The sequence below is a fragment of the Corynebacterium sp. ACRQJ genome (assembly GCF_022346045.1).
Lineage (GTDB): Bacteria > Actinomycetota > Actinomycetes > Mycobacteriales > Mycobacteriaceae > Corynebacterium > Corynebacterium evansiae.
The window spans coordinates 1-57,671 of the sequence record NZ_JAKRMT010000006.1; the positions used below are offsets into that span (position 1 = coordinate 1).

At 62.1% G+C, this 57,671-nt stretch carries 48 protein-coding genes, 1 other RNA gene and 3 pseudogenes; 28 read left to right on the forward strand and 24 right to left on the reverse strand.

The window, feature by feature from the left end:
• Positions 1–179 (forward strand): integrase core domain-containing protein (locus MHX52_RS04720; protein WP_239316958.1); only part of this gene is annotated, 179 nt, incomplete at its 5' end.
• A 103-nt stretch (positions 180–282) separates the two neighbouring features.
• On the opposite strand, the gene MHX52_RS04725 is transcribed toward MHX52_RS04720, so the two are convergent.
• Positions 283–627, reverse strand: a complete 345-nt coding sequence (locus MHX52_RS04725; protein WP_239201315.1) for an iron-sulfur cluster assembly accessory protein — start codon at positions 625–627, stop codon at positions 283–285.
• A 185-nt stretch (positions 628–812) separates the two neighbouring features.
• Between MHX52_RS04725 and MHX52_RS04730 the strand changes: the two genes are divergently transcribed.
• The gene (locus MHX52_RS04730; protein WP_239316960.1) at positions 813–1,541 is read left to right on the forward strand and encodes a DUF3043 domain-containing protein; all 729 of its coding nucleotides are present in this window, start codon (positions 813–815) and stop codon (positions 1,539–1,541) included.
• Positions 1,542–1,551: 10 nt separating this feature from the next.
• Positions 1,552–2,556, forward strand: coding sequence for a nicotinate-nucleotide--dimethylbenzimidazole phosphoribosyltransferase (locus tag MHX52_RS04735; protein WP_239316846.1), 1,005 nt, complete (start codon positions 1,552–1,554; stop codon positions 2,554–2,556).
• On the opposite strand, the gene MHX52_RS04740 is transcribed toward MHX52_RS04735, so the two are convergent.
• Positions 2,523–3,722 (reverse strand): branched-chain amino acid aminotransferase, encoded by a 1,200-nt coding sequence (locus MHX52_RS04740; RefSeq protein ID WP_239316848.1) that lies wholly within the window; start codon positions 3,720–3,722, stop codon positions 2,523–2,525. The genes MHX52_RS04735 and MHX52_RS04740 overlap by 34 nt on opposite strands.
• Positions 3,723–3,869: 147 nt before the next feature.
• Between MHX52_RS04740 and MHX52_RS04745 the strand changes: the two genes are divergently transcribed.
• Entirely contained in the window at positions 3,870–5,573 is a 1,704-nt protein-coding gene (locus tag MHX52_RS04745) for a leucyl aminopeptidase (RefSeq protein WP_035006110.1), read from the forward strand.
• A 15-nt stretch (positions 5,574–5,588) separates the two neighbouring features.
• On the opposite strand, the gene MHX52_RS04750 is transcribed toward MHX52_RS04745, so the two are convergent.
• On the reverse strand, positions 5,589–5,984 hold the full coding sequence (locus tag MHX52_RS04750) for an oxidoreductase (RefSeq protein WP_070488929.1): 396 nt from the start codon (positions 5,982–5,984) through the stop codon (positions 5,589–5,591).
• A gap of 187 nt (positions 5,985–6,171) precedes the next feature.
• On the opposite strand from MHX52_RS04750, the gene sucB reads away from it, so the two are divergent.
• From sucB to MHX52_RS04770, 4 genes are all read left to right on the forward strand, one after another.
• Positions 6,172–8,409, forward strand: a complete 2,238-nt coding sequence (gene sucB, locus MHX52_RS04755; RefSeq protein ID WP_239316850.1) for a 2-oxoglutarate dehydrogenase, E2 component, dihydrolipoamide succinyltransferase — start codon at positions 6,172–6,174, stop codon at positions 8,407–8,409.
• Positions 8,410–9,007: 598 nt separating this feature from the next.
• Entirely contained in the window at positions 9,008–9,706 is a 699-nt protein-coding gene (lipB, locus tag MHX52_RS04760) for a lipoyl(octanoyl) transferase LipB (RefSeq protein ID WP_239316852.1), read from the forward strand.
• A 63-nt stretch (positions 9,707–9,769) separates the two neighbouring features.
• On the forward strand, positions 9,770–10,819 hold the full coding sequence (gene lipA / locus MHX52_RS04765; protein ID WP_035006119.1) for a lipoyl synthase: 1,050 nt from the start codon (positions 9,770–9,772) through the stop codon (positions 10,817–10,819).
• A 140-nt stretch (positions 10,820–10,959) separates the two neighbouring features.
• A complete protein-coding gene (locus MHX52_RS04770) occupies positions 10,960–11,739 on the forward strand; it encodes a DUF4191 domain-containing protein (RefSeq protein WP_071056263.1) in 780 nt (259 codons plus the stop codon).
• A gap of 3 nt (positions 11,740–11,742) precedes the next feature.
• Here the strand turns inward: MHX52_RS04770 and MHX52_RS04775 are convergent, their stop codons facing one another.
• On the reverse strand, positions 11,743–12,219 hold the full coding sequence (locus tag MHX52_RS04775) for an RDD family protein (RefSeq protein WP_011273325.1): 477 nt from the start codon (positions 12,217–12,219) through the stop codon (positions 11,743–11,745).
• A gap of 153 nt (positions 12,220–12,372) precedes the next feature.
• Between MHX52_RS04775 and glnA the strand changes: the two genes are divergently transcribed.
• Positions 12,373–13,809, forward strand: a complete 1,437-nt coding sequence (gene glnA, locus MHX52_RS04780; RefSeq protein ID WP_034986859.1) for a type I glutamate--ammonia ligase — start codon at positions 12,373–12,375, stop codon at positions 13,807–13,809.
• Positions 13,810–14,052: 243 nt separating this feature from the next.
• On the opposite strand, the gene MHX52_RS04785 is transcribed toward glnA, so the two are convergent.
• The 3 genes and pseudogenes from MHX52_RS04785 to MHX52_RS04795 all read right to left on the reverse strand — a co-directional run.
• A complete protein-coding gene (locus MHX52_RS04785) occupies positions 14,053–14,346 on the reverse strand; it encodes a hypothetical protein (protein ID WP_239316854.1) in 294 nt (97 codons plus the stop codon).
• Between the two features lie 222 nt (positions 14,347–14,568).
• Complete coding sequence (locus tag MHX52_RS04790) at positions 14,569–16,485, reverse strand: DUF262 domain-containing protein (RefSeq protein WP_239316856.1); 1,917 nt, start codon at positions 16,483–16,485, stop codon at positions 14,569–14,571.
• A 145-nt stretch (positions 16,486–16,630) separates the two neighbouring features.
• Positions 16,631–16,729, reverse strand: a pseudogene (locus MHX52_RS04795) (restriction endonuclease); the annotation flags it as partial.
• Here MHX52_RS04795 and MHX52_RS04800 point away from each other — a divergent pair.
• Genes MHX52_RS04800 through MHX52_RS04825 form a run of 6 tightly spaced genes read left to right on the forward strand, consistent with a single transcriptional unit; the run spans position 16,701 to position 26,062 of the window.
• A complete protein-coding gene (locus MHX52_RS04800) occupies positions 16,701–16,928 on the forward strand; it encodes a hypothetical protein (protein ID WP_239316966.1) in 228 nt (75 codons plus the stop codon). The pseudogene MHX52_RS04795 and the gene MHX52_RS04800 overlap by 29 nt on opposite strands.
• Positions 16,925–17,161, forward strand: coding sequence for a helix-turn-helix transcriptional regulator (locus MHX52_RS04805; RefSeq protein ID WP_239316858.1), 237 nt, complete (start codon positions 16,925–16,927; stop codon positions 17,159–17,161). The genes MHX52_RS04800 and MHX52_RS04805 overlap by 4 nt, the downstream gene beginning before the upstream one ends.
• Before the next feature lie 40 nt (positions 17,162–17,201).
• A complete protein-coding gene (locus tag MHX52_RS04810) occupies positions 17,202–19,172 on the forward strand; it encodes a site-specific DNA-methyltransferase (protein WP_239316860.1) in 1,971 nt (656 codons plus the stop codon).
• 15 nt (positions 19,173–19,187) lie between these two features.
• Positions 19,188–22,154, forward strand: a complete 2,967-nt coding sequence (locus MHX52_RS04815) for a DEAD/DEAH box helicase family protein (protein WP_239316861.1) — start codon at positions 19,188–19,190, stop codon at positions 22,152–22,154.
• Positions 22,155–22,165: 11 nt separating this feature from the next.
• Positions 22,166–25,018, forward strand: coding sequence for an SNF2-related protein (locus MHX52_RS04820; protein ID WP_239316863.1), 2,853 nt, complete (start codon positions 22,166–22,168; stop codon positions 25,016–25,018).
• Between the two features lie 30 nt (positions 25,019–25,048).
• The gene (locus MHX52_RS04825) at positions 25,049–26,062 is read left to right on the forward strand and encodes a DUF3644 domain-containing protein (protein WP_239316865.1); all 1,014 of its coding nucleotides are present in this window, start codon (positions 25,049–25,051) and stop codon (positions 26,060–26,062) included.
• A gap of 261 nt (positions 26,063–26,323) precedes the next feature.
• On the opposite strand, the pseudogene MHX52_RS04830 reads toward MHX52_RS04825, so the two are convergent.
• Positions 26,324–26,691 (reverse strand): annotated as a pseudogene (locus MHX52_RS04830) (hypothetical protein); the annotation flags it as partial.
• Between the two features lie 12 nt (positions 26,692–26,703).
• Positions 26,704–27,054, reverse strand: a pseudogene (locus MHX52_RS04835) (VIT1/CCC1 transporter family protein); the annotation flags it as partial.
• A 953-nt stretch (positions 27,055–28,007) separates the two neighbouring features.
• On the opposite strand from MHX52_RS04835, the gene MHX52_RS04840 reads away from it, so the two are divergent.
• The 4 genes from MHX52_RS04840 (at position 28,008) to MHX52_RS04855 (ending at position 33,558) form a co-directional block, all read left to right on the forward strand.
• Positions 28,008–29,570 carry an MFS transporter gene (locus MHX52_RS04840; RefSeq protein ID WP_239316867.1) on the forward strand — a complete coding sequence of 521 codons (1,563 nt, stop codon included), beginning with the start codon at positions 28,008–28,010 and terminating at the stop codon, positions 29,568–29,570.
• A 262-nt stretch (positions 29,571–29,832) separates the two neighbouring features.
• Positions 29,833–30,408: a VIT1/CCC1 transporter family protein gene (locus MHX52_RS04845; RefSeq protein WP_239316962.1), complete on the forward strand. Its 576-nt coding sequence runs from the start codon at positions 29,833–29,835 to the stop codon at positions 30,406–30,408.
• Between the two features lie 193 nt (positions 30,409–30,601).
• Positions 30,602–31,426, forward strand: a complete 825-nt coding sequence (locus MHX52_RS04850) for an ATP-binding cassette domain-containing protein (protein WP_239316868.1) — start codon at positions 30,602–30,604, stop codon at positions 31,424–31,426.
• Positions 31,426–33,558 carry a YhgE/Pip domain-containing protein gene (locus tag MHX52_RS04855; RefSeq protein ID WP_239316869.1) on the forward strand — a complete coding sequence of 711 codons (2,133 nt, stop codon included), beginning with the start codon at positions 31,426–31,428 and terminating at the stop codon, positions 33,556–33,558. Before MHX52_RS04850 ends, MHX52_RS04855 begins: the two co-directional genes overlap by 1 nt.
• 22 nt (positions 33,559–33,580) lie before the next feature.
• Here MHX52_RS04855 and MHX52_RS04860 read toward each other — a convergent pair whose 3' ends face one another.
• The 3 genes from MHX52_RS04860 to MHX52_RS04870 all read right to left on the reverse strand — a co-directional run bounded on the left by MHX52_RS04860 (position 33,581) and on the right by MHX52_RS04870 (position 36,430).
• Positions 33,581–34,192, reverse strand: a complete 612-nt coding sequence (locus tag MHX52_RS04860) for a DUF421 domain-containing protein (protein WP_049050391.1) — start codon at positions 34,190–34,192, stop codon at positions 33,581–33,583.
• A gap of 33 nt (positions 34,193–34,225) precedes the next feature.
• Entirely contained in the window at positions 34,226–35,470 is a 1,245-nt protein-coding gene (locus MHX52_RS04865) for a hypothetical protein (RefSeq protein ID WP_239316870.1), read from the reverse strand.
• Positions 35,471–35,620: 150 nt separating this feature from the next.
• Positions 35,621–36,430, reverse strand: coding sequence for a fructosamine kinase family protein (locus MHX52_RS04870; protein WP_239316871.1), 810 nt, complete (start codon positions 36,428–36,430; stop codon positions 35,621–35,623).
• A 131-nt stretch (positions 36,431–36,561) separates the two neighbouring features.
• Here MHX52_RS04870 and MHX52_RS04875 point away from each other — a divergent pair, with 131 nt between their 5' ends.
• The 5 genes from MHX52_RS04875 (at position 36,562) to MHX52_RS04895 (ending at position 40,942) form a co-directional block, all read left to right on the forward strand.
• Complete coding sequence (locus MHX52_RS04875; RefSeq protein ID WP_049050394.1) at positions 36,562–37,038, forward strand: cupin domain-containing protein; 477 nt, start codon at positions 36,562–36,564, stop codon at positions 37,036–37,038.
• 524 nt (positions 37,039–37,562) lie between these two features.
• Positions 37,563–38,654, forward strand: a complete 1,092-nt coding sequence (gene bioB / locus MHX52_RS04880; protein ID WP_111712213.1) for a biotin synthase BioB — start codon at positions 37,563–37,565, stop codon at positions 38,652–38,654.
• A gap of 19 nt (positions 38,655–38,673) precedes the next feature.
• On the forward strand, positions 38,674–38,949 hold the full coding sequence (locus MHX52_RS04885) for a hypothetical protein (protein WP_080721636.1): 276 nt from the start codon (positions 38,674–38,676) through the stop codon (positions 38,947–38,949).
• Positions 38,950–39,067: 118 nt separating this feature from the next.
• Positions 39,068–39,613 (forward strand): SRPBCC family protein, encoded by a 546-nt coding sequence (locus tag MHX52_RS04890; protein ID WP_239316873.1) that lies wholly within the window; start codon positions 39,068–39,070, stop codon positions 39,611–39,613.
• 15 nt (positions 39,614–39,628) lie between these two features.
• The gene (locus tag MHX52_RS04895; protein ID WP_239316875.1) at positions 39,629–40,942 is read left to right on the forward strand and encodes a hypothetical protein; all 1,314 of its coding nucleotides are present in this window, start codon (positions 39,629–39,631) and stop codon (positions 40,940–40,942) included.
• Here MHX52_RS04895 and MHX52_RS04900 read toward each other — a convergent pair.
• Complete coding sequence (locus MHX52_RS04900; protein WP_239316877.1) at positions 40,939–42,243, reverse strand: MFS transporter; 1,305 nt, start codon at positions 42,241–42,243, stop codon at positions 40,939–40,941. The genes MHX52_RS04895 and MHX52_RS04900 overlap by 4 nt on opposite strands.
• Positions 42,244–42,286: 43 nt before the next feature.
• Between MHX52_RS04900 and MHX52_RS04905 the strand changes: the two genes are divergently transcribed.
• Positions 42,287–43,075, forward strand: a complete 789-nt coding sequence (locus MHX52_RS04905; protein ID WP_239316879.1) for a sortase — start codon at positions 42,287–42,289, stop codon at positions 43,073–43,075.
• Positions 43,076–43,107: 32 nt separating this feature from the next.
• Here the strand turns inward: MHX52_RS04905 and MHX52_RS04910 are convergent, their stop codons facing one another.
• On the reverse strand, positions 43,108–46,176 hold the full coding sequence (locus tag MHX52_RS04910) for a bifunctional [glutamine synthetase] adenylyltransferase/[glutamine synthetase]-adenylyl-L-tyrosine phosphorylase (protein ID WP_035006175.1): 3,069 nt from the start codon (positions 46,174–46,176) through the stop codon (positions 43,108–43,110).
• Between the two features lie 45 nt (positions 46,177–46,221).
• A complete protein-coding gene (locus tag MHX52_RS04915; RefSeq protein ID WP_239316881.1) occupies positions 46,222–47,559 on the reverse strand; it encodes a glutamine synthetase family protein in 1,338 nt (445 codons plus the stop codon).
• Positions 47,560–47,692: 133 nt separating this feature from the next.
• Between MHX52_RS04915 and panB the strand changes: the two genes are divergently transcribed.
• Positions 47,693–48,553 carry a 3-methyl-2-oxobutanoate hydroxymethyltransferase gene (panB, locus tag MHX52_RS04920; RefSeq protein WP_239316883.1) on the forward strand — a complete coding sequence of 287 codons (861 nt, stop codon included), beginning with the start codon at positions 47,693–47,695 and terminating at the stop codon, positions 48,551–48,553.
• A 329-nt stretch (positions 48,554–48,882) separates the two neighbouring features.
• Here panB and MHX52_RS04925 read toward each other — a convergent pair whose 3' ends face one another.
• The 9 genes from MHX52_RS04925 to MHX52_RS04965 form a co-directional block, all read right to left on the reverse strand.
• Complete coding sequence (locus tag MHX52_RS04925; RefSeq protein WP_239316885.1) at positions 48,883–49,575, reverse strand: hypothetical protein; 693 nt, start codon at positions 49,573–49,575, stop codon at positions 48,883–48,885.
• 100 nt (positions 49,576–49,675) lie between these two features.
• Complete coding sequence (locus MHX52_RS04930) at positions 49,676–50,029, reverse strand: DUF202 domain-containing protein (RefSeq protein WP_239316887.1); 354 nt, start codon at positions 50,027–50,029, stop codon at positions 49,676–49,678.
• Between the two features lie 36 nt (positions 50,030–50,065).
• Complete coding sequence (locus MHX52_RS04935) at positions 50,066–50,515, reverse strand: YidH family protein (RefSeq protein WP_049050402.1); 450 nt, start codon at positions 50,513–50,515, stop codon at positions 50,066–50,068.
• Positions 50,505–50,693 (reverse strand): SPOR domain-containing protein, encoded by a 189-nt coding sequence (locus tag MHX52_RS04940; RefSeq protein ID WP_011273294.1) that lies wholly within the window; start codon positions 50,691–50,693, stop codon positions 50,505–50,507. Before MHX52_RS04940 ends, MHX52_RS04935 begins: the two co-directional genes overlap by 11 nt.
• Before the next feature lie 38 nt (positions 50,694–50,731).
• A complete protein-coding gene (locus MHX52_RS04945) occupies positions 50,732–52,273 on the reverse strand; it encodes an RNB domain-containing ribonuclease (protein ID WP_239316889.1) in 1,542 nt (513 codons plus the stop codon).
• A gap of 75 nt (positions 52,274–52,348) precedes the next feature.
• Positions 52,349–52,813: RNase P RNA component class A (gene rnpB, locus MHX52_RS04950), an RNA gene on the reverse strand.
• A 13-nt stretch (positions 52,814–52,826) separates the two neighbouring features.
• Positions 52,827–54,206, reverse strand: a complete 1,380-nt coding sequence (locus tag MHX52_RS04955) for a bifunctional RNase H/acid phosphatase (RefSeq protein ID WP_239316891.1) — start codon at positions 54,204–54,206, stop codon at positions 52,827–52,829.
• Between the two features lie 36 nt (positions 54,207–54,242).
• Positions 54,243–54,989 carry a C4-type zinc ribbon domain-containing protein gene (locus MHX52_RS04960; protein WP_035006193.1) on the reverse strand — a complete coding sequence of 249 codons (747 nt, stop codon included), beginning with the start codon at positions 54,987–54,989 and terminating at the stop codon, positions 54,243–54,245.
• Between the two features lie 13 nt (positions 54,990–55,002).
• Positions 55,003–56,145, reverse strand: coding sequence for a Nif3-like dinuclear metal center hexameric protein (locus MHX52_RS04965; RefSeq protein ID WP_239316893.1), 1,143 nt, complete (start codon positions 56,143–56,145; stop codon positions 55,003–55,005).
• A 111-nt stretch (positions 56,146–56,256) separates the two neighbouring features.
• Between MHX52_RS04965 and MHX52_RS04970 the strand changes: the two genes are divergently transcribed.
• Together MHX52_RS04970 and MHX52_RS04975 are read left to right on the forward strand one after the other, a co-directional pair.
• On the forward strand, positions 56,257–56,973 hold the full coding sequence (locus MHX52_RS04970; RefSeq protein ID WP_035006198.1) for an HAD hydrolase-like protein: 717 nt from the start codon (positions 56,257–56,259) through the stop codon (positions 56,971–56,973).
• A 77-nt stretch (positions 56,974–57,050) separates the two neighbouring features.
• A complete protein-coding gene (locus MHX52_RS04975) occupies positions 57,051–57,569 on the forward strand; it encodes a low molecular weight protein-tyrosine-phosphatase (protein ID WP_239316895.1) in 519 nt (172 codons plus the stop codon).
• The last annotated feature ends 102 nt before the right edge of the window (positions 57,570–57,671 follow it).

Sequence of the window (57,671 nt, forward strand, 5' to 3'; positions counted from 1 at the left end):
TCTTTGGACACTTGAAGACAGAGATGTACCACGGTGAAGTCTTCGACACGGTCGCAGAGTTCAATCAAGCGATCGACGAGTACATCAGGTGGTACAACACCGAACGCATCCAACAACGACTCAAGGGCCTGACCCCGATGCAATATCGGAATCAGACCCTTGAAGCCCTAACCGCCTAGAATTAAACCAGTCCAACTTTCGGGGGCTAGTTCACATCCCTAGGGGGCGTCACTAACTAAAAGGGCTCAGTTCCGCTCGATCCGCTAGAACCGCGAGAGCCGCTTAGCTGAAGGAATCGCCACAAGCGCAGGAACCGGTAGCGTTCGGGTTGTCGATGGTGAAGCCCTGAGACTCGATGGTGTCCGCGAAGTCGATCTTCGCACCCATCAGGTACGGGGAGGACATGCGATCCACGACCAGGTTCACGCCGTCGTACTCGTCGACCAGATCGCCGTCCAGGGAACGATCATCGAAAAACAGCTGGTAGCGCAGGCCAGCGCAACCGCCCGGCTGCACTGCGATACGCAGGGAAAGATCGTCGCGGCCTTCCTGTGCCAGCAGGGCGCTTGCCTTCTGCTGGGCGGCCTCGGTCAGCTCCACACCGGTGACCTTCTCTGGAGCAGTCATGTTGGTCCTCCTCAATAAATGACCGAATTCTTGAAATGGCTTTGCTCACAAGCTACGCCTCATTGTTCCACAACGCCACTGCCCTCTTGGGTTATTCCCGCGCCAACGATTTTTCTCCGCGTTCCCGCGCTAGTGTTTTTGGTTTTGTTCCCCTGCCCTCCTGCTCTAGCCTGTTACATGTGAAAATGCCATGGAAGAAGCAGGAAACGGTCGCCGACTCAGCCGAGGATCGGGTCTCGCCACAGGATGCCAATGTGTCGACTGAGGTAGACAGCGACGCAGACGGTGGCGTCACTAAGGAAAAGAACTCCAAGGCCTTTACCCCGAAGAAGGGCAAGGCCACCCCGAAGCGCAACGAGCAGGAGCGCAAGCACGGCGTGCGCCGCAGCGCCTACACCGCCCCCGCCACCCCGAGCGAGGCGCGCAAGCAGCGCAAGGAGCTCAAGGCCTCCATGTCCAAGGAAGAATACAAGGCCATGAAGCAGCGCAAGAAGGACGAGGCGAACCGCGAGCGGCGCCGCGCCAACCAGCGCATGATGGCCGGCGACGAGGATTACCTCATGGATCGCGACAAGGGCCCGGAGAAGCGCTTCGTCCGCGACTGGATTGATTCCCGCCGCTACATGATGAACTTCTTCCTACCGCTGGCGCTGCTGGTCATCGTCATCATGATCTTCGGCATGTCCAACCCGAACATCGCCAACCTGGCTTCGCTGGTGATGATGGTCGTGTTCCTCATCATGATCGGCGAGGGCATTTGGCTCGGCCGCCGCATTAACCGCGAGGTCAACGAGCGCTTCCCGAACAACCCGCACGGCAAGTTCAGCCTGGGTCTGTATGCGTTCACCCGCGCCACGATGATCCGTCGCCTGCGCACCCCTGCCCCGCAGAAGCAGATCGGCGACAGCGTTTAGACTAAACCCCATGGCTTCTACGACCTCCGCCCCGAACTTCCCGTCTATCGTCCCGCCGGACGAGGCCACGCGCAGTCGAGCCGAGCAGCTCCGCACCACCGCGCCGACGAAGGCCGGCATTCCGGTTGGCTCGCTGGGCAGGCTGGAAGAGGTCGCCACCTGGATCGCCGCCTGCCAGGGTTCCGCCCCCGCCGACGTTTTGAACGCGGCGCGGATGGTTGTGGTTACCGGCGAGCACGGGGTGGCCGAGGCGCACCCGGAGATCTCCGCCCTGCCCGCCGACTTCAATGCCCAGGTGCGTCAGAACTTGGCCGATGCCGCCGCCCCGGTTGTGGATGCCTGCAGGTCGGCACGGGTTTCTCTTTCTATTATTGACGCCACGTTGGGTACCCCCTCCGGTTCCATTGACACCGCGGACGCCTTAAGCCCCGAGGACTATGAGAGGCACCTGCAGCGCGGCATGCGTTTCGCCGACCAGGAGGCGGACAAGGGCACGCAGGTGCTGCTGCTGGGTGATCTGGGGCGTGGGCTGACCACGGTGGCCGCTGCGGTGATCGGCAGCGTGTGCAGCGTGGAGCCGGTGAAAATCATCGGCCGGGGTTCCGGCATCGACGACGAGGCGTGGAAGACGAAGGTGGCGGTGATCCGCGATGCGATGTTCCGCGTGCGCGATGACAAGGCGGTGGCCTCGCGGGTGCTGCAGCAGATCGGCTCGGCCGACCTGGTGGTGATGGCGGGGATTCTGGCGCAGGCGGCGGTGCGCCGCACGCCTGTGATTTTCGACGGCGTAGGCGCCGCCGCGGCGGCACTGTGCGCGCAGATGCTGGCGCCGGGGGCCGCCGCGTGGTGGCTGGCGGCTTCGGCAGGTACGGAGCCCGCTGCCCTCCCGGCGCTCAATGCGCTGGGCTTAGAGCCGCTGCTGGATTTGCAGCTCGGCACCGGCCAGGGGCTGGGCGCAGTCCTGGCCCTGCCGATGGTGCGTCACGCGGTGGCTGCCTGCTCCACCAGCGTGTAGAGCCAGCCGTGCTTGTCGGCGACGCGGCCGTTCTGGATGCCCGTCAGCTGCTCGCGCAGGCGCATGGTCACCGGACCGGTCTGGCCGCCGTTGACCTGGAATTCGCCGGACTCGTCCTTCACGGTGCCGACCGGGGTGACGACGGCTGCGGTGCCGCAGGCGAAGGCCTCGGTCATGGCGCCGGACTTCGCGGCTTCCTTCCACTCGTCGGTGGAGATGCGGCGCTCCTCTACCTTGTAGCCCAGGTCGCGCGCCAGCTCCAGCAGGGAAAGACGGGTAACGCCCGGCAGTAGCGAGCCAGACAGTTCCGGGGTGACCAGCGTGACACCTTCGGCGTCAGCGCCGCCGGTCTCGTTCTCGCTGCCGTCCTCGCTGCCGAAGACGAACGCCAGGTTCATGCCGCCCATCTCCTCGATGTACTTGTGCTCGGTTGCGTCCAGCCATACCACCTGGTCGCAGCCTTCCTTCTGCGCGGAGGCCTGCGCTGCCAGGGAGGCCGCATAGTTACCGGCGAACTTCGCCGCGCCGGTGCCACCGGGGGCAGCGCGAGTGTATTCGGTGGACAGCCACACGCTGACCGGGTTGATGCCGCCGGAGAAGTATGCGCCTGCCGGGGAGGCGATCACGAAGTAGGTGTAGCTGCTGGCCGGGTGCACGCCCAGGCCGACTTCGCGGGAGATCATGAACGGGCGCAGGTACAGGGATTCCTCGCCGCGACCCTGCGGCACCCAGCGCTGGTCGATGTCCACGATCTGGCGCAGGGATTCCAGGAACAGCTCCTCCGGCAGCTCCGGCATGGCCATGCGGGCGGCGGAGTTCTGGAAGCGGCGGGCGTTCTGCTCCGGGCGGAAGGTGACGATCTTGCCGCCTTCGCCGCGGTATGCCTTCAGACCTTCGAAGATGGCCTGGCCGTAGTGGAACACGCTGGATGCCGGGTCCATCTGGACCTGCTGGTAGGGCTCCACGCGGGCGTTGTGCCAGCCCTCCTCGGCGTTCCAGTCGATGGCGACCATGTGGTCGGTGAAGTACTTGCCGAAGCCGGGTGCAGAGAGAATCTCGGCGATCTTTTCGTCGGTCACCGGGTTCTCGGTGCGGGTGACGGTGAACTCCACCTGGGAGCTCTGCTGGGCCTTTGGGGTCTGGGGGTTTGCCTCTGGAGTAGTCATGTGTCCCAGACTACTCTGCCGCTACGAAAAAGTGTGAGGGGGCTAACAATTTCTCGGGGGGGATCACTCCCTCCGGTCTGCCAGCAGGCGAATCTGGGTAGAGTGAAACCAGCAAACAACCATTTCAAAGGAGCAGTCGATACCCCTATGACCGCCACCAACTCTTCCTCCCCCATCGCCGGCCTGCCGTCCCGCGGTTTCGTCCCGCAGATGTCGCTGGTCCACACCGATTCCACTCTCGAGGACAGCGGCACCGCCACCCCGTCGGTCATCGACACGCTGGTCATCCCGGTCTTCGAAGGTGAGGCCGGTCTGGAGCTCACTGGAGCTCCTATTGACGCCCTCACGGCCGAGCAGCAGCTGGAAATGTGGAAGCTGCTTATTTCCGTCGGCGCCAAGGGCACTGCTGGCGAGGTCACGGTAGTCCCCAACCTCTCGGCCGAGCGCCGTAGCGAGGTCGTCTCCACCGGCAACCTGTCCGCCCAGGTGCAGGAATCCACGGTGGAGCCGGAGACTGCCGAGGGGCTTGTCGAGGCCGGCGCTGGATCCACCGGGCCGGAGAAGATCCTGGCAATCGGTATGGGGCCGGCCGATGAGGTGTCGGCGGAGGACGTCCGCGTGGCCGCAGGCGTGGCGTCCCGAAGCATCAAGAAGCCCGAACAACAAGAGGGCCAAGATAAGGGCGAGGCGCGCGGCGCCCGAGTGGTGAGCGCCCTGGGTCTGCTGGGTGCGGAGGCCGCGCTGGTCGGCCACGCGCTGGGCGCCTACGAGTACCGCGGGCTGAAGACGGCCGAGCACACCCCGGCGATCGAGTCGATTGAGGTGCTGACCGGCGAGGATCCGGCGGACACCCTGGAGCACGCGCAGGCCACCGTGCGGGCAGTGGCGCTGGCACGTGACCTGGTGAACACCCCGTCGAACGTGCTGTACCCGGAAAGCTACGCGGGCATTATCGCGGAGGCTGCACAGCACACGGACGTGACGGTGGAGGTGCTCGACGAGGCCGCTTTGGAGGAGCAGGGCTTCGGCGGAATCCTGGGCGTGGGCCAGGGCTCTGCGCGCGGGCCGCGCCTGGTGCGCCTGGACTACAATCCGGACAAGATCGCCGAGGATTCCCCGCACGTGGCGCTGGTCGGCAAGGGCATCACCTTCGATACCGGCGGAATTTCCCTGAAGCCGCCGGCGAAGATGTGGAACATGATCTCCGACATGGGTGGCTCCGCGGCCGTCGTCGCAGCGGTGATCGCCGCAGCTGAGCTAAACATTCCGGTGCGGGTGACGGCCACCGTCCCGCTGGCGGAGAACATGCCCGGCGGGGAGGCCACCCGCCCCGGCGACGTGCTGCGCCACTACGGCGGCACCACCACCGAGGTGCTGAACACCGACGCGGAGGGCCGCCTGGTGCTGGCCGATGCCATCGTCCGCGCCTGCGAGGACAACCCGGACTACCTAATCGAAACCGCCACCTTGACTGGTGCGCAGATGGTGGCTCTGGGCGACCGCACGCCGGGCATCATGGGCTCCATGGATTTCCGCGACCGCGTGGCGATGATCTCCCAGCGCGTGGGCGATGCCGGCTGGCCGATGCCGCTGCCCGCGGAGCTGGGCGAGGCGCTGAAGTCGGACGTGGCGGACATCAAGAACATCTCCGGCAACCGCTGGGGTGGCATGTCCGTGGCAGGCCACTACCTGAAGAACTTCGTGGCCGAGGGCGTGCAGTGGGTGCACATCGACGTCGCTGGCCCGGCCTACAACGACGGCGCGGCGTACGGCTACACCCCGAAGCGGGCCACCGGCTCGCCGGTGCGCACGATCATCGCCGCGCTGGAGGATATTGCGCTGAAGGGCTAGGCAGGCCGGGGTGCGCTACTCCCCCTGCTCGGCGCGGCGCTGCTCAAACTGCGCGCGCCGTTCGCGCTGCTCCAGGCGCTTCTTGATCAACCGATCCCGCTCGATGCGATCCCGCATGCGCTGCGGGTAGCCGGTCTCCTCCGCGAAATAGAGGGGAATGCCGACCGACTGGGCCACCTTGTCGATGCCCTTCGGCCCGCCGATGCGGCGGCGCGTCCACTCCCCCTCGCTGTCGACCAGCACCACGGACATCTCGTTGACGATGGTTTCCGGCTCCACAAAACCCTCCACACCCTTGCGGGTTCCGGCCCACTGCTGCAGGTAGGCCAGGTCCTTGGGGCGGATGGTCTCCCCCGGCGCACGCGGCGGTCGGGTGGAAGTATTCTTGTTCCGGCCGAAAAGATTAAACACGTTAGCCGATTCTAGTTCACATACCCGGCGGTTCCCCAAAGGTGCGCGGAGGCGGTGAGGGGGCGTCATAAATAGATAAGGGCGAGGGGGCGCTCGGCGGAGCGACGGCAAGGCGCGTAGACTTATGTAGTATTTCAACCAAATAACCACAGCTGATTTCCGTTTAGCTTGAGGAGCTTCAAACACCATGGCGTACTCCGTCGAAATGCCCGAACTGGGCGAGTCCGTAACCGAGGGCACCGTTACTCAGTGGCTGAAGAAGGTCGGAGACAAGGTCTCCGTCGACGAACCGTTGCTGGAGGTATCGACCGACAAGGTTGATACGGAGATCCCTTCCCCCGCAAGTGGTGTGCTGCTGAAGATCATCGCTGAGGAAGACGACACTGTGGACGTCGGCGCCGTCATCGCCGAGATCGGTGAGGAGGGCGAAGAGCCTTCTGGTTCTGACGCCGACAGCTCCAGCGACGACGATTCCAGCGACGCTGCCGAGGAGTCCGGTTCTGCGGAGTCCGAGTCCGGCTCCGATGACTCTGAGTCTGAGTCCTCTGACAACTCTGGCTCCGGTTCCGGTTCTGGTTCCGGCGAGGCCGAGGACGTCACCATGCCGGAGCTGGGCGAATCCGTCACCGAGGGCACCATCACCCAGTGGCTGAAGAGCGTCGGCGACAAGGTTGAGGTCGACGAGCCACTGCTGGAGGTCTCCACTGACAAGGTCGACACCGAGATCCCCTCCCCGGTCGCCGGCACCCTGGTAGAAATCCTGGCTAACGAGGACGACACGGTCGACGTCGGCGCGGTCATCGCCCGCATCGGCGACGAGGGCGCCGCCACTTCCGGTTCCTCCGACTCCGGTTCCTCCAAGTCTGAGTCCAGCGAGTCCGAGTCCGACGAATCCTCCGATTCTTCCGAGTCCTCCGAGTCTGACTCCAGCGAGTCTGACTCCTCCGACGACTCTGAGTCCAAGTCCTCTGACAACTCTGGTTCTGGCTCCGCTTCCGGCGAGGCCGAGGACGTTACCATGCCGGAGCTGGGCGAGTCCGTCACCGAGGGCACCATCACCCAGTGGCTGAAGAGCGTCGGCGACAAGGTTGAGGTCGACGAGCCTCTGCTGGAGGTCTCCACCGACAAGGTCGATACAGAGATTCCTTCCCCAGTCGCCGGCACCCTGGTGGAGATCCTGGCCAACGAGGACGACACGGTCGACGTCGGCGAGGTCATCGCCCGCATCGGCGACGAGAACGCCGCCAAGTCCAGCTCCTCTGATTCCTCCGACTCCGGTTCCTCCAAGTCCGACGAGTCCGCCTCCGAGGACAAGGCCGAGAAGTCTGAGAAGTCCGAGGACAAGGCCGAGCCGAAGGCAGAAGAGAAGAAGGCTGAGGCTAAGCAGGCCGAGGAGAAGGCCGAGGCCAAGACTGAGGCAAAGTCCGAGTCCAAGTCTGACTCCAAGTCCTCCAAGCCGGCTGCAAAGCAGTCGAAGCCTGCCGAGGGCAACCTCCCCTACGTCACTCCGCTGGTACGCAAGCTGGCTGATAAGCATGGCGTCGATCTGTCGAGCGTCGAGGGAACCGGCGTCGGCGGCCGTATCCGTAAGCAGGACATCCTGGCCGCAGCAGAAGGCACCTCCGCTTCCGGCTCCTCCGCGAAGTCCGCTTCCCCGGCTGGCCCGCGCGCATCTTCCTACAAGGTGGACCCGGCCAAGCAGGAGCTGCGCGGCACCGTCAAGAAGGTCAACCGCATCCGCGAGATCACCGCGAAGACCACCCTGGATTCCCTGCACGCTGCAGCTCAGCTGACGCAGGTCCACGAGGTCGATATGACTCGCGTTGCCGAACTGCGCAAGGCCAACAAGCAGGCCTTCGCCGACAAGCACGGTGTGAACCTGACCTACCTGCCGTTCTTCGCAAAGGCAGCGGTCGAGGCTCTGATCTCCCACCCGAACGTCAACGCTTCCTACAACGCGAAGACCAAGGAGATGACCTACCACGAGCAGGTCAACCTGGGCATTGCTGTCGACACGGAGGCTGGCCTGCTGAGCCCGGTCATCCACAATGCGCAGGACATGTCCCTGCCGGAGCTGGCCAAGGCCATCGTCGACATTGCTGACCGCGCGCGCAACAAGAAGCTGAAGCCGAACGACCTGTCCGGCGGCACTTTCACCATCACCAACATCGGTTCCGAGGGCGCGCTGACCGACACCCCGATTCTGGTTCCGCCGCAGGCTGCCATGATCGGCACCGGCGCCATCGTGAAGCGCCCGGTGGTGCTGAGTGAGGACGAGGGCGAGGCTATCGCCATCCGCCAGATGGTCTTCCTGCCGATGACCTACGATCACCAGGTCATCGACGGCGCCGACGCAGGCCGCTTCATGTCCACCCTGCGTGACCGCCTGGAGAACTCGGACTTCACCGAGGACCTGGAGCTCTAGGTTAGGTTCTAGCTTCGGCTTTAGCGCAGCTGACCAGGCGAAACGCCGGCCCCGCTTCCCGCGGGGTCGGCGTTCTGTGTTGTTGGGTGCAGTAGCCCCAGGCAGGAGCTCCGGATATTATCCCCGGGCAGCGGCTCCGGATATCCCCCCCCCGGAGGCTTCCATTCCACCAGCCTCAAACCCAATACCCGTCTCCAAGCCGCCCTCTCACCTCAAAAATCCCTCTCGAGCAGCCTCCCAGTCCCTCAAATGTCGCTAGATCGAGAAGACGTTAAAGACAATGAGTTGCATCTGCACAAAAATGCAGGTCAGAGAGTTTCGCCAAAGCTGATTCCGGCTTCAGTTTTGACTAATTCCCGATTCAGCGACATTCGAGGGTATTTGGCGCGCGCCAGCCGCCGGAGGCACCAGTATCAACGTCACCACCTGACACATCCAGCACCATCAGAAACTTCAACCTCAGCGGCGGTAGCGCCCGGAGGCTGCGGAACAGCGCCCAGCACCACCATCTGGCACCGGGGCGCCAGCATCAGCACCACCATCTGGCACCCGGCAGCACCCAGCAGCACCACAGAACCACTGGAGTATCATCGTCACCATGGGATTCCAGCAAGGCAGCATCCGCAAGGCAAAAATCCGGGACATCGACATTCGCGACCTGGGCACCGTGGACTACGAGGACACTTGGCACCTCCAGGCGGACCTCGCCGCCCAGCGCGCCGAAGAGAAAATCCCGGACACCATCCTCCTACTCCAGCACCCGCCGACGTACACTGCCGGCAAGCGCACCGAGGATTCCGACCGCCCTACCAACGGCCTGCCAGTAGTCGACGTCGACCGCGGAGGCCGCATCACCTGGCATGGGCCCGGCCAGCTGGTCGCATACCCCATCATCAAGCTGGCCGACCCGGTCGACGTGGTCGATTATGTCCGCCGCCTGGAGCAGGCGCTGATCCAGACTTGTGAAGATCTTGGCTTGCACGGCACCGGCCGCGTAGAGGGGCGTTCGGGCGTGTGGCTGCCTGCGGGCGTCATTAATAACGAGCTTAAGCCCGCACGTAAGATCGCCGCGATCGGCATTCGCGTGACGCGCGGCGTGACCATGCACGGAGTGTCCCTGAACTGCGACAACACCATGGATTATTACGACCACATTGTGCCTTGTGGGCTGGCGGATGCGGGTGTCACGACGCTCACCGAGGAGCTGGGGCGCGATGTTAGTGTTTCTGACGCCTACTCGTCCCTCTCCCGCAACCTCGTTGACGCTTTGAACGGCGACTTGCCGGTGCATTCTTAGGTGCATTCCTAGGGAAAAACCCGAGGTGGATTCCTATGCGGCACCCAGCGTAGGCTAGTCGGCATGAGTGTGACCGCAGATGGACGCCGGATGCTCCGCATCGAGGCGAAGAATGCCGAAACCCCCATCGAGTCGAAGCCTCGATGGATCCGCACGACCGCGAAGGTCGGCCCGGAGTATCGGGATATTAAGAATCGCGTGAAGGGCGCTGGCCTGCACACCGTGTGCCAGGAGGCTGGCTGCCCGAACATCAACGAGTGCTGGGAGGACCGCGAGGCGACGTTCCTCATCGGCGGCGATACGTGTTCCCGCCGTTGCGACTTCTGCCAGATTAAGTCCGGCCGCCCGTCCCCGCTGGATATGGACGAGCCGCGCCGCGTGGCGGAGAATGTCCGCGAGATGGGGCTGCGCTACGCCACCATCACCGGTGTGACGCGCGACGACCTGGATGATGAGGGCGCGTGGCTGTACGCCGAGGTTGTGAAGAAGATTCACGAGCTGAACCCGAACACGGGTGTGGAGAATCTGACGCCCGATTTTTCCAACCGCCCGGAGCTGCTGAAGGTCGTCTTTGACTCTCAGCCGGAGGTGTTTGCCCATAACCTGGAGACGGTTCCGCGCATCTTTAAGCGCATCCGCCCGGCCTTTAAGTACGACCGTTCCCTGGAGGTCATTCAGGCGGCGCACGATTACGGCCTGGTGACGAAGTCCAACCTGATTCTGGGCATGGGCGAGGAAAAGGAGGAGGTCCGCGCTGCCATTAAGGACCTGGCGGACGCTGGCACCGACATTCTGACGATTACCCAGTACCTCCGCCCGTCCTCCATGCACCACCCGATCGAGCGTTGGGTGAAGCCGGAGGAGTTCATGGAGCACTCCGACGCAGCCTACGAGCTGGGTATCAAGGCTGTTATGTCCGGCCCGTTGGTGCGTTCCTCTTACCGCGCTGGCCGCCTGTACGCGCAGGCTAAGCAGGCTCGCGGCGAGGCTATCCCGGAGAACCTGAAGCACCTGGAGGAGACTCTGGATTCCACCACGTCGCAGGAGGCCTCTACCCTGCTGGAGCGCTACGGCGCTTCGGAGGACACGCCGGTCACCGCGTCGCGCCGCTAGCTCGGCGCTTAAGCAGCGCGACGGTGCGCTGGCATGATGCACGCTGGCGCCAAGGCTGCGCTAGCGCTAGGCCGCGCGGCCAGGAGCATCACGGCGGGGCACTTTCGCCCCGCCTTTATTCATGCCTTATTGTTGAATCCATGGCGAAGGATAAAAAGGACGTAAGGGTCAAGGAAGAAAAGAAGGCAGCTAAGGCCGCAAAGAAGGAGCAGCGCAAGCAGACGCGCTCCCAGCTGTGGCAAGCCTTTAAGCTGCAGAAGGACCGGGATAAGAAGCTTATCCCCTTCATGGTTCTGGCTTTCCTGATTCCCGTTGTGCTGTTGCTGCTGCTCAGCCTGGTTTTCGGCTGGTGGTGGCTGAACCTGATCGTGGGCATCATCATCGGCGCTATGGCGGCGATGTGGGTGTTCTCCCGCCGCCTACAGTCCGGCGTGTATGACCAGATTGAGGGCGAGGCCGGAGCCGCCGCATGGGCTTTGTCCAACATGCGTGACGGTGTGGGCATGAAGTGGATTACGGAGAACGGCGTGGCGTCCAACACCCACATGGACGCAGTGCACCGCGTGGTAGGCACCCCCGGCATTGTGCTGGTCGGCGAGGGTGCACCGCACCGCCTGAAGCCGATGATGGCGCAGGAGCGCAAAAAGCTTGCGCGTATTGTAGGCAAGACCCCGATCTACGACGTAATCGTCGGCGACGGCGAGGGCCAGGTGCCGGTGAAGAAGCTGCAGAACCACCTGATGCGCCTGCCACGTAACGTCAAGAAGAATGAGGTGGACGCCCTTAACTCCAAGGTCGAGTCGATCTCGCGACTAAGCAACCCGAGCAACAACATGCCGAAGGGTCCGATGCCGAAGGGCGCGAAGATGTCCGGCATGAACCGCCGCGCCCGCCGTGCGGCACAGCGCGGCAAGAAATAACGCTTAGCGGCTGCGGATGACGGCCGTGCCGGTGGCGCGATCGTGCATTCCGCGGCCGTCCGTGTCTTGAATAATTGGGGGGAAGAGGAAGACCGTCAGCAGCGTGCGGACAACCGAACGCCACAGGCCTACGCGCTCGTCTGGCTTGTCGATGCGCCCCACGCCGATGCCCACGATGGCGTGCCCCGGGGACTGGGCGAACAGCCAGACGGTCAGAACGCGCCAGATGATGAAGAAGATCATCGCGGCAGTGGCGGAATCACCCAGCACGTCCGTAGTGGAAGTAACGAACCAGGCCAGGCCGTAACAGGCCAACCAGTCGATTAGTAGTGCACCCAGCCGGGGGAACAAGGGGGACAGTGAGCCCGGGCCTTCTTTGGGCAGTCCTAAGCGGGCGCCGGGGTACGGGCTGAGTTCGGCGAGGTCTTCTTTTTCGCCTGGTACAAGGGGGCCTTCAAGCCAGCTACGCGATTCACTCATGATGGTCTAGAGCCTAGCTGGCTGTTAGTTTGTGGCACAATTTTGTAAATTTTTACCTGAATCGTCGCCCAGTATGCGTAGGATCGATTGTGTTGCTTTTATATATTGTCGCAACAGTTTGAGATTCCAACTGCAAGGAACGGAAGAAATACAGTGTCATTCAAGACTGCAGAAGAAGTTGCCAAGTACATCAAGGACAACGACGTCGAGTTCGTAGACGTTCGCTTCACCGATGTTCCCGGTATCGAGCAGCACTTCAGCATCCCAGCTTCGGAATTCGATGAGGACGCTATGGAGGAGGGCCTGGCTTTCGACGGCTCGTCTATCCGTGGCTTTACCACCATCGAAGAGTCGGATATGAACCTGCTGCCGGACCTGGCGACCGCCAAGATCGATCCGTTCCGCAAGGCCAAGACCCTGAACGTGAAGTTCTTCGTTCACGACCCGTTTACCCGCGAGCCGTTCTCCCGCGACCCGCGTAACGTTGCCCGCAAGGCTGAGCAGTATCTGGCCTCCACCGGTATCGCGGATACCTGTTTCTTCGGCGCGGAGGCAGAGTTCTACCTCTTCGACTCCGTGCGCTACGAAACCGAGACGAACCGAGCATTCTACGAGCTGGATTCCGTCGAGGGCTGGTGGAACCGTGGCGCAGAGGTCAACCCGGACGGCTCCACCAACCTGGGCTACAAGACCCGCCTGAAGGGCGGCTACTTCCCCGTCGCACCGTACGACCACTACCAGGACCTGCGCGACGATATGGCTCGCAACCTCGCGAACGCTGGCTTCAAACTGGAGCGCGCACACCACGAGGTCGGCACCGGCGGCCAGCAGGAGATCAACTACGAGTTCAACACTCTGCTGCACGCTGCGGATGACCTGCAGTCCTTCAAGTACATCATCAAGAACACCGCTTGGCAGGCTGGCAAGTCCGCGACCTTCATGCCGAAGCCGCTGGCTGGCGACAATGGTTCGGGTATGCACGCTCACCAGTCCCTGTGGAAGGACGGCGAGCCGCTGTTCTACGACGAGTCCGGTTACGCCGGCCTGTCCGACATTGCCCGCTACTACATCGGCGGCATCCTGAAGCACGCTGGCGCTGTGCTGGCCTTCACGAACCCGACGCTGAACTCTTACCACCGTCTGGTTCCGGGCTTCGAGGCTCCGATTAACCTGGTGTACTCGCAGCGTAACCGTTCCGCTGCGGTGCGCATTCCGATCACGGGCTCCAACGCGAAGGCGAAGCGCATTGAGTTCCGCGCCCCGGACCCGAGTGGTAACCCGTACTTCGGCTTCGCTGCGATGATGCTGGCTGGCCTGGATGGTGTGAAGAACCGCATCGAGCCGCACGCTCCGGTCGACAAGGACCTGTACGAGCTGCCGCCGGAGGAGGCTAAGGACATTCCGCAGGCTCCGACCAGCCTGGAGGCTTCCCTGAAGGCTCTGGAGGAGGACAACGAGTTCCTGACCGAGGGTGGCGTGTTCACCGACGACCTGATCGACACCTACATCGCCTACAAGTACGACAACGAGATCGCACCTGTTCGCCTGCGCCCGACGCCGCAGGAGTTCGAGATGTACTACGACTGCTAGTTGCTGATCTAGCGCGTGGCCCGGAAGCTGTTGGTAGCTTCCGGGCCTTTTGCTGTTGGTGGGAGGGGCTGGGGCTCTACGAAGCTTGGTCGACGGGCTTCGGCGATTGCTGCCCCGGTTTTGGGCCGTGGCGTGCCGCCTTTCGCGCATTTTGTGACACGGCACGGCCCTAAAGCACCTCCCACCGCTCCGTCCCCTCCCCTGCCCTCAGGCCCGTGCGTACACGAGCCCTTGGGAGGAATGCTACTTCCCCTTGGATTCAGCGAGCGCGGCGAGCAGCGTGCTGATATTGCCGTTGAGGATGGCTGTGTGCCACACCTTGTTGCCCATCATCGTGGCGACGTTTTGGTAGAGCACCAGGCAGGCCAACGCCTCCTCTTCACTGATGCTGCTGCTATCGGCTCCGGCCAGGAACTGCTCCAGCGTACGCCCACCGATCTGGTCGCTCGGGTTTTCCACCTCGTGCTGAGCCACGGCCTGCTCGAGACTGTGGATCTGGTCGGACATTTCGGACTGCGACAGGCTCGTCCCAGCCAATTCATCGATGAGCGGACGCAGTGCCACCAGATCCGCATATGGAGAGCTGTCGACCGCGCTATCAACTTCAGCGGACCCACCCTTCGCCTCTTCAGGTCGCATGTAGAACAAGATCTCGTCAGGGTCGTAACCAATGGCCTGGCACACCTTGCGCAGCAGCGCGATCTTCGCAGTCGTGGAAGTCGCGGTGAAGACTGCCAGCGCTGGGTCGATTATTCGCCATCATTGGTCCTCATCGGTCAGCGACCGAACGTTGTGCGTCTCTAGGTGTGCGTTATTCTCCGCCATGCTGAGTGCGCCCTCGCGGTTCTGCTCAAGTAGCATGCGCAGAACCGTTTCAAGCATGTCGCCCCAGGTTCGTACTGCGCTCTTTGTACCTTCGATTTCGACCGCAACAATCGTGCGTCCAACGAAGCTACGGTCTGTCCCCATCGGCTCAAAAGGGATGACTTCCCTCTCTGGTTCGAAGTTCGTCGATGGGTACGGCCAGAGCTCCAGAGCACGGTCGGCCAGTAGCTTGCTCCGTTCCTCCAGCTGTTCGACGCCCCAGCGCTCTTGAGCCTTGATGTAGCTATTGAGCTGATAAGGCGACTGCTCGAACCCATCCCCCATCGTGAGCTTCGCTTGGAAGGAACGGTTAGAGTACTCCGAGTTATAGCCCGTGATCGTGAGGTTAGCGATGCGGTTAACCCAAACGGAGTGGATCTCTTCATAGTGCGGACCGAGATCTTCACGCCATTGCTTGGTGAGAGTCTGCGGCATGATGTGTTCGATGGTGAGGTCATTCGATGAGATGCCGCCAGCGATGTCTCGCACGTCCTTCGAGGAGCCCTGCTCGAGGACGTCGAAGAAGTAGCCACGGTACTTGTTCATAGCGTAGAAGTTCCTAGTCTGGAAGCCTTCCCTGAATTCGCTATCGCTTGGGAACCGTCCCCCGCCTTGGCGGTTGAGCAGGACGTACGCCAGGATTTCGCTATATGGCTCCTCGTTCTTACGCAGCTTCTTAATATCCCCGTAGGCGCTAGCGAAGATCTTATTCAACGCATTAGTACCAATGTTGACGACCGCTCGGCGGAAGATATAGCTTTCGACGATAGCGATGATGGACTCAAAGTCGCTCGCATCGATCACACCGTTTTTGAAGTCACGGAATGTCAGCCACAGCAGCGGCTTGGAAACTCCGCCGAAAACAAGATTGGCACAGCGCAGCCGGCGATCGATTTTCTTATTTCCTGTGGATACAGTCGCCAGCTCCCGCGCATACACGGAAAAGTCATGCAGCTCTTCAGCGAGCTTCCGCGGACTTTGGTCACTCTTCTTCGCGAAGTTCTTGAAGGCCTCGTACACATCCGCCCGGTTAGGGGTCTTCGATGTCTGGGCGACGAGGAACCAGCGGATAAATTCGTCCGTGGCATAGTCCACGTTCTTTTCCATCTCGTTCCAATACTTCTCGTAGACCTCGTTCTGCTCGCGCTGCGAGAGGTCCATGAGGATAAAGTTTCGGATCTTGTCCGATTCCTTCAAAGCCAGGCCGGTGGAGTTGAGAGACTCGAAGATACGCTGCGGGTTGTCCTGCTTTTCCAGGTCAAGAAGCATAACCTCGAGGTTGGAGATCCCGTCATCCCATAGGGTCTTCGCATCGAACGGCGCTTTACGAAGCCGGTCACGGAAGTAGCGGTAGTTCGAGGTGATCTTGGATTTCTCGTTGAAATGCTCCTCCGGGCCGAAGAGCTTCGCATAGGAGTCGCGATCATCCTTCACCGGTTTGAGCTTGAATTTCTGCCCGCTGCCCTCGTTGAACTCCAGGTAGTTGCGCATGAGCTGACCTGCGAGGTCCTTGTCGCCTGCCTCAATGTCGCCGGCTTCGATGGCGTGAACGAGCGCCAACATCAGTAGGCTCACGGTGGTCATACGCTGCTGGCCGTCGATAACAACCCAGGTGAAAGAGTCCTCCGGGTTACCCACAACGGCACCGAAGAAGTGCTTGGGACGACTGGACTCAATCATGTCCTCGATGTCGTCTAAGAGCTTCTCGCACTGCTTCGTGGTCCAGTCGTAGTTGCGCTGGTAAACGGGAATAACAAGCTTCTTGTCCGTCCCGTCGAAGGCTTTGTAGATATCGACGACGTTGCCCTTCATCGGCTGCAGCAGCTCCTTTTGCGTGGGTGGGTGGTGGTGGTGTTTGTCGGGATTCTAACAGCCAAGCATCTTGCAGGCCGCTGAGCTGAATCCGGGATACGGGTGTGCGGGTTCCCTGGAGTAAGCCAAGGGGCATTACCGCCAGCTACTCGAAGTAGTCCTCGTCGATCTCGACGATCTGGACCGTCTGCCTGGTCTGCACACCAACGCCGTACTTGATCATCAGTTTGGCAAGCAGCGCACCAAAACCCGTCGCCTTCGCGCCCGTCCGCGAGCTGCTCACCATCTACGCCAACAGCAGCACGCTTACCAGCGGCGCGAATGAGCCCAAGCAGGTGTTCTTCTCCTTCGACGCCACCAAGGCCTACGGCACCGGAGCTCTCTACGGCTTCACCTGGAACCTAGAAACCGACCAAACCGATGTAGGAAACGGCCAGCCTTGATCATCACCTTCAAACCACTATGGAAACTCCTTATCGACCGCGACATGACCCGCGAAGATCTACGCCCCTCCACAGGTCTATCACCAACCACCATTGCTAAACTCTGCAAAGACGGCAACGTCATCACCGACGTCCTCGCCCGCATCTGCCAAGCACTCGATTGCAACTTGGAACAAATCGCCCTAGCTACATCGCACAGCGATCCAAGCGGTGAAAACCATAAGCACGCATAGCGCCCCCCAGACTTCAACCTTCTAAGCAACGGAGCAATTCATGTCAGACACGATCAATCAAGTCCCAGGCAAAACACCCGATTTCACGACAGAGGCGGCGAACAAACTCGCTCAACTGTTCCCGGAACTCGTGGCGGACGGAAAAGTTGACATCGAGAAGCTTAAAACCATCCTCGGAGTCGATGTTGATGACGCCCGTGAAAGATTCGGTCTGACATGGCCTGGCAAGGCACAAGCCATCCGAGCAGCGCAAACACCGACGACGGCAACACTGATGCCCGACAAAGAGAACTCCGTAGATTGGGACACCACCCAGAACGTGTTCATCGAGGGCGACAACCTTGAAGTGCTGAAGGTTCAGCAGAAGCACTACTACGGTCAGATCAAGATGATTTACATCGACCCGCCATACAACACGGGTAAGGATTTCGTCTACAGCGACAATTACTCCGACTCGATTGGGTCGTACCTTGAACTCACAGGACAGACCGATGAAGCCGGGAAACTGTCTACGAACCCAGAATCAGCTGGCCGTTTCCACTCCAACTGGCTAAACATGATGTATCCGCGTCTCAAGCTCGCGAGGAATCTGCTTACTGAGGACGGCGTCATAGCAATCCACATAGATGAACATGAGATTCATTCTCTTGTATTGATGTGTAATGAAGTTTTTGGTGATAACAATATATTAGGAACAATCGTATGGGACAAACGCAACCCTAAAGGTGATTCAAAGAAGGTTTCACAACAGCACGAATATGTGGTGCTGTTTGCCAGAAATGCTTTACTTTTTGCGGAGGATAACTCGCTGAGAATTCGCAAAGTTAATGTTGGGCTTATGAAATCGACAGCTCGAAAAATAATCAAGAAACATGGAGGTGTCACTGAGGAGGCCAAAAAGGAATATCAGTACTGGGCAAAACACGCTACTATTCTCACTGGTGGCGAGGCCGCGTATTCTCAGATTGACGACCAAGGGAGAATTTTTCGAGCCGTTTCTATGGCATGGCCTAACTCGACAAAAGCTCCAGATCGTTACTTCTTGCCGCTAATTCACCCAATAACGAATCGAGAATGCCCTGTTCCTTCGAAGGGGTGGCGTAATCCGCCTGAGACAATGGCACAGCTTATGAACCAGGGGCTTATCGTGTTTGGCAAAGATGAAACAACCCAGCCGACGCGAAAGTACTTCCTTGATGAGAATGAAGATGAAAATTTAACTTCAATCATCCCGTTCGGTGGATCTGATACCAGTTTACTTGAGGAAATGGGAATCCCGTTTGATAATCCGAAACCCATTGCTTTCGCTGACACCATACTTCGCTCCATCACAAAAACCAATGACACCGTGCTCGATTTTTTCGCTGGCTCAGGAACTACGGCACATGCAGTGATGAAGTTGAATGCTGAAGATGGTGGTAACCGGAGGTGTATTTCTGTGCAGTTACCGGAGCCTACTCCTGAGGGTTCTGCTGCGCGAGAAGCTGGGTTTGAAACGATCGCTGATATTTCCCGTGAGCGCATCCGCCGAGCGGGAGAGAAGATCCTTGAGGACGAAGCTGCCAAGCTTGATGGTCGCGCAGATTCCCTTGATGTTGGTTTCCGGGCGTACAAGCTTGTGGACACTAACTTTACGAAGTGGAGGGCGGACTCTGGACTCTCTGAAGACGAGCTCGTCGGTTTGTTTGCTGAGTTGGCCGACTCTGCTGATGATCTTGCACGACCCGAAGCGCTCTTAACTGAGGTGTTGTTGAAGCTGGGGTTCTCGTTGACGGAGAAAATCGAAACTGTTGAGGTCGCGGGCTTAAGCGTGTTTAGTGTGGCTGATGGACTGGTGCTGGCTTATTTGGATGAACACACCCAGCCGACACTGGATCAGCTGCGCGCTCTCGTCGGTGAGGAGCCGGAGCGTCTGGTGGTTCTGGAGGATGCGTTCCAGGGCAATGATGAGTTGAAGACGAATCTGGTGCAGGAGTGCCGCACGCGCAACGTTGATCTGTGGACGGCGTAGGAGGGTTCGAGTTCTATGAAATTCCAGTTTGACTCGCGCCAGCCGTACCAAACCAGTGCGATCGAGGCCGTCACTGACCTGTTCGATGGGCAACCAGCTGACGCAGACCAGCTTCTCACCAGCCTGCAGTACCTTCCGCCACAGCAGACGCTCGATTTACCAGATGTCGGTGGTCAGGAAGCTTTAGACATCTTCGAAGAGATCGGTGCGTATGGTAACGACCTTGTCCTCGATGAAGACACGGTTTTGGAGAACCTGCAGAGTGTTCAGGACCGGAACGGCCTGGAGATCAACGATGGCTTGGTTGATGGTTTGCAGTTCGATATCGAGATGGAGACCGGTACGGGTAAGACGTATGTCTATCTGCGCACGGCCTTTGAGCTAGCCACGAAATACAAGTTCAACAAGTACATCATTTTGGTGCCGTCGGTGGCGATCCGTGAGGGCGTGAAGAACAGCATCCAGTTGATGCGGGAGCACTTCCGCCACCTGTACCCGCAGATCAACATGGACTACACCGTCTACTCCGGTGACCGGGCTGAGGACGTGCGTGATTTTGCTACGGCTACGTCCTTGCAGTTCATGGTGATGACGATTGACTCGATCCGTGGTGATAAGAACACCCGCATCATTCACCAACAGCGCGATAAACTTTCAGGACTGCGTCCGTTGGATTATTTGCAGGCGACCCGGCCGATTGTGATTATGGACGAGCCGCAGAACATGGAGTCGCTACTCGCACAGTCTGCTGTGGCTGACCTGAACCCGATGTGTACGTTGCGGTACTCTGCCACGCACCGCACGACCCGCAACATCGTGTACCGGTTGGATCCGTTGGATGCGCATCGGCTGGAGCTGGTGAAGAAGATCGTTGTTTCGGATGCGCAAGAGCTCGGGAGCGCGGCTAAACCGTATGTGAAGCTGCTTGAGGTCAAGCGTGACCCGACCTTAAAAGCTGACCTGGAGTTGATTTATCGTAAGAAGGATGGCTCGTACGCAAAGCGGAAGGTTACCGCGACTCAGGGCGCTGACCTGGAGCGGCTCTCTGGCGGTAACCCGGCGTATGAGGGAAATTGGCGGATCAACGAGATCAGCGTGATGCCTGAGCAGATTGAGCTAACCAACTACGGCTATCTGCGCGTAGGGGAAGAGATTGGTGGTAACCAAACCGCTGTCTTCCAGGCGATGATCCGCGAGACCGTGCGCGAACACATCCGTAAAGAAGAACAAGTGCACCCCCAGGGAATCAAGGTGTTGTCGCTGTTCTTCATCGACAAAGTCGCCTCCTACCTGGGTGAGGGCATCAATAACCTGGACGCCAACGGTGATTTCGCAACCTGGTTTGATGCTATCTATCAGGAGGAGCGGGCGAAGAGCTCTGCCTCTCATGTGTTTTTGCCCGCCGATCCGGTCGAGGCAAGGTCGGGCTATTTTGCTCAGATGAAGCGGGGCAAGGGCAAGGCTGCGCAGATGACGTTCAAGGACTCCTCGGGCAAGACAAAGGCTGATGATGACGCCTATGAGCTGATCATGAAGGACAAGGCTCGGTTGCTGAGCATGGATGAGCCGGTGCGGTTCATCTTTTCCCACTCAGCGCTACGTGAAGGTTGGGATAACCCGAACGTGTTCCAAATCTGCACCCTGCGCGACATGTCCACCGATACTGAACGCCGTCAGACGATCGGGCGCGGTTTGCGCCTGCCGGTTAACCAGGATGGTGAACGCGTCAAGGACGCCGGTACCGCACAGTTGACGGTCGTGGCGAATGAGTCGTATGGGGCGTTCGCCGCTGCACTGCAGGACGAGTACAAGCGTGCTGGTGTTGCCGTTGGTTACGTGCGTAAGACTGAGTTCGCTGAGCTTCCGATCGTTGAGGACGGTAAGGAATCCCGCCTTGGCACGCGCCGCTCCGCTGAAATCTGGGAGTCCTTGCACGAGCGCGGTTACATCAACGATGCCGGTGAGGTCTTGGGCACGTGGGTGCCAGAACAACGCGGTTTTACGGTCGGGCTACCTGAACAGTACGCCGACTACGAGCAAGAAGTCATTGATCTGGTTGAACGGTGCAAGATCGAAGTGCTAGTCAAGCCGAAGCGTAAGCGTGTGGTTCGCTCGCTGAACAAACAGGTGTATGCCACGCCTGAGTTTGAGGAGTTCTGGGAGAAGATCACATCGCGCACCACCTACCGGGTGAGCCTAGATCGTGCTGACCTGGTTCGACGATGTGCGGCAAGAATCAAGGAAGCACCAGAGATTCAGCCGATCCGTATCCAGGTTACACGCACAGGGCTGGAGCTCACCCGAGGTGGGCCGAAAGGTTCGGTTCTTGGGTCCCGTGACGAGGTACTCAAAGAGTCCTACCCGCTGCCTGACATTATCTTGCAGCTCCAGGAATCCACCTCGCTGACCCGTAAAACAATCATCGACATTCTGCTGGGTTCGGAGCGTGTAGGTGAGTTCCTGACGAACCCGAATGACTACATCAAGATGGTCACCGGGTGTATCGAAACCGAGCTTGCTCACACCCTCATCGAAGGGATCCAGTATGAGCCGATCGGTGGCAGCATCTACGAGCTACGTGAGCTACAGGCTGATGGGCTGGAGGAGAAGGACCGGTTTATCGACCAGCTCTACAAGGTGACCAATAAGGAGAAGACCGACTTCGATTATGTGGTCTTCGACTCGGCGGTGGAGAAACAGTTCGCCCAATACTTGGATGGGCGTGAGGACATCAAACTGTTCATGAAGCTGCCCGACAAGTTCCGCATCCCCACTCCGATCGGGGACTATAACCCGGACTGGGCGATCATCAAGGTCGAGGATGGGGTCGAGCACTTGTATTTGGTTCGTGAGACGAAGTCCAGCCAAGATCCTTCGAAGCGTCGCCCAAGCGAGAATGCGAAGATCACGGCAGCGATGAAGCACTTCGAGGCCATCGGCGTGGACTACGCGGTGAGTTCTCCTGATCGCTGGGCAATCTAGGAGACGAATGCGTGTTGCGGCGTTTAAGTGACTATCAGGCCAAGTTCTATGCTCACGAGCTGGATCGTTCCTACGCGTCTGATCATGTTGGTCGGTTAGCGGGCTTGCTGTTTGATGCCCAGGTGGACCCCAAACCCCACCAGGTCGACGCGGCGCTGTTCGCGTTGCAGACCCCGTTTACGGACGGGGTAATCCTGGCTGACGAGGTTGGCCTCGGTAAGACGATCGAGGCCGGGATCGTCATCAGCCAGTACTGGGCACAGCGTCAACGCCGCATCCTCATCATCGCCCCGTCCTCGCTGCGTCAGCAGTGGCAACAAGAGTTGAGTGAGAAGTTCGCGCTGCCTGCCACGTTGATGGACAGTAAGAACATCGACACGCTAATCGGTCCAGGTGGTCGCGATGAGATCCTCATCTGCTCCTACGAGTTCGCAAACTCCCAAACCCAAAAGCTCATCCGCACTTGGGGTCTGGTGGTGTGCGATGAGGCGCACCGGTTGCGTTCCCACTGGACAGGACAAGCGAAAATCGCGGGCAATGTTGGCCGGATCTGTCAGACCGCAGGTAAAACGGTGATGCTGACCGCAACCCCTCTACAAAACCGTCTGGAAGAGCTCTACGGTCTGGTCAGCGTGTTCGCACCCGATTACTTCCACTCGCTTGAAGCGTTCAAAGAACGCTACCTCGACCATCCCGAAGGTGTCGGGAACGACGATCTTTCCGCACGAGTGGCACGTATCGCCAAGCGCACGTTGCGCAAGGATGCGGATAGGTACATTCGCTTCACCCAGCGGATGCCGCTGACCATCGCTTTCACACCCAGCCCCGAAGAGATCCAGCTGTACGACAAGATTAATGAGTATTTGCAGCGCCCGTTCTTATGGGCTTTCGCCAAGTCCCAACAGCATCTATCTGCACTCATCTTGCGCAAACGGCTCGGCTCTTCCTCCTTCGCGGTGGCTACGACGCTGGAGAGGATCGCGGATCGTCTCCAGGCAGAAGTGAAGGCTGGACGTAGGCGTAATGACGTGGGCGGTCTTGTAGATGACCCCGACCTGACCAGCGAGATGCGGGAAGCCAGCGAAGCCAACACCGACAGTAGCGTCGAGCAGATCGACATCGGTCAGCGTGCGGAGATGCTCGACGAGGTGAACGAGCTGCGCGGCTTTGCTGCCCTGGCGCGGTCGATCACGGTCAACCAGAAGGCTGTCAAACTTGTTGAAGCCCTTGAGCAAGGCTTCGAGAAGCTCCGGGAGATTGGTGCACCCGAAAAAGCGATCATCTTCACCGACTCGACCGTCACCCAGGACTACCTCGCCCGGTCGCTAACCGATGCTGGGTGGGGTGAAGGACTGATCCTGTTCAACGGCAGTAACGACAGCCCGGAATCGAAACGGATCTACGCCAAGTGGATAAAGGAAAACCACGGCGGTGACCTCGTTACCGGTATCGCTGCTGCTGACCGCCGTAAAGCTCTCGTTGATGAGTTCCGTGACCGTGGCCGACTGATGATCGCCACCGAAGCTGCCGCTGAAGGTATCAACCTTCAGTTTTGCTCCATGCTCGTCAACTACGACCTACCGTGGAACCCGCAGCGTGTCGAGCAGCGTATTGGCCGTGTGCAACGGTTCGGGCAGAAGCACAATGTCATCGTGGTGAACTTCTCCAACAAGGGCAACCTTGCAGAAGAACGCATCCTCGAACTACTGAGCGAGAAATTCCAGCTCTTCACGTCCGTGTTCGGCGCGTCCGATGAGGTCCTAGGGCAGATCGAAGACGGTCTCGACTTCGAGAAAATGATCGCTGGCATCCTGGACAACTGCAAAACAGCTGCCGAGATCGATGCAGCGTTCAAGGAACTCGAGGAACGGTACTCGAAACAAATCAACCGTGAGATGAAGAAGACACGGGCAAAAGTCTTCGACAACCTCGACCCGAGAGTACGCGACAAACTCAAGTCCTACGACGCACAGACCGGGGTGGTGCTCAACACCTTCGAACGCCTACTCATCCGGGTCACCCACCACGAACTCGAAGATCTGGCGACCTTCAACGGTTCGGGTACCCAGTTCACTCTCCACGAACCACCACACGTGGGCATCCCAGTTGGCGACTACTACTTCAAATCGGAACCCCGGAAGGGCGCGCACCAATACCGGTACACCAGCGACTTGTGTGCCTGGGTGATCGACGCAGCGAAAACCCGTGCAACCCCACCAGCAAGACTCACCTTCAAGATCAGCAGCTCAGAGCGTGCAACCGCGATTGCAAAACGCCTGCGCCACAAGCGAGGAAGGCTACGTGTTGAAGAAGCCAGCTTCGCTATGAAGGCAGGAAGCCAGCAACTGCGCGAGTCCTACCTGCTGACCGCTGGGTTCTTTGACGACGGCACCCCTATGGATCATGAGCAGATTAGAGATGTTCTCGACCTGCACTGCACCGACAGCACTGCTGACCACGTCGAGACCAGAGGTTTCGACGAAGTCATCGCACAGGAGCTGGAGGAACTCAGAGGTGACGTCGAAGACCGCAACGCGCGCTTCTTCCTCGAACAAGAAGCACTCCTCGACGCGACACGGCTCGACCTCAAGGCGAAGTACGACGCGAAGATTCGCGAGTACCAGGCCAAGGAAGCCACCGCAAACAAGGAAGCTCGCAAGGCCTCGAACGCTACCCAAGAGCTGAAGCTGAAGCAGGAGGCGCGTCATTGGCGGCGCAAGGCTGACGATGCTGAGGATGAATACCGCAGTGAGCGGAACCGTCTCCGTGATGAGTCCGATCTACTGCTCGACAACGCACAAGATGCTCTCCAAGCGCAGCAGTCCCGCCAGATGCTCTTCAGCATCAACTGGGAGGTCAAGTGAACATGCCGGTGCCCAGGGAAGGTATGTCTGATGGCTAGGCCATATGTTTCGCACAAGAAGCTCTGCGACAACTCTCGCGCGGCGATGCTCGCAGCCATCGAAATCTACAACAAGCCACAAACGACTTATCGTGAGCAGGTCGTCACAGTTCTTGTCGTCAACGCATGGGAACTCATCCTCAAGGCTGCTCTACGGAAAGCTAAGAAGAACATTTTCTACAAGAAGAAGCGCGGTGAAGACTACCGATCTTTTTCCTTAGAGCATTGCATCGCTGATATGGATCGCCATCGTCTTTGGCCCAGTAGCGTTGACGGAGATGGCGTTCGAGCTAACCTGCATGTTCTCACCGATTATCGAAACAAGATCATCCACCTTTACGTGTCCGACGATCTCAACACGATCCTCTACATGTTCCTTCAGCAAAGCATCGTGAACTACCGCGACTTCGTGCTCGATGTCTTCGGTAAGGACTTGGCTGATGACATCACATGGACGCTTTTGCCGCTCGCTGCGAGCACCCCCAGCGATGCAATCCGATCCCTACGAGTAGACGGGGATGGAAGATCCACACAAGTAGTCGAGGACTTCCTACGAGACCTGAGGAAGATCATCGGCGAAGCTGAAGATCTAGGAGCAGACATGGGCCGCATCGCCATGCTCCAAGAGATCAACCTGCAATCTGGGAAGAAGATCAGCCGAGCCGATCTTGAAGTTGCAATTGACCAAGGTGCCGCAACCACAATCGTTCAACGAAAAGTGGACCCCAACGAAACACACCCGTATTCCGCAACGCAGCTGATAGCGCGAGCGAATAGGGCAAGGAAGAACGGGAGGGAGCTAAGCATCTACGATCTGACTTGCATGGCGTGGAAACACAATATGCGAGACAACTGCAAGTTCGCTTGGCAAGGAACCCATACCCCCACCCACGTGTGGTCTGGAGATGCGTTGAGCTTTCTCAAGAGTCAAACTGACGAGGAGTTCGACCGCGTCAGGGCGGAGTACCAGAAGTATCAGCGAGGCAAGAAGCACAGCAAGAAGTGAAGGGCGATTCCCAGATACCTTTTGACGCGACCCCTGTGCTATCTGACGGCTCCGAGTTCGTGCCGCAGAGTGGGCGCAAAACCAGCTTGCCCCGATAAATGGGCTCCACAATCAGCTGGCCGAACTGACCCCGCCAGCGTGCCGGTACTTCGCCCGCCACGACCGAACAGCTCGCGTTCCCCGTGTTATCGCGCCATTTCACGCGGCGAGCACACAATCGCGCACATCGTTAGTGTGTATCACTCGCGCTATGCAACGTTTGCCAATCACCACGTTGATGGTCGCGTCCTTCTGACGCTGGATCGTTGCGAAGTTTCTTTAAAGACCTCCAGGTCGGGGATGTAGCCATCCTCGTGGTTCTGGAAGCTATCGGCCAGCGCGATGTTATCGAAGGGCACGTTTTCGGGTTCCGACTCACCGTTGCGTTGGGCCTCCTCGGCATGCAGCGCATTGTAGGTGGTCTCGATATTCACCGCCGAGACGTAGTAGGCCAGCAGCATGATTTCCGTGGCGAAGAGCTCGCCGTAGTACTTGCGGCCCAGGTCTCCCGGCTCAATGAGCCCGGATTGCAGCAGGCGCACCATAAACGTTGAGGTGCCGACGAATGGATCGAGAATGCACACCCCTTGGCCTATGGCCTACTAAGCCACACCACCAAACAGCGCGCCCGCGCCATAGGTCAGCGCCAGGCCCAGGCCGCCACCGACGACCAGGCGAACCACCGAGCGGGCCACGCTGGTGCCGGCGATCTTCGCCGAAATTAGGCCAGTCAGGGCCAGGGAGAGCATCGTCACCACGGTGACGACCCATGCCTGCGTGCCAGAAGGTGCCACGAAGACCGAGATCATCGGCAGCGCCGCGCCAGCCAAGAAGGACAGCGCAGAGAAGAACGCCGCCGCCCGCGCGCTGGTCAGCCCGTCCGCGTCAATACCCAGCTCCAGCTGCAAGTGAGCGCGCAGGGCGTCCTTGGCGTGGATCTCGCGGGCCACCTCGTGGATGTCGCTCGAGGGATGTTATTCACTCGCCCTCTCCCCTGCTTAAAAGAACCGGTTGACTTGAAAGCCTCGGCGAGGGACCGATTCCGTCGAACTGAGGATCAAGATGAGTAGTGGTGAGTCAGACCTTAAACTGTGTCTGTCACTCAACGAAAGGCACCACATGATCACCACTCGTCGTCGCACACTCCTCGCTCCAGTTTTTGCCCTCAGCCTCATCAGTCTTTTCGGCCTCACTGCTTGCGGCAGTGAGGACACAACCGCTGAACCGTCCACCACTACTGTCACCAGTGCTCCGCCTAGCGAGTCCAAGAGCTCAGAACCAGAGACCGACACGGTCACCAGTACTCCCAAGGACACACCGCCCCCGCCCACCACAGTCACCAGTACGCCGGAGCCCACGCAGCAGAGTAGCCCTGCTGCTGAAGAGGAACAACCCGCTCAGCAGGCTCCAGCTAATCAACCCAGAGCCACTTCTCCAGCGCAGAAGCAACCACCGATGGGTAATCAGGGAGCAAGCCCTGACTGCCCCGCCTACCGCTGTGGCTACGGTACTGCTCCTAATGGGGCGCAGAACTTAACCAGTGGTGAGACGCAACTGCTGGCTCTCTGCAACTCCGGCGAGTATAACGCTCCCCAGGTTTGTGCGAATCTTCGACTCAAGGCCCAGCGGGCGGGACAGAACTAGCTGGGTACTTCTCACAGCTACCTCCGCGATCGTCAGATGCTGAACATGGCTGCCCTGACCTCGATGCGCTGCATGAAGGCCGCGCCCGAGGACTAGACCCCCTCCTCGCTCCCGCATCGCCACCCCCTGGAATAAGGGCACCCTTAGTATCGCTAAGCTTCACTAAAGGGAATCTCGCGCGCCAGCGCGTATAACCGCGCAACTGCGCGTGCCAGCGCACAGAATCACACACCAGGCGATCCGAAGGAGGGCACGCACCACCGTGGCTGAAAAGGACCCGCACGCCGCAAACTCACAGCCGGGCACCCCGGGCCAGGGCACCGCAAACCCCCGCCCCGGCGCGACGGAGGCCACGATCCAGTCCCCCGGCACCTATCCCCCGGGTGAGGACCCGCGCCGCTGGAAAGTTCTGGGCGTCATCCTCACGACGATCTTCATGTCGCTGATCAGCGTGTCCATCATCAACGTCGCCCTGCCCTCCATCCAGCAGGGGCTGGGCGCCACCGAATCGGACATTCAGTGGGTACTCTCCGGCTACACGCTGACGTTCGGCGTGGTTCTCGTCGCCGCTGGCCGCGCCGGCGATCTGCTCGGCCGGGGCGGGATGTACCTCATTGGCTTGAGCGTCTACACCCTGGCCGCCATCACCGCGGGCTTCGCCCCCACTGCGGAAGCTCTGAACGTCACCCGCTTCATCCAGGGCGTGGGCGCCGGCCTGCTCAACCCGCAGGCCGTGGGCATGATCCAGCAGTTCTTCCGCGGCAAGGAGCGCGGCCGGGCTTTCGGCTGGTTCGGCACCGTCGTGGGCGTGGCTGTGGCCATCGGGCCCGTCCTGGGTGGCTTCCTCATTCGCGTCGGCGGCCCGGAGCACGGCTGGCGCTGGACTTTCCTGGTCAACGTTCCCTTCGGCCTTCTCGCCTTCGTCCTCGCGCTCCTGTGGTTCCCGCGCCCGCTGATGGGCCGGGTTAAGGATCCCGCCACCGGCCGTAACGTGGGCGTCATCCGCGCGGTGCGCAGCCTCGACCCCTTCGGTTCGCTCCTGCTTGGCTTGGCCGTCCTGGCCTTCCTCTTCCCATTTGTGGAATCCTCCGGGAGCGCGCGGACCTTCCTGCTTCTGCCCGTCGCCGTCGCCCTGCTGGCCGGGTGGCTGGCGTGGGAGCGCCATGTGAAAAAGTCGAAGCCCTTCGACCCGATGGTGGACATGCAGATCTTCCGCTTCCCCAGCTTCCGCCTGGGCACCATGCTGGCGGGAGTGTACTTCATGGGCATAACCAGCATTTGGGTGCTCGTGGCTCTGTACTTCCAAAACGGCCTGGGTTACAGCGCGCTCGTCGCCGGTAGCGTTGGCATTCCTGCCGCGATCAGCAGCTCTTTCGCCGCCAATTGGGCTGGCAAGCGGGTCGCCGACCGGGGTCGCAGAGTTGTGATCGACGGCATCACCGTGGCGCTGACCGGCATTGTGCTGACCATCCTCGCCCTTGTGCTGCACCATGTTACGGGCCTTTCGGAGTGGTGGATGGTCCTCACCCTCTTCCTCGTCGGCACCGGCCAAGGCGCGGTTATCGGCCCGAACCAAACTCTCACGCTCGCGGACGTGCCCCTCAACTACGCGGGCAGCTCTGGCGCGGTCCTGCAGACTGCACAACGCATCGGTACTGCCATGGGGCTCGCACTGATCACCGCGATCGTCTTCGCCAGCTCGCGCGCCATCAACTGGCCCCTCGGCACCGCCATCGGCTTCGGCACCATCGGTTCGCTCATGGCCGTCGCCCTCGTCATCGCGCTCTACGACAATCGCCTGCGCGCCCGTCGTGCCGCCCGTTAATTACTGACGCCACCAGGCCTCCCCAACCCCAGCCTCACCTAATGAAAGGCATCCTGACCTGCGTAAAGGTAGCCTTTCAATGCTTGCGGAAGGTTTCAAACCCAGCGATACTTGAGTCATGAGCACTTCAGTATCTTGCCCCTGCGATCGCTACTACGACGGCAGCTGCACTGCCGTGGCTACGTGCGAACGCGGGGTTATCACCATCCCGACGGCTGAAGTGACCACTCCAGCCGAACACCCCGAGCTTGCCGCTCCCACGGTGCGCACCGAGCGCCCCGAAAGCGCCGAACACCCCGAACTCACTGACCCAGCTGAGCACGCCGAGCGCGCCGACGTCGATGAGAATCACGGCGAGAGCCTCAACCGCCTCCGCGCGGCTGTCCTCGGTGCCAACGACGGCATCGTCTCCACCGCCGCGGTCCTCGTTGGCGTGGCGGGCGCGACCAGCAACCCACAGACGATCGCCATGTCCGGCTTGGCCGCCGTCATTGGCGGCGCCGTGTCCATGGCGCTCGGCGAGTACGTCTCCGTCTCCTCGCAGCGAGATTCCGAGCGCGCCATGGGCATGAGCCAGCTGGTGAACCCGTGGTCGGCGGGCATCGCATCCTTCATTTCCTTCATCTTGGGTGCCGCACTGCCGTTTGCCGCTGCCCTGTTCGCCCCCGTCGCCGTAATTTTCGGCGTGACCTTCGTAGCCTTGGCGCTCACTGGCGCCCTGTCGGCTCACCTCAGTAACGTGCCGAAGACCCGCGCTGTGCTGCGCATCGTGATCGGTGGCATGGCGGCCCTGGCGGTCACCTTCGCCGTCGGCTCCGTATTCGGAGCGACGATATAGCCTACCCCCTCCCCCAATAGCGCTACAGCTCCCAGCTAGATTCCTTGTAGATTCGGGTGCTGTAGCGCTATTTCACAACGCCACCGCACCGCACCGCGGAGGAAATTGACGAAATCGTCAAAATCTACAAAAATGTCCAGGGTGTCTGTTGAAATAGACCGAGCTTCCCTCCCCACAGAAATTAGGTAAAGCCATGTCTTCCCTAGCAGTAGAAGCCCAGGATCTCGAGCTAAAAGGTGACGAGGGCCGAGTGTTCGGCCCTCTTTCTTTCGCTATCCCCAACCAGGGTCTAACCAACCTGCTTGGCAAGGGTGGCTCCGGCCGCACGGCCCTAGCTCTGGTTCTTTCTGGCCGGATGAAGCCCACCGGCGGATCGCTGAGCGTGCTCGGCGAATCCAAACCGAAACCCATCCGCTCCCGAGTGGCCATCGCCGGTGTCGAGCAGATCGACTTGCTGGAGCGTTCCGTCACGGTCCAGGACGTTCTCACCGAATCCATGTCCTGGTCGAAACCGTGGTTCATGCCGATGCGCAAGGCCTCGCAAGAGGATCTGGAGCGCTTCTGCAACTACGTCTACGGCGACCGCGACCTACCTCCGCTGAATGCCTACATCTCTCAACTGGACAACCTGGACAAGATCATGCTGCGCATCAGCCTGGCCCTGTCGCCCGCCGACAACAAGCCGGTCGAACTGCTGATCATGGACGACATCGAGCAGGTGCACGAGAACGACGACCGGGCGATTCTGTTGCAGGTGCTCGAGCGCCTTTCGGAAGACATTCCTGTGATCGTGAACTCGTCGAACCCCATTGTCGGCCCTGTGGAGCCGAACAAGGTTATTGAAATTGACGCCAACGCTGGCCACGCGCACCCGATTCATACCGGACTGCGCGAATACCCTGACCCGGCGGAGGTCGAATCAGGCCAGTACGACCCAGCACTGGACGACCCAGAACTCGACGATCTGGACATCCCCGAAGACCACACCAACACCACAGAGCAAAAGGAGAACCGTTAATGCTTGCCGGTTTCAAACTCAACAGCGAAATCCGCAGCTTCAAGCGCAATAAACTCACCCGAGCTGCACTTGTCATCCTCGTGCTCATGCCGCTGCTGTACTCCGCCCTCTACCTTTGGGCTTTCTGGAACCCCTTCGGGAACCTGAACAGCCTGCCTGTCGCACTGGTTAACAGTGACAAGGGAACCAACGTTGAGGGCGAGGAACTGCGCGCCGGCGACGAGGTGATTCAGGGACTAAGGGACAACGACCAGATCAGCTGGATCGAAACGGATGCCGAAGATGCCCGCAAGGGCGTGGAATCCGGTCGGTATTACTTCTCCCTCGAGTTGCCGGAGAATTTCTCCGAAGCCGTGGCCTCCCCCACCTCCGATAACCCGGAGAAGGCCAACCTCATCAGCACTTACAACGACGCCAACGGTTTCCTATCGACCATGATCGGCCAGAACGTCATGCGTGAGGTCATCAGCGTGGTGGGCGACAAGATCAGTGCCGAGGCCGTGGACAAGGTCCTCGTCGGCATCGTGGACGCCGGCTCCGGCATGCAAAAGGCCGCCATCGGCGCCGGCAAGCTCGCCGACGGCACCGCTGAACTGAAGGACGGGTCTATCCAATTGGACGACGGCGCCAACAAACTCGCCGACGGCCTGGCCACCGCCAAGGATGGCTCCGGCAAGCTGCGCAAGGGCGCAACCGATCTGGACGACGGACTCGTCAAGCTCCACGACGGCTCGGGCAAACTAGCCGACGGTACTGACGAGCTCGCCACGAAGGTGAACGCTGCGGCCGACAAGATCAACGGCAAGGCCGGAAAGCTCAACGAGCTGGAAGATGGCGTCAATAAACTCGGCGACGGAGCAAGCCAGGTCAACGACGGAGTGCAGAAGCTCAACACCCAACTCGGTGGCGTGACCAAGGCCCAGGGCGACCACGCGGCTAACCTGCGTGGGCTCTCCCGCGACCTGCGCGGCACCGGCGTACCCGCCGCCATCACCGCGGCCGACGAGCTGGACAAGGTCGCCTTCGCCCTGGAAACGCAGGGCCTCGGCCCGAAGTCGCAGAACGCATCGGACTTGAAGCGCCTGGCCGACGGCAGCGCACAGCTGTCCTACCAGCTCAACGACCCGAACGCGCCACTGCGCAACGGCGTGACCGAGCTGAAGGGCCTGCCAGGACAGTTCAAGCAACTGCAGGACGGCGTGAACAAGCTCAACGACGGCGCGCAGACACTCGACGAGAAAATGGGCGAAGCCTCCGACGGCGCGGGCAAGTTGAAGGACGGCGTGATCAAGCTGGACGACGGCAATACCAAGCTCAAGGACGGTGCGGATAAGCTCGTCGAAGGCACCGGCAAGGCCAAGGACGGCACCGCCAAGCTGGACGACGGCGCCTCCGAGCTGCACACCAAGCTCTCCGATGGCTCCAAGCAGGTTCCGAATTGGAACGAGGGCCAGCGCCTGGCCACCGCCTCCACCATCGGCGGACCAGTGGACCTGAAGAGCGACAACGATTCCGGCAACCACACCTTCGGCGCCGGCATGGCACCGTTCTTCTTCAGCATGGCGCTGTTCATCGGCGGCATCATGGTCTACGTGATGATCAAGCCCCTGCAGGCTCGAACCGTCAACTCTGGTGTGCACTCCTGGCGTGCGGCGCTCTCCGGCTTCCTGCCGACCGGCCTACTCGCCATTGGCCAGGCAGCTGTCGTGGTCGGCGTGACCGTCTGGGGCGTGGGCATGGAAGTCGATAACCTACCGGGTCTATTCCTCTTCGCTGCCCTCGTGGCGCTGGTGTGGATGCTGATGAACCAAATGTTCATCGCGTTCATGGGCCCTGGACCAGGCCGCGTGGCAGCCCTAGCGGTGCTCATGTTGATGATCGTCGCCTCGGGAGGCCTCTACCCCGTCGAGACCCAAAACAAATTCTTCCAATTCCTGCATCCGTTCGACCCAATGACGTACACAGTCAACGGCTTCAGGCAGCTGATCTACGGCTTCTACGACGAACGCCTACCGATCGCAGTGGGAGTGCTGTTCCTCGTCGGCCTCGGCTGCTTCCTGGTCACCACGCTATCGGCCCGCAGCCAGCAAACGTGGACCATGAAGCGACTGCACCCGGTGCTGAACGCTTAAGGTTCGGTGGGACGAGGGGGCGTCACAAAACCTTGTCGGCGCCCTCGACACCCAGCAACAAATCCGGGTCGATCTTCTGCCCCGCGCGCAGGGTAGAGATCGACCCGTTGGATTCCAGAATCATGCACGCGACCTCGCTAAAGTCGCGCACACCCGCCTTGCGCGCGGCCGTGGCGATAGCGGTCTCGGTGATGTGGTTGCGCTGCAGAGTCTCCTCCAGCACCTCGCCGTGGGCGATCAGCACCGTCGGGGGCGGGTTGATAGTGCGGCGCAAGGCCACGACGTCCTGCACGGCGCCGAAGAGAGCCTCCATGCCCATGAGGGTGAGCAGGCCGATCACGCCCGCGGCCAATGACGGCGGGTGGCCCAGAACAGTACGGCCCGCGACAGCACCGAACATGAAAATAACGACGGCATCGAAGCCACCCAGCGGGCTGAGGATGCGCTGCCCGAACAGCCGCACCGCCACCAGGAACGTCAAGTAGATACCGACGGCGGCGACCATGACCACCGGGATGCGCCACAGATCAATGCCGAGCTGTTCCTTCAGCACCGGCCCCCACCCCTGCGGCGGGGTGAAATCCGCCGCGCTTATCGCAACCGTCGTGAGTGATTCATGCATCCCGCCAAACATGGATACTCATTGTACGCCCAGGTAGAGGGCACGCTACTTTTCGAGTTCCTCGTCTGGGATCTCGCTCTTCACCTCGTCGGTGATGGTCTCGTGCAGCTCCTTGTCCTCGATGTTGGACTCGCCGACCAGCTTGCGCAGCTCCTGGCGATCCTCGTCGGTGTACTCCTCATCGTCGTGCTCGCGGGCGTGGGCGAGCTCGTGGATGCGGTCGCGGCGTTTGGACTCCGCAAAAATGCGGGCGCGGGAGCGAACCCACCAGACGATCATCACGACGATCATCACCAGGCCGATGTAGCCGATCACCGGGTAGACGTAGGTCATGAGGGTATCGAAGCCCACGAAGCTGATGCCGTAGCCAATCAGCGTCACCACGATAAACACCGGGCGGAAGGACTTGTCGGTGCTGGCGGTCAGGCGCTTACCCAGCGCGTAGAACATGCCGATCGCAGTGTTGAAGATCATGAAGAAGATGATGATCGCCATGATCACGCCCAGCACCGGGCTGATGTCGTCCATCATCGCCAGCATCGGCACGTCGCTGCCCTGGACGGTCTCGATGTTCAGGTACAGGGTGATAGCGGCAATGATCAGCATGATGGTGTACAGAACGCCACCCATCAGGCCACCCATGCCGGCCTCCTTCGGGGAGGCGTAGTTACCGCCGATCACCAGGGACATGGACACACCCAGCAGCAGCGCCAGGCCGTTGTAGTTCAGGGCAGAGACGAACCACGGAGAAACCGGCGACTCCTCCGCCATCGCGATCTCGTTCAGGTGCGACGTGTCGGAGGGCATGTTGATCATCGTGTACACGAAGGCGAAAATCACCGCGATGATGATCAGCGGGGTCAGCGCGCCGATGACCTGGCTGACCTTCTCCACGTCCAGCATTCCGGCGGCCAGCACCACGCCCGTCATCAGCAGCGCGCCCGCCCAGGCGGGGAGGCCGAATTGTTGCTCCAGGTTGGAACCCGCGCCGGCGAGCATCACGAAACCGACGGCGAACAGGGTGATCGTCACGGAGACATCCAAGAACCGCGAGACGATGGGGTGCGCGACGTTGCGGAACACCATGCGGTGCTCGTCGGCCAGGAAGTAGCTGCCGACCTGCAGGATCACGCTACCGGCGAGGGTCATGACGATGCCGGCCAGCACCGCGCCCCAGATGCCGTTGAGGCCGAAGGAAATGAAGTATTGGATGACTTCTTGGCCGGTGGCGAAGCCCGCGCCGACGGTCAGCCCGACGAAGGCCATGGCGATAGAGAATGTTCTCTTCACGCTGAGGAAACTCCTTCACTAAAACGTCACTAAAAACTCGGAATCTGCTTAGGAAGCAGAAACAGAAATTAGAAAAGCAAATTATGCGATTTTGTCCGAACTATGACTGTACTCCGTCGGATCCCCTACAGCACTTCAGCTAGCAACGCCTCACAACTCGCGCACCACACGCCCCGCGCCCGCGACAGCCTCCCCGATGTAACCGCCGCCGAACACCGCCGCATGCAGCCACAGCAGGTGCTGCTGGTGCAGGTCCACGCTCTGCGCACCTGTCCCCCAGCCATCCACGTGCGGGCTGGCCTCGAAATACGCGCCCTCAATGCTGCTCAGGTGCGGCGCGCCGAAGAGCCGCAGCGCCGCCAGGTCCGCGCGCGGATGACCGCCATGCGCGCTCGGGTCGATGAGGATTGCTCCTTCTTTATTTCTTGACGCTCTATTTCTTGACGCCACCTTCCCCCACAACACATTCCCCGCCCACAGATCACCGTGGATGCGAGCCGGAGGTGTGCCATCGTCCAGCTGCCCGGCGCGCAAGGCCTCCAGCAGCCGGGTAACCTCGGCGGGAATGTCCGCTGCTGTGGCGCCACCGAATACACGCGCAACCAGCGGAGACAAGCATACGTCCGCGTAGAACTCTCCCCAGCTTTCGGAGGTTTTCAGGGGCAGCTTCAAGAGGTTGTCGTTGGGGCCTTGGAATCCGGACTCCCCCGTCGGCGAGAACCCGAAATGGGGCGCCCCCGCGGCATGCGTGGCCGCCAGCATTCGGCCGAAATCCTCGGCCATGGCGCGTGTGGGCGTCATCGGCTCTACCCGATCAATCCCCAAGCCACGAGAATCGTGCTCGTGAACGGCGACAACCGGTGCGCCTCCCGGGGCTTCGGCGAGCCAGCGCAGGCCCGCGACCTCCCAAGCGCCGGGGCGACCAGGGTTGTTCTTCCAATAAATGTCAGAAATAGCCATGCCTCCCAGTGTTACAGCGTTACGGCTTCGGCGCGGCAGCGTTGCTGTGGCGGCAGGCTGGCGGGCGCCTGAAAGGCCAGGAAAATCGGCCTACACTGGGAGTTGAAGGTCATCGAACCGGAAGGAGCATCATGAAGATCGTAGACAACGGACCAGAGGCCAATGTCTTTGACATTGAAACCGCCACCCGAGAGAACACCAACTACCGCACCACCGCTTGGACGGGCAAGTACCTGCAGGTGACCCTCATGTCCATCGCCCCCGGCGATTCCATCGGCCTGGAGGTGCACCACGATACCGACCAGTTCCTGCGCCTGGACGCGGGTGTTGGCAAGTGCATCATGGGTCCGGATAAGGACAACATGACCATCCAGCAGGAAGTCTCCGACGGCTGGGCTGTGCAGGTTCCGGCTGGTGTGTGGCACGACATCATCAACACTGGTGACGAGCCGATGCAGGTTTACGCGATCTACGCGCCGAGCCACCACGCTAAGGGCATCGTGCAGGAGACCGCCGAGCAGGCGGAGCAGGACGAGGAGTCCGGCAAGGACGTTCCGCCGGAGTGGACCGTTCAGCCTCCGAAGCAGCAGGCCGACGAGCACGCCTAAAGCTGGGTTGAGCCGTCGACAGTGGCACCCCTACTCGGGGCGCCACTTTTCTTTTGCCCTGCACTGCGCTGCCTCTGCCGCGGCTTTCACCGTGCGACCTGCACCTGGCGTCGTTCACCGTGCGACCTGCACCGCATAGCCTTCACAGCACCGGAACCGTCCACACCACTCACACCACATGCACCCCTTATGCCCCACAAGCTTCACAGTCGCGAGCGAGCTACAGCGCCAATGTCCCAAATCTTCCACTTTCACCAAAAAGCACATTTGCAGCCCAGTTTCCAAAATCTCCTGACCTGCACTAATAGATTAGTTATAAAAACAGAGTGGAAGATTTGGGACATCACCCCCTGACACCACGCGCCCATACCCCCGGACTACACGCCCAACCCCCGGTATGCAATACGTCGCGATCGCGGTACGTTAGCATGTGAAACTAAACAGCGTTCAAGACTGGCGTTCAAGACTGATACGCCCCCATAACTTGCACGAGAAGTTTCACGACAGCTTTGAGGAGACCGACGATGACTACCGCTGAAACGAAGCCAGCCACCGAAACCGGCGAAAACGCAGGCACCGCAGGAACTGCAAGCACCACCGCAACCGCAGGCGCCGCAGCAACCCCAGAAATCCTAAACCTCGCCCGCACGAAGGTCCTAGAAAACGGCGAGCCCCTGAACTACGAGGAAACCCTCCAGGTCCTGCAGCTAGGCGACGAGCACCTGGACGAGCTCCTGGACCTCGCCCACCAGGTCCGCCTGAAGTGGTGCGGCGATGCCGTGGAGATGGAGGGCATTATCTCCCTGCAGACCGGCGGCTGCCCCGAGGATTGCCACTTCTGCGCCCAGTCGGGCCTTTTCGAGTCCCCGGTCCGCTCCATCCAGCTGGACATCGCCCAGCTGATCGAGGCCGCGAAGCAAACCGCCAAGACCGGCGCCACGGAGTTCTGCATCGTCGCCGCCGTGAAGGGCCCGGACGAGGACCTGATGAACCAGATGGCCAAGGCCATCGCCGCCATCCAGGCGGAGGTCGACATCAACATCGCCGCGTCCATCGGCATCCTCACCCAGGAGCAGGTCGATCGCCTGAAGGAACTCGGCGTGCACCGCTACAACCACAACCTGGAGACCTGCAAGAGCTACTTCCCGGAGGTTGTGACCACCCACACCTGGGAGGAGCGCACCTCCACCCTGGAGATGGTCCGCGACGCGGGCATGGAGGTCTGCTGCGGTGGCATCGTCGGCATGGGCGAGACTGTCGAGCAGCGCGCGGAGTTCGCCATCGACCTACAGAACCTCGACCCCACGGAGGTTCCGCTGAACTTCTTCGACCCCCGCCCGGGCACTCCGTTCGCGGACCTCGAGCCCATGCCGGTCAACGATGCTCTGCGCACCATCGGCGCGTTCCGCCTGGCTCTCCCCCGCCAGCTGCTGCGTTTCGCAGGCGGCCGCGAGCTGACTTTGGGCGACCTGGGCGCGGAGAAGGGCCTGTTGGGCGGCATCAACGCCGTCATTGTGGGCAACTACCTGACCACGCTGGGCCGCCCCGCCGAGCGCGACGTGGATATGCTCGGCAAGCTCCAGCTGCCGATCAAGGCGCTCAACGCAACCCTGTAGGCGCACCGTGACTTCCTCTATGCCTCTAAGCGAACTCACCGCCCTGTTTGTCTTGGGCGGTACCCCTTTATATGACGCCCACACGGGCCAGCCACTCGACTCTTCAGACGAGACCTTGCGCGTCGGCCGCGGAGCGCTTGCGCAGGCGAGCCGCGGGGCACTAGCGGGTTTGGAGCCACCGCGTTTCTGCCCGCTGTGCGGGCGCCGCATGAAGGTGCAGGTGAATCCGATGGGTTGGACGGCGGAGTGCTCCCGGCATGGCGATGTGGATTCTTCGATTGTGGTGGATATGTAGCTTCCAGCACGTAGTGTGGAACCACCGCTAGTTACGGCGACAAAACTTCCGCTGAAGAGACAATCCACTCGAGATCACCCACTAACAACACGGTTCACCTACGAAAGGCATCACAAACATGGCAGCACCGGAAATTTCCGCCAGCACCACCGTCAACGCACCCGCCAGCAAAGTCTGGCAGCGGGTTACCGACCTTTCGGCGATGGGCCAGCGCAGCCCGCAGTGCAAGAAGATGATCCTGTTGCCGCGTGGCAGCAGTTCCAGCAACAGCAACGCAGCGGGCGCGGGCAACGCTGCGGGCGCGGGCGCGAGCGGTTCCGCGGGCGCAGCCCCGGCTCCGGGCACCGTCACCATCAACTTCAACCGCCAGGGCATCCTCTGGTGGCCCACCTGGGCGGTCGTCACCGAAGTCGAGCCGGAGAAGGTCTTCGAGTTCAAGATCCCCCTGAACGGCACGCGCTGGCGCTTCGAGCTCGCCCCCGCCGCCGACGGCGCTCAGACGGTTCTCACAGAGAAGCGCCTGGCTCCCGGTGGCAAGACCTCCCTGATCTCCCGTGTGCTGGTCGCGGTCGTCCTCGGCGGGGAGGAAAAGTTCGAGGCTAGCCTGCAGGAAGGAATCCAGCAGACCATCCGTGCGCTTGCTAGGGAAGCTGAAAATTTTTAGGTACAGTTCACTCTCGTGAGTGATCAGACCAACGTAACTACCGCCACTTGGCCCCGTTCCAGAATCATTGCAGCCTGGGCACTGGCGAATGCGGTTATCGTTGGAGTTCTGATTTTCTGGCCCTTCGCCAACGGCGACCCCATGTATTACTTCCGTAATTCCCTGGAGGAGCCCCCAGCCCCCAGCCATGGCGCGCTGCCGCTATCCGAGTATCCGGATGCCGGCCTGTGGCCCGTCCGCGCGATCATCCAGCTGAGCGGAGACCACGCCTATGTTTTCCTCACCCTGTTCTCTGGGTTCCTCATTGCCCTCAGCACGGCATTCTTCTTCTACCTGCTGAATCGCAGCCACCGCGCCGCACTGTTCTGGACCGCCTTCACCGCCGCCGCGGGGCCTATCGCCTACTCTCGCCTGGATCTCATCCCCGGCCTGCTGGTCGCCGCCACCGCGGCTGCATTGTTCACCCACCCCAAGCTCGCCTCCGCACTGCTGGGGTTCGCGGCCATGTCGAAGCTGTGGCCCGCCGCGCTGGCCGCCGGGCTGGTGGATAAATGGAATCGCTCCGCCACCTGGGTTCGCCTGGCCACGTTCGGCGGCACCCTCGTGGTCGTCGGCGCGATCACGGCGCTGACCTCCGGCTGGGATCGCCTGGTCTCCCCGCTGACGTACCAGGACGTCCGTGGCCTGCAGATCGAGTCGATCCTCGCCACTCCCCTGATCGTCGCGGCTGCGTTCTTCCCCGGCCATTGGCACATCGATAAGGCCCCGTCGAAGAGTTTCGAGATCTTCGGCCCGGGCGTGGATCAACTGGTCACGGCCAGCAGCGTACTGATGGCGTGCACAATGTTGTTCGGCCTGGGCTGGGCTCTGTGGCATTTTCTTGGTGACGCCTGGTCTCCCCGCAGTACCGCCCTGTTCTTCCTGACTATGGTGCTGCTGCTGATCGTCTCCAACAAGGTGTTCTCCCCGCAGTACGTCGTGTGGTTCGGCCCGCTGCTGGCCGTGCTGGTGGCAAAGCAGCCGGAAGAGCCCGGCGCCTCCGCGCAAGCCGGAACGAGTAGCGAGGCCGACGCGCTGCGCAAACTCTCGTGGCTCAGCGTGCTTGTCGCAGCCCTGACCACGGCAGTGTTCCCCTTCACCTACAACCTGCTGTTTGAAGGCCCCCACTGGTTCGCAGCCCTCGTACTCACCGCCCGGAACATCCTGATGGTGTACATCACCTACCTGGCGCTAAAGGCCACCATCCACGCCGGGTTAAAGTCGCAGGCCGCGAAGAAGCGGGAGGCTGGGGGCGTCATAAAGAAAGAACCTTTAAAGGAAAAAGCCTAAGCGTAACGGCGCACGTTGCGATCGCGCGTGAGCCACATTCCGCAGAAACCGCAGGCCCACACGGTAGCCACCGCGATCCAGGCCACGCCGAAGTCCGACCAGCCGTAGTTACCGTCCGGGGCGCGCAGGTTCAGCAGCACGCCGACGGCCTGGGCGCCGATCATGCCCGCAACCCAGCCGCCCATGTTCGCCAAGCCGGTGCCGGTGGCGACGAAGCGGCGATCCACCTTCTCGCGCACGGAGTCGAAGCCCAAGTTCGCAACCGGGCCGGTGAAGCCCATGATGATGTTCATCAGGCACGCCGCCCACAGCACGCCCGTCGGCGCGGAGGTGAAGAACCACAGCCAGCCCAGCCAACCGGTGATGGAGAAGATCATCACGATCTGCATGCGGCGGTTGTAGAAGCGGGCGGATAGCAGGCCCACGATCGGGCCGACCGCCACGGAGGCCAGCGTGCCCAGCGAGAGCGCCAACCCGGCCTGGTCGGCGGGCAGGCCCAGGCCGAGGGTCATGATCGGCAGGCCCCACAGCAGGGTGAACACTACCAGCGCACCGAGGCCCGTCCAGTGGATGAAGAAGCCGTGCCAGCAGACACGGTTGGTCAGCACGTTGGCCAGGACCTTCTTGACACCCAGGCGCTCGGCGGGCTTGGCGGCGGTGGTGGTCTTCTCAGACTCGGTGGCATTGCCACGCGCCGCCTCTGCCTCTGCCTTCGGCTCCGGCGAGTCCTTCACCAGCACACCCGCCGCCAGCGCCAGCAGCGCGCCAACCGCGCCGAGGCTCACGAAGCCGGTCTGCCAGCTGGTCGCGTGCAGCAGGCTCAAGAAAGGCACGGCGGAAAGGAACTGGCCAAACTGCCCCACCGCGCCCGTCAGCTGGCCGAGCAGCGGTGCGTGGCGCAGCGGAATCCACGCGGGGATCAGGCGCATCACGGACAGGAAGGCCGTCGCATCACCCGCACCGATCAGCATGCGGGCGAAGATCGCCACCGGGTAGCTCGTGGTGAAGGCCAGCGTGACCTGCCCCACTGCCATGACGAAGGCGCCGGCCACCATCAGCTTGCGCGGGCCGAAGCGATCCACCAGCAAGCCCACCGGGATCTGCGCGAAGGCGTACACCGCCAGCTGGAGTGCAGTGAAGACCGCCAGCTGGGCGGCGTTGATGTGGAAGCGGTCGATGGCATCCACGCTGGCCACGCCGAAGGAAGTACGTCCCGTTACCGCCAGGGTGTAGCACAGCACCCCGGCTCCCCACACGATGAGCGCACGGGGGCTGAGTTTCTCTTTGTCCGTAGCTGTCACTCATCACACGCTACTCCGTGGGTTATGGATAAACTCATTCACCATGAGCCTTACCCGCCCCTTCGCTAATCGCCGCCGCGTTCTGGCCATCGTTGTGGCCCTGCTGGTAGTTATCGCTCTGGCTATCTGGGCCATCTTGGGTTTTTCTGGTGAGGACGCCCCCTCGGCCTCCAACACCACCAACTCCAGCGAGGGCTCGTCCAACTCCGCCACCTCGAGCTCCGCGAAGCCCAGCGAGAAGAAGCCGAAGAAGGACGGCAAGCGGGAGGACGAGGATGACCCCTCGGTGGTTCCGGGGCCGGTCGAGGGAACCGGGTCTTTCAACATGGACGGCCCCGCGCCGGTGCAGGGTGCAACGTTCGACTCGATGCCCTACGCTCTGCCGCTGAACCCGGCGGGGCCGCAGAACACCATGGTGCGCTGGGTCAATGGCTGGGGTGTTTCGCCGAAGGATGCGGAGAAGGGCACGATGTACGTCCTGGGGCATGCGTGGGGTGCGGCCCCGCTGGTGTTCAACCCCTTGAGCGAGGCGGTGACGGCGGATGTGGACCTGAATGCTCCGCCGAAGAACGTGAACGGCACGGATGGCAAGCCGGTGAAGCGCTACTCCTCCGACGTCTTGAACGGCGCGCGAATCAAGATGCGCGACGGCGCGAACCACCAGAAGACCTGGAAGGTCACCCGCAGCTGGCTAGTGGATAAGAACGAGGCCATCGTGGACCCGGACATTATGGACGACAAGCGTCCGGGGCGGATCGTGCTGATCGCCTGCTCGGTCTCCGGCAGCAACGACCTCGGCTACAACGTCATCGTCGAAGGCGAGCTGGTTTAGCCCGCTAGCGGCGAGCGGCTCCGGCCGCTGGTCTAGCCACCGTAGTCGATGCCGACGTCCTCGCCCCAGAACACCCGGTCCACTACTCGGTGGGCCTTGCGGGTCTTCTTCAGGTAGTCGTCCAGGAACTCCTGGGCCTGCTCTGGCGGCCAGTGGGCGGCAGCCGCAACGTGGCGCAGCTGGTCGCCGTGGCTGGGCAGCTGATCCTTCCGCTTGCCCTTGACCAACACAATCGCGTTGCGGGCGATGGTGGCGGTGATCCAGGCATCGCGCAGAATCTCCGCATCGGATTCGGCGATGTACTCGCCGCTGGCGAGCTCGCGCAGGGTTTCCAGGGTGGAGGTGTTGCGCAGGTTATCCGCGTCGTCCCCGTGCTGCATGGTGAGCAGCTGCACGGTCCACTCCACGTCCGTCAGGGCGCCACGGCCCAGCTTGGTGTGCGTCTTGCGGTCCGCGCCGCGCGGCAGGCGCTCGGCATCCACTCGCGCCTTCATGCGGCGAACCTCCTGGACGACCTTGTCGTCCACACCTCCCGGCGGGTAGCGGAAGTCGTCGATCATGCGCAGGAACTCGATGCCCAGGTCCTTGTCACCCGCGATCCACGTGGCGCGCAGCAGGGCTTGCATCTCCCATGTCTCGCCCCACTCCTTGTAGTAGCGGCGATAGGAATCCAGCGTGCGCACGACCGGGCCGTTGCGCCCCTCCGGACGCAGGTCAATGTCCACGTCCAGGGGCGGATCCTGGCTGGGCCTGCCCAGGCGCGTTCGCACCGTGTCGCAAATGCTCGTGGCCCACTTCAGCGCCTCTGATTCGTCCGCGTCTTCGACAGGCTGGGCTACAAACATCACGTCGGCGTCAGAACCGTACCCGAGCTCCGCACCGCCCAACCGTCCCATGCCGATAACGGTGATGCGCGCCGGCGCGTTGGCCACATTCTCGTCCTCCCAGAAGCGAATCTCGGCGCGCAGGGCGGCCTCGAGCACCGCGTCCCACACCCAGGACAGGGAAACGCAGACCTGCTCCACGTCCATGAAGCCAAGCATGTCGGCGGCGGCGATGCGGGCCAGCTCCGCGCGGCGCAGCGAACGGGCGACGGCGATAGCCTTGTCCGGGTGGCGGTGGCGGCCAGCGGCTGCAACCAGGGAGTGGGTGACGACCTGCGGCTCGCGTTCCAGGAACTTCGGGCCGGTGGCGCCGTCGGACAGGATCTTCACCGAATCCACGGAATTAAGGAACAGCTCGGCGACATAGGGCGAGGTGCCCAGGATGTGCATGAGGCGCTTGCCCACGATGTTCTCGTCGCGCAGCAGGCGCAGGAACCAGCTGTAGTCGTGCGCGGCCTCCGAGAGCTTGCGGTAGTTCAGCAGGCCAGCGTCCGGGTCGACCGTCTCCCCCAGCCATTCCAGCAGCGTGGGCAGGATGATGGCCTGCAGCTTGGCCTTGCGGCTGCTGCCCGCGGCCAGGGCGCTTAGGTGCTCGAAGGCACGGTCCGGGTAGGCGTAGCCCAGGGCGGCCAGCTGGCGCTTCGCGGCCTCCGGCGACAGGCGGATCGTGTCGGCTTGCATCGCTGCCACGGAGGACAGCAGCGGGCGGTAGAACAGCTTCGAGTGCAGCTGGCTGATCTCCAGGCTCACGCGCTTAACGTCGGCCGCCAGCTGCTCGTCCATGGTCTTGGTGCCCTCTGGGCGGCAGCCGGAGGTGCGGCCCAGCCACACGCGGGCGGCCTTGTCCTCCTTCGGCGGCAGGGTGTGCGTACGCTTCAGGCGCTGCAGCTGCAGGCGGTGCTCCAACAGGCGCATGAAGGCATAGTTTTCCTGCAGGTTCTGGCAGTCCGCGCGGCCGATGTAGCCGCCCTTGGCCAGGGCGCGCAGCGAGGCGACGGTGGAGCGAGTGCGCAGGGATTCGTCCGTGCGCCCGTGCACCATCTGCAGCAGCTGGACGGCGAACTCGATGTCGCGCAGTCCGCCAGGGCCCAGTTTCAGCTCGCGGGCGCGGATGTCATCCGGGATGTTCTCGATCACCCGGCGGCGCATGGCCTGCACGTCATGCACGAAGTCTTCGCGCTCGGCGGCCGACCATACCTTCGCTGCCAGCTCGTCGACGTACTCCTGGCCTAGCTCCAGGTCGCCGGTCATGGGGCGCGCCTTCAGCTGTGCTTGGAACTCCCACGTTTCGGCCCAGCGGTTGTAGTACTTCACATGCGATTCCAGGGTGCGCACCAGGGCGCCGCTCTTGCCTTCGGGGCGCAGGGCGGCGTCTACCTCGAAGAACACGCGGCTGCCGATGTTGATGAACTCGCCTGCCCAGCGCGTGGCCTTCGGGTCTGCGGGTTCGGCGACGAAGATGACGTCCACGTCGGAGATGTAGTTCAACTCCTGCGCACCGCACTTGCCCATGGCCAGCACTGCGAGGCGGGCGGGCTGCTCTTCCGGCTCGTACACCTGCGCGCACGCGACGGCCAGGGCGGCGGTCAGCGCGGCATCCGCCGCGTCGGAGAGTCGGCGGGAGACCAACTCGAACTCGACGGGCTCGGCCGATTCCTCGCCGCGCTGCACGAAGGTGCCTGCGACGTCGACGGCGGCGATGCGCGCGAGGATGGTGCGGTAGGTTCGGCGCATTGCGTCGTCGGCCTCTGAGCCTGTGACGCCCGCCCGAAACACCCGCTCGCCCGAGCCTTCAACGGGGGTTGCCGAGACGCTGCCGAGCATGAGCTCCATCATTTCCTCGGCCGACGGCATGCCGTTTTCGAGCTGTTTCCACTCCGCCGGGTTGGCGACGATGTGGTCGCCCAGCATGGACGACGCGCCGAACAGGCTGAGCAGCCGGACGGCGAACTGGCGGGATTCGTTGACGCGCGTCAGCAGCTCGGCGCTGGTGCCTGCGGAGTCCACAGCGTCCGCGCGGTCGAGCGCCTCCACCAGGCGAATGAGGTTGTTCAGCGCCAGGTCCGGGTCGCCCGTCGAGGCAAGTATCCACATCTGCTCCGCGTGCTCGGCATCCACCCAGCCGAGCTGCTCAAGGTCCTCCTGCGCCTTGGGGTGAGTCAGGCCCAGGGTGCGGGCGGTTGGCACGGAGGAACGCGAACTGCGGGGGCGGGTCATGGGGTGAAGGTGCTCCTGAGGTAGATCCTGACAAAAAGGGGGCGACTAGAAGGACAGGTTGTTCCGCAGCTCCCACGGCGTGATCTGCGACTGGTACTCGTACCACTCGCGCCACTTGTTTCGTAGGAAGAACTCAAACACGTGCTCGCCGAGGGCATCGGCAACCAGCTCGGAACGCTCCATCTCCCGCAGGGCGCTGTTCAGGTCCGAGGGCAGATCCTTGTAACCTGCGGCAATGCGCTCGCGGCGGGTCATACGGGAGACATCCTCCTCCGCCGGATTAGGCAGCTCGTAGCCCTCCTCAATGCCCTTCAAACCTGCGGCCAGTAGCACCGAATAAGCCAGGTAGGGGTTGCAGGCGCTATCCGGGGAGCGGACCTCCACGCGGCGGGAGGCCGCCTTGTTCTGCGTGTACATCGGCAGACGCACCATCGCCGAGCGGTTCGACGCACCCCACGCCGCCGCACGCGGAGCCTCATCGCCGGAGGTAATGCGCTTGTAGGAGTTCACCCACTGGTTCGTCACCGCCGTGATCTCCGGGGCGTGCTCCAAGATGCCCGCGATGAAGGACTTCGCAGTACCCGACAGGCGCAGCTCGTCATCCGGGTCGTGGAAAGCATTGCTCTCCCCCTCGAACAGGGACATGTGGGTGTGCATCGCGGAACCCGCGTGCTCGCGGAAAGGCTTAGGCATGAATGTCGCGGCCACCCCATTGCGGCGGGCTACCTGCTTAATCAGGTAGCGGAAGGTCATCACGTTATCCGCCATCGTCAGGGCGTCGGCGTAGCGCAGGTCGATCTCCTGCTGCCCCGGCGCGTTCTCGTGGTGCGAGAACTCCACGGAAATGCCCATGTGCTCCAACGCGCTGATCGCGTGGGCGCGGAAAGCCGGAGCGTCGTCGGTGACCGCCTGGTCGAAGTAGCCGCCGTTATCCGTCGGCACCGGTGGATAACCCTCAGTCTCCAGCTCCTTAACCAGGAAGAACTCGATCTCCGGGTGCACATAGCAGCTGAATCCCTGGTCCGCCGCGGCTTTCATCTGGCGGCGCAGCACCTGTCGCGGGTCCGCCCACGAAGGGGTGCCATCCGGCATCGCAATGTCACAGAACATGCGCGCCGACAAAGCTCCATCATCTGACTTAAACGGGAAGATCTGGAACGTCGACGGGTCCGGCTGCGCGATCGTGTCCGACTCCGCGATGCGGGAAAACCCCTCAATCGCCGACCCGTCGAAGCCGATGCCCTCCTGGAAAGCCCCCTCTAACTCCGCTGGCACCACCGCCACGGACTTGAGGTACCCCTGGATATCCGTGAACCAAAGGCGAACGAAGCGGATGTCGCGTTCTTCCAGCGTGCGCAGAACATATTCCTGTTGGCGATTCATATCCCCCATTGTAGAAGTTCCCTGCCCGGCCGCGCCCCCGTTTGCGCTAGGCTGCGCCCCCGTTCGCGCCCGCCCGCGCCCCCGTTTGCACTAGTCGGCGGTTTAGCGGTTGGGGCTAGGGGCGTCACCTAGAATGAACAGCATGACTGCAACATCTGGAACATCCGGCTCCACCCCCAACGGCTACCTGGTCCCCACCAAGAAGGTGCGCATCGCCGACCTGAAGGCGCGCAAGGGAACGGGCGAGCCGTTCGCGATGCTGACCGCCTACGACTACTCCACCGCCGTCGCGTTCGCCGAGGCGGGCGTGGAGATCATGCTGGTCGGCGATTCTGCCGCGAATGTGGTGTTTGGCTACGACGCCACCCAGCGCATCAGCATGGACGAGATGGTCTATCTGACAGCCGCCGTCGTCCGCGGTGCCGGCAATGCCGCCGTGGTCGCTGACCTGCCCTTCGGCACCTATGAGGCCTCGGATGAGCAGGCCGTGAAGGCCGCCACCGAGATGCTGCATCGCACGGGCGCGCACGCGGTGAAGATCGAAGGCGGGGTGCGGATAGCGGATCGCATTCGCGCTATTACTGACGCCGGCATCTCCGTGTGCGCGCACATCGGCTTTACTCCGCAGTCCGTCAACCAGCTGGGCGGTTTCAAGGTGCAGGGCCGCGGGGCTGGCGCAGAGCAGCTGCTGGCCGACGCCCGCGCCGTGCAAGAAGCCGGTGCCGACATGGTTGTTCTGGAGATGGTGCCCGCGGACGTGGCTGCTTCCGTGACTAAGGAGCTGGACATCCCGACGATTGGCATTGGCGCAGGTCCGGACTGCGATGGGCAGGTTCTGGTGTGGCACGACATGGCTGCGTTCCCGGCCGGTGGGCACCGTCCGCGCTTCGCTAAGCAGTGGGCTTCGGTGGGTGCGGACCTGACTGCCGCCGCGGCTGCCTACAAGCGGGAGGTTGCTGAGGGCGAGTTCCCGGCTGAGGAGCACTGCTTCTAGGCCTGCTGGATTGGGCTGGCTCCCTGCTGCCCGCCCTGGCTCCCTGCTGCCCGCCCCTCCTTCCACCGCGCCACACCAGCCCCACGGTTCACTCTGACCCCTTCCGGGCGGGCTGGCACCCCTTCCCAAAACGCTAAATGTCGTTAAAGTGGGAATTCGTCTTCCCGAAAAAATTTTTCCAGAAACTAAAACTGCCGTGACCTGCAGTTTTACAGTAATCACAATCGTTGCCAATAACGTTTTACCACTTTAACGACATTTAGCGCGCCAGCCACCTCCAGTCACCACACCCAGGCACCACGCCCACGCCAGCCCCACGCCTGCCACCACTAGCTTCGCTCAGAAATGTAAACTGAAAGCCGAACCGGCACGCCGCCGCCAGGCGAGTTTTCCAAGTCCATCCCCTTCCTTTCTCGAATAGATTCTGGCCTCTCCCCAAAATGAAAATGGGGATTTAAACTAAACTCTTTCCCTCCCTTGACAGCATGAACACCGGAATCCACATAGCCGCCGCAGAAGATTGACTTCTCATACTCGTCATCCCCCTGATCCCTACATCCCACAAGGTCATACTGCATTAACTCTGGGTCACTAGACAAAGCGTCTAGAACCTCTCGATGGTACTTCTCCAAAAAAGTCTTTTTGGTGTGATCCACTCTCACGGTGTTTATTGGGGAATCTTCCGTCACCATTGGAACTGCCCTCCCGTTACCGTATTTATCCAGGGTGTAGATCCTGGAAGATATTTCACCCGGGAACAGCACTAATTTGAAGGACAACGGAACAGAAATCAGGTATATCGAAAAGGACAGAGCAAAGAAAACTGCCCACATACGGGATTTTCTGCCGGGATTCTTTTTTCTCCAAATCGATCTGGAAATCAAAATGATGATTGCCACCCAGGCCATAATGCCGGACAGAACTGTAAAGAGGATCAACCCGTGAAAGATGAGATCTAAAACATTAGCCCCTGGGGCAACATCAGAGACGTCAAAAGTCCGATAGAAAACATCTACGTCCACACGCTTATTGCCCCTTTATTACGCCTGCACATAGTGACCTGCCTTGAACTGCGCGTTTGATCAACACTTAGGACAGTACAACAACGCTGGGCAGTTGGGGTTAGATGGCGTCCAGAATAACGAAGATGGCGGCGACCAATCCGCAGATCAAGACTGCCGCAGTCACCGCGACGACCGAGCCGACGTTCGCGGTGAGGCGTTCGGCGCGCAGACCGGCGCTAAAGCGCAGGTAGCGGCGCCTTTGGGTCAGCAGAATGAGCGCCGCGAGCAGCACTAAAACTCCCGCGGCGGGCAGGACGATCACGCCGTAGCGGCCGATCCACCGGAACAGCATCGCGCTGACGACCAACAACGCCAGCAAGGTGCGCTGCCACGACAGGCTGGTGCGCTCCGGTTGAAGTCCCAGGTCAGAGTGCGGGCGCTCGGGCACCCCACGCGCACTCTGGCGTGGCACCTCCCGCGCAGCCCCACGCACCTCCCGGCGCGTCACTTACAGCTCCATCCCAAAGTCGCCGAAGATCACAAATCCCAGCACGACCGCGCAAGCCACCACGGCCACGCCCGCCAGGAAGGGCACGATCGCGGGCACCGGCAGAGCCTTCCCGGTCCGCATGGCACGCTCCACGCGCAGCCACCGCACCGCCGCCCCCAGGCCGATGAGCATGCCGACGATCAGCACCAGCACAGCCGCGGCGCTCCACAGGTGCTCGGGCACGTTCGGCGAGCGGAATGCCTCCAGCGCCACCCCGCCAGCCAGAAACGCCAGGCTAGTGCGGATCCACGCCAGGAAGGTACGTTCATTCGCCAGGGTAAACCGCGGGTCCGGCTCCTTCCCCTCCGGCAGCAGGGTACGCGCCAGCCACGAGCGCTCCGCCTCGCCGTCTACGCGACCGCTTACGCCGCCCGCACTGCCCGCGCTCCCGGAGTCCTTAGTCGTCATCTTCCGCGTCGTACTCCTCGGCCTCCTTGGTGCGCTGCTGCGCGGTCTCGATGGCAGCCTCGGCCTCCTCGCGCGAGTCGTATGGCCCCATGCGGCTATCCCACGCGCTGTCCTTGCCCTGGCTCACCTGGCCGGTCTTCGTGTCGTAGTACCACTTCTGCGCATCATTTTCGCTCATAAAGTCATGTGTACCACACGCGCCGGACAGCCCCCTGCCTAATCGGCCGGCCAGGCGAAACGTACCTTTCGCGCTGCGGGTTCGGCTTCGATCAGGGTTACTTTAACTGTTGACGCCTCGTCTGGGCCGCCCACACAAGTCGTCAAGATGGGCGGCTCCTCGACTAGGATTTTCGCCTTGTCTCCGCCGTCGCTGTTGAGCACCGTCGCATTGAAATTCTGGCCCACCCACGGTTGCAGGACGACCGCCTCGGTGAGTTTCATGCAGGCGCGGTCGACGGCGCTGGCCGTCTGGCTACTGGATTTCATGGTGCCGAGAACCTGGTCGACGTTGGCCGTCACCCACTCCGGGATGGGCTGAGAGCTGGCGATCGCCAGGCAGATTTCCGTGGCGAAGCGGTCCACCAGTCGGCGCAGGGGCGCGGTGACGTGCGCGTAGTGGCCGCCGATGCCGGCGTGGATGCTGGGCTCTACGGCAGCAACCTCGCCCGCGCCGCCTGCGTCAGCGGGTTCAGGCTCGGCAGCCTCGGCACCCCCGCCAGCCAGGCCGAACTGCTGATACCCCGCCCCGCGCAGAAGACTCTGCGCGTCGCGCATGAGTGCCATGCCGCGCGGCGTGGAGGCGTCAATATCAGCGAGCAATTCCCCGATCGGGCGGCCGGAGCGATCGAACCCCAAGGCGTGCGCGGAGTGGTCGAAGGCGGCGATCTCCTTGTCCCCGGCGGGTGGCAGGGTGCGCAGGATGCCCACGCCCGCGCGCACCATCATCTCGCCGGCGCACATGCCGGCCAGTAGGGACAGCTCGGAGTTGAAGTCGTTCATCTCCTGGCGCTCGTCGATGCCCAGCAGGTAGCGCTCGGTGCCGTCCTCGGACTGGGTGCGCTCCACGGAGATCGAGGGCAAACGCAGGTTGATAGCCTTACGCCGCAGGTCAGAGCGCTGGCGCGCCCGGCCAACCTCCGGCAGCTGGGCGATGGCGGGGTGCAACGTGCCGCCGTGCATGTCCGCCTCCACCTCGGTGTAGTCGAAGCGCTTCACGGAGCGGATCAGCGCGCGGTACACGGTGAAATCCGCGACCTCGCCGTCGTCGCGCAGCAGAATATCCCACACCACGGCGGGGCGGGTCTGGTCGGGCAGCAGCGAGGCACTGCCCTCCGAAAGCTCCGCAGGGTGCAGGCGGGTCGGCTCGTCCGGCAGGTACATCGTCTGGCCGCGTTGCAGGGATTCCGCCATCAGCGGCCCGGCCGGATCCACGAAAGCGCCAACGTCCGCGATGGCGTACAGCACGCGCCACCGGGCGGCGCCTTCGCCAGCTCCGTCAGTCGCATCGCCAGCATCGTCCGCACCCGCGCCAGCACCAGCCGTGCCCGGCGCGTCCTGGATGTTCACCGCCTGATCCAGGTCCATCGAACCCGCCGGGTCGATCGTCACGAACGGAATATCCCGCAGGTCGCGGCGCTGATCGGCGTGCCGGTCGGTGGCCTGCAGTGCGTCGGCGTGGACGTCCTCCGGGAAGCGTTCCGGCAGTTGGAACTCCTCGGCGATGGCGCGGAAGTTCAGCTCGGCGGCGAAAAGTTTCATGCCTTCAAGAGTGGCACAACCGCCCCGCCCCGGCCACGTATCTAGCCACGCCGGAAACCCCCAGAAAAAATTTTTGCGCCGAGACGACCTATGAGCCGGATTCTGTCCTATCCTCCGCCCACTCCGCAGCACCGCGAGGGCACGCGAAGAAGGCGTGGGACGAGGCGATCATCCATCTGAGCCCACCATTGCTGGTGGCTTCAAGCGGCCTACCTGCTCATTGTTGGGCGGGCAGCCCTAGAGCTACGCCGCACGCTTGTGCACCATCTGGGATGGCGCGCGTGCGGGCACCTTGACCTTGCTCCCGGTGGGGTTTACCTAGCCACCCCAGTCGCCTGGGGTGCTGGTGCGCTCTTACCGCACCTTTTCACCCTTACCCGCGCGTGGCGGGCGGTTTGTTTTCTGTGGCACTGTTCCCGCGGGTCGCCCCGGGTTGCTGTTAGCAACCACCGTTGCCCTGTGGAGTCCGGACTTTCCTCCGCGCCCGGCCTGCCCCGTGTGCAGGGTGGTTCCGCGCGCCGCGATCGCCCGGCCGTCTCGACAAGGCTTAACTTTAGCGCACGGTTTCTCCATCGAGGAAGTGCGTATCGTTGACCCTTCGCACCACGGCGCTGTCCTTGTTGCTGCCCTTATTATTGACGCCCACTTCTCCCCCGGAACCTTCTGAACCATCCGGGAAGATTTCGATGACGCTCAAGCCTGCCAGGTCCAGGTGCAGCGTGCGGTACAGTGCGCCGCTTGCGCAGAGGGCGTGGCGCAGAATGGATTTGATGGGAGTGACGTGGCTGACCAGCACGACGTCCTCGCCTGGGTGGTTGCGAGCCACGTCGCGGAGGAAGGGGCGCACGCGCGCGAGCACGTCATCGGGGCTTTCGCCTCCGCTGGGGGCGGCGGCGCTGTCCCAGAAGCAGGCGTCATGCTCGAGGGGGAATTCGTCCATGACCTCGGCGAAGGTGCGACCTTCCCAATCTCCGAAGTTCATCTCGATCAGGGCCTCGGTCACGTGGACGCGCGGCTTGGCGGCGCCAGGGCCACCGGCGCTGCTGGAACCGCCGACCGCTGCGGCCTCCGCGAGTGCCTCGGCCACGGCCTCCGCGGTCTGGCGGGTGCGCTTCAGTGGGGAGCTGTAGATCGCCACCGGGCCAGCGCTGCTTCCCGCACTAGCGTTGCCACCAGCACCGCCAGACAACTGACCGGCCACGTAGGCGGCGGCCCGGCGGGCCTGCTCACGCCCGTGGGAGGTCAGCTCCGGGTCGGAGAGTCCAGAGAACTGCTTCTGCACGCTCATCACCGTCTGCCCGTGCCGCAGCACCCACAGGCGGGTCGGGTTCCCGCCGGGGTGCCACTCCGGCGCGCTCGCGGCATCGGTCACGGCCTCCGCGCCCGCGCTCTCATTGCCCGCAGCGCCCGAAGCCCCCGCAGCACCCGCAGACCCCGGCGCGGCATCCCCGCCGGCCTCGGCTGAACTGGCGGCGGGTTGGAACGAGAGGGCGTCATCAAACCAACGACCCCCAACCCCATCATCCATAGCGCGATTGGCCAGTTCGTCGGCGCGCTTATTCTGCGCGCGCGGCACCCAGTTGTAGGTAACGGCGGCGAGGGTCGCCTCGAGTTCCTTCACCCGCGCGGCCAGGGGCTTCATGTCAGGGTGCTTGATCTTCCAGCGGCCGCTCATCTGCTCGACGACGAGTTTGGAATCCATGCGCACCTGGATCTCCAGATCCGCGGCGGCGACCCCACGCATTTTCGCCACCTCAATGGCCAGCTCCAGGGCGTTGATGAGCCCCTGGTACTCCGCCACATTATTCGTAGCCTTGGCAATGAACTCCCAGCGTGCGGCTACTTCCTGGTCACCCTCCAGGACCGAACTGCCGCAGCCGGCGATGCCCGGGTTACCGCGGGATCCTCCGTCGCATTCCACGTCTAAGCGCATCACTCATCACCCTCGTCTTGTCGTCTTCAGGCCACTCTATCGCAGCAGCAGGACATTACATTCAGGGCATCGCGGCACTTCCCCGCTGCCGTCTGCGGCCAGCTCGTCGATCTCCCTCAGCGACAGCGGGTCCAGCTCCATGAAGCACGCCTGGCACGTCCGCCCCTTCAACGGCGCGGCACCCACCCCGTGCTCGGCGAGCTGCTGGTCGTAGGCGTTCAGCAGCTCCGCGTTCGTGTCTTCCAGTGCCGTCCGGCGCTGGGTCAGCCGGGCCTTGATGGCGGAAATGTCGGCCTCCAGGGCGTTGGTCGCGCGGTCCAGGTTGGTCTGTGCTGCGGCGATGTCCTCGTCGATCTGCGCATGCGTCTGGTCGTCGGCTTCGTCGGCGGCGGAGTTGGCCCCGCTGAACATCGACTGCACCTTCACGGAGCGTTCCAGCCGCCCCTCCAGGTCCTTCAGCCGGTCGCGGGTGCTGCGCAGGTCGTGCTTCAGGTCGCGCCGCCGCTCCGGGTCGGTCTGCGAGTTCAGCCCCGCCACGTTCGCCCGCTCGCGCTCCTTGAGCTTCGCCACGTCCTGGCGCAGGCGCATCAGGGTCGCCTGGTCGCTTCTGACCTGCGCGTTGTTCAGCACCTGCTGGCGGCGTTCCTCGCGCTTCTGAGCCTGCAGCTCCTCCAGCTTCGCCTGCTCCGGCAGCGAGTCCAGCCGCGCTTGCGCGATGCCCAGCTCCTCCTGGTCGCGCGCTAGGTCTGCCAGATTCTTTCGGTCGTCGGTCGTCCAACGCATCGCTGTTACCCTCCTACTTTTCGTGCACTGTCCACGGATCGGTGCGCACGTTGATCACGGTGGTCTGTGCTTTCGTTGCCTTCTTAATGACGCCTTCCGCCTGGAAACACCACGGAAACTCACTAGCCCAGTGGGCGGTATCGATGACCGCGCATCCGCCCATGCGCAGGTGCTCATCCACCGGGTGGTGGCGCAGGTCGGAGGTGACGAAGCAGTCCACGTCCATCTTTGCGACCTGACCGAGGAAGCTGTCGCCGGCGCCGCTGGCGACGGCGACGGTGCGGATCATGGCATCGGGGTCCCCGGCTGCACGCACGCCCCATTCGGTGGCGGGCAGGCGCTCGGCCACGCGGGCGGTGAACTCCCGCAGGGTCATTGGAGTATCCAGCTCGCCGACGCGCCCGATGCCCAGCTGCTGGTCGGCGGGCGTGGGCAGGGAGGTTTCCACGCAGTCGTAGGCCGGCTCCTCATAAGGATGGGCCTTGATGAGGGCTGAACGGATGGCTTCCCGCTTCGCGGCGGGGGCTACGAACTCGATGCGGACTTCCTCGACCGTCTCGACCTCCCCGACCGCGCCGAGGTGCGGATTCGCGCCCTCCGTGGGCAGGAATTGGCCGGTGACGGAGAACTCGAAACAGGCCTGCTCATAGTCACCCTGCGCGCCACCGCCTGCGGAGAAGATGGCGGATTTCACCGTGGGGGCGTCATTAAGAGGGACGGTGAAGCCCCACTTGTCGGTGCCGGAAGGAATCGGACGCAGAGGTGCACCCGGGGTGACGCCGAGGAGTTCAGCTAGGCGATCGTTCACGCCGGGGCGGGCGGAATCCGCGTTCGTGTGCGCGGCGAATAGGGCGATGCCATTGCGGATCAGCTTGTGGACGATGCGGCCCTTCGGGGAGTTGGCGGGCACGCCGGTGACGCCGCGGAGCAGCAGCGGGTGGTGAACCACGAGCATCTGGGCGCCCTGGGCGATGGCGGCATCCACGACGGCGTCGGTGCAGTCCAGGGCGAAGGCGACCTTGTCCGCGGGCTCGGCGGGGTCGCCACAGATCAGGCCTACCGCGTCCCAGGATTCCGCGAGGTGGGGCGGGTAGGCGGCCTCCAGGGCGGCGACGACGTCGGCGACGATGGTTTGGTTCTTAGATGGCTCGGGCACGGATTCTCCTGGGGTACTGCTATGTGCTGCTGCAAGGTGCTGCCAGCCCAGCTGCTCGCTCGGCTGGCTGCATGCTCCACCCAGCCTAGCCAGATCTGACACACTGGAGGAGTGCGAGATTTACCAATTCTGCTTGTAGACGTAGACGGAACGCTGATGGATAGCTACCCCGGCATCCGCGCCAGCTTTGTAAACGCCCTGGAGGCACACGGGGTGCCGGTGCCTCCCGAGGAGCGCGTGCGCGAGATCCCCGGCCCGCCGATGGTGGAGACCCTGCGGGACATTGGCCTGGAAGGCGAGCTGCTGCAGAAGGTCTTCGACACGTACCTTTCGGACCAGGAAAACGGGCGCTGGAAGGAAGCCACCCCGTTCCCTGGCATGCGCGACCTGCTGGAAAAGTGGTCCAGCGAGGGCATTATTCTATCCACGGCGACGTCGAAGTCCGAGGTGTCGGCGGAGCGGATCCTGCGCGAACACGACATGCTGAAGTACTTCGCGGTACTCGGCGCGGCCCAGGAGGATGGCACCCGCCGGTCCAAGGCTGCCGTGATTGAGTATGCACTGGAGCAGCTGAAAGAGGCTCCCGAGGTGCGGGAATTCCTGGCTCACATGAGCGCCGAGGAAGGCCTGCAGGCCCTCGACCCGACGAAGATGTTGCTGATCGGCGACCGCATCCACGACGTGGAGGGCGCCGCACAGTCCGGCATCCCCACGGTGCTGGTTGGCTGGGGCTACGGTTCCGAGGAAGAGCACGCCAAGGCCGCCTACAGTGTGGACACGCTCGAGGAGCTAGACGCGCTGGTGCAGCGCTGGGCAAACGAGGGCTAGCCGGGCTGCGCTGCCAGCGCTGCACCAGCGCAATGCAGTCCCGAACCGCAAGTCCTTGAATAACTGAAAGGAACTCAATGCACATCACTGTCGTATGCACGGGCAACATCTGCCGCTCCCCGATGGGCGAGGTGATTCTGCGCGCCGGCCTCGAGGAAGCCGGCATCGCCACCAGCCACTCCCCGGCCACTGATGCTGCCGACGCGCCCGCTTCCGCCGACGCACCCGTGACCCTGAACTCCTGCGGACTCGGCGGCTGGCACATCGGCGACGGCGCTGATGGTCGGGCGGTGGATGAGTTGGCGTCATTGGGCTACGACGGCACGGCGCACCGCGCGGCACAGCTCGGACCTGCGCATTTGGGCGCCGACCTCTTCCTGGCCATGGACGACGGGCACGTGCGCGGGTTGCGCAGCGCGGGTGTTGCCCCGGAGCGCATTCGGTTGTTCCGTAGCTTTGACGCCAACTCCCCCGCCGGTGCCGAAGTCGCCGACCCTTACTATGGCCACCGGTCGGACTTTGCCGAGGTCGGGCAGCAGATTGAGGCCGCCGTGCCGGGGATCGTGGAGTACGTGCGGGAGCAGCTGGGGCGTTAGTCCCGCGGACGCGGGCGCCGGGATAGCTGGGGCCGGAGGCCTTTCCGCCGCTTACTGCTCGGCAGAGTTGCAGAACAGCGTCTGCGCAGACCTCAAAACGCC

Coding starts and splice junctions, on each gene's coding strand:
- MHX52_RS04775 (WP_011273325.1), bottom strand. CDS start 12,219: ATGAGTGAATCGCGTAGCTGGCTTGAAGGCCCCCTTGTACCAGGCGAA.
- MHX52_RS04940 (WP_011273294.1), bottom strand. CDS start 50,693: ATGAGCGAAAATGATGCGCAGAAGTGGTACTACGACACGAAGACCGGC.
- panB (WP_239316883.1), top strand. CDS start 47,693: ATGAACAGCATGACTGCAACATCTGGAACATCCGGCTCCACCCCCAAC.
- MHX52_RS04935 (WP_049050402.1), bottom strand. CDS start 50,515: ATGACGACTAAGGACTCCGGGAGCGCGGGCAGTGCGGGCGGCGTAAGC.
- lipB (WP_239316852.1), top strand. CDS start 9,008: ATGGGATTCCAGCAAGGCAGCATCCGCAAGGCAAAAATCCGGGACATC.
- MHX52_RS04725 (WP_239201315.1), bottom strand. CDS start 627: ATGACTGCTCCAGAGAAGGTCACCGGTGTGGAGCTGACCGAGGCCGCC.
- MHX52_RS04885 (WP_080721636.1), top strand. CDS start 38,674: ATGCCTCTAAGCGAACTCACCGCCCTGTTTGTCTTGGGCGGTACCCCT.
- lipA (WP_035006119.1), top strand. CDS start 9,770: ATGAGTGTGACCGCAGATGGACGCCGGATGCTCCGCATCGAGGCGAAG.
- MHX52_RS04945 (WP_239316889.1), bottom strand. CDS start 52,273: ATGAAACTTTTCGCCGCCGAGCTGAACTTCCGCGCCATCGCCGAGGAG.
- MHX52_RS04810 (WP_239316860.1), top strand. CDS start 17,202: ATGTCAGACACGATCAATCAAGTCCCAGGCAAAACACCCGATTTCACG.
- MHX52_RS04915 (WP_239316881.1), bottom strand. CDS start 47,559: ATGAATCGCCAACAGGAATATGTTCTGCGCACGCTGGAAGAACGCGAC.
- MHX52_RS04910 (WP_035006175.1), bottom strand. CDS start 46,176: ATGACCCGCCCCCGCAGTTCGCGTTCCTCCGTGCCAACCGCCCGCACC.
- MHX52_RS04735 (WP_239316846.1), top strand. CDS start 1,552: ATGGCTTCTACGACCTCCGCCCCGAACTTCCCGTCTATCGTCCCGCCG.
- MHX52_RS04850 (WP_239316868.1), top strand. CDS start 30,602: ATGTCTTCCCTAGCAGTAGAAGCCCAGGATCTCGAGCTAAAAGGTGAC.
- MHX52_RS04870 (WP_239316871.1), bottom strand. CDS start 36,430: ATGGCTATTTCTGACATTTATTGGAAGAACAACCCTGGTCGCCCCGGC.
- MHX52_RS04770 (WP_071056263.1), top strand. CDS start 10,960: ATGGCGAAGGATAAAAAGGACGTAAGGGTCAAGGAAGAAAAGAAGGCA.
- MHX52_RS04740 (WP_239316848.1), bottom strand. CDS start 3,722: ATGACTACTCCAGAGGCAAACCCCCAGACCCCAAAGGCCCAGCAGAGC.
- MHX52_RS04860 (WP_049050391.1), bottom strand. CDS start 34,192: ATGTTTGGCGGGATGCATGAATCACTCACGACGGTTGCGATAAGCGCG.
- bioB (WP_111712213.1), top strand. CDS start 37,563: ATGACTACCGCTGAAACGAAGCCAGCCACCGAAACCGGCGAAAACGCA.
- MHX52_RS04815 (WP_239316861.1), top strand. CDS start 19,188: ATGAAATTCCAGTTTGACTCGCGCCAGCCGTACCAAACCAGTGCGATC.
- MHX52_RS04975 (WP_239316895.1), top strand. CDS start 57,051: ATGCACATCACTGTCGTATGCACGGGCAACATCTGCCGCTCCCCGATG.
- MHX52_RS04960 (WP_035006193.1), bottom strand. CDS start 54,989: ATGCGTTGGACGACCGACGACCGAAAGAATCTGGCAGACCTAGCGCGC.
- MHX52_RS04905 (WP_239316879.1), top strand. CDS start 42,287: ATGAGCCTTACCCGCCCCTTCGCTAATCGCCGCCGCGTTCTGGCCATC.
- MHX52_RS04825 (WP_239316865.1), top strand. CDS start 25,049: ATGGCTAGGCCATATGTTTCGCACAAGAAGCTCTGCGACAACTCTCGC.
- MHX52_RS04855 (WP_239316869.1), top strand. CDS start 31,426: ATGCTTGCCGGTTTCAAACTCAACAGCGAAATCCGCAGCTTCAAGCGC.
- MHX52_RS04790 (WP_239316856.1), bottom strand. CDS start 16,485: ATGAAGGGCAACGTCGTCGATATCTACAAAGCCTTCGACGGGACGGAC.
- MHX52_RS04745 (WP_035006110.1), top strand. CDS start 3,870: ATGACCGCCACCAACTCTTCCTCCCCCATCGCCGGCCTGCCGTCCCGC.
- MHX52_RS04875 (WP_049050394.1), top strand. CDS start 36,562: ATGAAGATCGTAGACAACGGACCAGAGGCCAATGTCTTTGACATTGAA.
- MHX52_RS04955 (WP_239316891.1), bottom strand. CDS start 54,206: ATGCGCTTAGACGTGGAATGCGACGGAGGATCCCGCGGTAACCCGGGC.
- MHX52_RS04890 (WP_239316873.1), top strand. CDS start 39,068: ATGGCAGCACCGGAAATTTCCGCCAGCACCACCGTCAACGCACCCGCC.
- sucB (WP_239316850.1), top strand. CDS start 6,172: ATGGCGTACTCCGTCGAAATGCCCGAACTGGGCGAGTCCGTAACCGAG.
- MHX52_RS04730 (WP_239316960.1), top strand. CDS start 813: ATGCCATGGAAGAAGCAGGAAACGGTCGCCGACTCAGCCGAGGATCGG.